Source organism: Geodermatophilus sp. SYSU D01186, from assembly GCF_054050215.1.
Map to the genome: position 1 here is coordinate 171,352 of NZ_JBJGYW010000002.1, position 57,021 is coordinate 228,372.

The 57,021-nt window shown below is 75.0% G+C and carries 54 protein-coding genes and 2 tRNA genes (2 of these 56 cut by a window edge); 38 read left to right on the plus strand and 18 right to left on the minus strand.

Annotated features, from left to right (window positions below; translation table 11 throughout):
* Positions 1–1,054: the 3' portion of an Asp-tRNA(Asn)/Glu-tRNA(Gln) amidotransferase subunit GatB gene (gene gatB / locus ACI784_RS02245; RefSeq protein ID WP_456922193.1), read on the plus strand. 446 nt of this gene lie to the left of the window's left edge; 1,054 of the gene's 1,500 nt are visible here — the last part of the coding sequence; the start codon falls outside the window, past its left edge; it ends in the stop codon at positions 1,052–1,054.
* 227 nt (positions 1,055–1,281) lie between these two features.
* Here the strand turns inward: gatB and ACI784_RS02250 are convergent, their stop codons facing one another.
* Entirely contained in the window at positions 1,282–2,445 is a 1,164-nt protein-coding gene (locus ACI784_RS02250) for a PQQ-dependent sugar dehydrogenase (protein ID WP_457012408.1), read from the minus strand.
* A gap of 50 nt (positions 2,446–2,495) precedes the next feature.
* Here ACI784_RS02250 and ACI784_RS02255 point away from each other — a divergent pair, with 50 nt between their 5' ends.
* Positions 2,496–3,449 (plus strand): 2-hydroxyacid dehydrogenase, encoded by a 954-nt coding sequence (locus tag ACI784_RS02255; RefSeq protein WP_457012409.1) that lies wholly within the window; start codon positions 2,496–2,498, stop codon positions 3,447–3,449.
* Positions 3,450–3,455: 6 nt separating this feature from the next.
* On the opposite strand, the gene ACI784_RS02260 is transcribed toward ACI784_RS02255, so the two are convergent.
* Together ACI784_RS02260 and ACI784_RS02265 are read right to left on the minus strand one after the other, a co-directional pair.
* Positions 3,456–3,833 carry a PH domain-containing protein gene (locus tag ACI784_RS02260; RefSeq protein ID WP_457012410.1) on the minus strand — a complete coding sequence of 126 codons (378 nt, stop codon included), beginning with the start codon at positions 3,831–3,833 and terminating at the stop codon, positions 3,456–3,458.
* 24 nt (positions 3,834–3,857) lie between these two features.
* On the minus strand, positions 3,858–4,679 hold the full coding sequence (locus ACI784_RS02265) for a helix-turn-helix transcriptional regulator (RefSeq protein WP_456922189.1): 822 nt from the start codon (positions 4,677–4,679) through the stop codon (positions 3,858–3,860).
* An 88-nt stretch (positions 4,680–4,767) separates the two neighbouring features.
* On the opposite strand from ACI784_RS02265, the gene ilvD reads away from it, so the two are divergent.
* The 6 genes from ilvD (at position 4,768) to ilvC (ending at position 15,834) form a co-directional block, all read left to right on the plus strand.
* A complete protein-coding gene (gene ilvD, locus ACI784_RS02270; protein WP_456922188.1) occupies positions 4,768–6,474 on the plus strand; it encodes a dihydroxy-acid dehydratase in 1,707 nt (568 codons plus the stop codon).
* A gap of 148 nt (positions 6,475–6,622) precedes the next feature.
* Positions 6,623–9,241 carry a putative bifunctional diguanylate cyclase/phosphodiesterase gene (locus ACI784_RS02275; RefSeq protein WP_456922187.1) on the plus strand — a complete coding sequence of 873 codons (2,619 nt, stop codon included), beginning with the start codon at positions 6,623–6,625 and terminating at the stop codon, positions 9,239–9,241.
* A gap of 53 nt (positions 9,242–9,294) precedes the next feature.
* Positions 9,295–11,931, plus strand: a complete 2,637-nt coding sequence (locus ACI784_RS02280; RefSeq protein ID WP_457012411.1) for a putative bifunctional diguanylate cyclase/phosphodiesterase — start codon at positions 9,295–9,297, stop codon at positions 11,929–11,931.
* A 283-nt stretch (positions 11,932–12,214) separates the two neighbouring features.
* Entirely contained in the window at positions 12,215–14,086 is a 1,872-nt protein-coding gene (locus tag ACI784_RS02285; RefSeq protein WP_457012412.1) for an acetolactate synthase large subunit, read from the plus strand.
* 118 nt (positions 14,087–14,204) lie between these two features.
* Positions 14,205–14,732 (plus strand): acetolactate synthase small subunit, encoded by a 528-nt coding sequence (ilvN, locus tag ACI784_RS02290; protein WP_456850168.1) that lies wholly within the window; start codon positions 14,205–14,207, stop codon positions 14,730–14,732.
* Between the two features lie 19 nt (positions 14,733–14,751).
* Positions 14,752–15,834, plus strand: coding sequence for a ketol-acid reductoisomerase (ilvC, locus tag ACI784_RS02295; protein WP_456922308.1), 1,083 nt, complete (start codon positions 14,752–14,754; stop codon positions 15,832–15,834).
* Between the two features lie 135 nt (positions 15,835–15,969).
* On the opposite strand, the gene ACI784_RS02300 is transcribed toward ilvC, so the two are convergent.
* Together ACI784_RS02300 and ACI784_RS02305 are read right to left on the minus strand one after the other, a co-directional pair.
* Positions 15,970–16,503 carry a hypothetical protein gene (locus ACI784_RS02300; protein WP_456922184.1) on the minus strand — a complete coding sequence of 178 codons (534 nt, stop codon included), beginning with the start codon at positions 16,501–16,503 and terminating at the stop codon, positions 15,970–15,972.
* A gap of 106 nt (positions 16,504–16,609) precedes the next feature.
* Positions 16,610–17,374 carry a hypothetical protein gene (locus ACI784_RS02305; RefSeq protein ID WP_456922183.1) on the minus strand — a complete coding sequence of 255 codons (765 nt, stop codon included), beginning with the start codon at positions 17,372–17,374 and terminating at the stop codon, positions 16,610–16,612.
* Between the two features lie 137 nt (positions 17,375–17,511).
* On the opposite strand from ACI784_RS02305, the gene serA reads away from it, so the two are divergent.
* The 3 genes from serA to cimA all read left to right on the plus strand — a co-directional run bounded on the left by serA (position 17,512) and on the right by cimA (position 21,962).
* Complete coding sequence (serA, locus tag ACI784_RS02310; protein WP_457012413.1) at positions 17,512–19,113, plus strand: phosphoglycerate dehydrogenase; 1,602 nt, start codon at positions 17,512–17,514, stop codon at positions 19,111–19,113.
* 16 nt (positions 19,114–19,129) lie between these two features.
* Positions 19,130–20,152, plus strand: a complete 1,023-nt coding sequence (locus ACI784_RS02315; RefSeq protein WP_457012414.1) for a 3-isopropylmalate dehydrogenase — start codon at positions 19,130–19,132, stop codon at positions 20,150–20,152.
* 193 nt (positions 20,153–20,345) lie between these two features.
* Entirely contained in the window at positions 20,346–21,962 is a 1,617-nt protein-coding gene (cimA, locus tag ACI784_RS02320) for a citramalate synthase (protein ID WP_456922180.1), read from the plus strand.
* Positions 21,963–22,011: 49 nt separating this feature from the next.
* Here cimA and ACI784_RS02325 read toward each other — a convergent pair whose 3' ends face one another.
* The 5 genes from ACI784_RS02325 to ACI784_RS02345 form a co-directional block, all read right to left on the minus strand.
* Positions 22,012–22,422, minus strand: coding sequence for a hypothetical protein (locus tag ACI784_RS02325; protein ID WP_456922179.1), 411 nt, complete (start codon positions 22,420–22,422; stop codon positions 22,012–22,014).
* Between the two features lie 81 nt (positions 22,423–22,503).
* Positions 22,504–23,157 (minus strand): response regulator, encoded by a 654-nt coding sequence (locus ACI784_RS02330; protein ID WP_456922178.1) that lies wholly within the window; start codon positions 23,155–23,157, stop codon positions 22,504–22,506.
* Positions 23,154–24,272, minus strand: a complete 1,119-nt coding sequence (locus tag ACI784_RS02335) for a sensor histidine kinase (RefSeq protein ID WP_456922177.1) — start codon at positions 24,270–24,272, stop codon at positions 23,154–23,156. Before ACI784_RS02335 ends, ACI784_RS02330 begins: the two co-directional genes overlap by 4 nt.
* 24 nt (positions 24,273–24,296) lie before the next feature.
* Entirely contained in the window at positions 24,297–24,623 is a 327-nt protein-coding gene (locus tag ACI784_RS02340; RefSeq protein ID WP_456922176.1) for a putative quinol monooxygenase, read from the minus strand.
* Between the two features lie 22 nt (positions 24,624–24,645).
* Positions 24,646–25,023 carry a VOC family protein gene (locus ACI784_RS02345; RefSeq protein WP_456922175.1) on the minus strand — a complete coding sequence of 126 codons (378 nt, stop codon included), beginning with the start codon at positions 25,021–25,023 and terminating at the stop codon, positions 24,646–24,648.
* Between the two features lie 52 nt (positions 25,024–25,075).
* Between ACI784_RS02345 and ACI784_RS02350 the strand changes: the two genes are divergently transcribed.
* From ACI784_RS02350 to galK, 7 genes are all read left to right on the plus strand, one after another.
* Positions 25,076–25,888: a fumarylacetoacetate hydrolase family protein gene (locus tag ACI784_RS02350; protein ID WP_456922174.1), complete on the plus strand. Its 813-nt coding sequence runs from the start codon at positions 25,076–25,078 to the stop codon at positions 25,886–25,888.
* Positions 25,885–27,375 (plus strand): glutamate--tRNA ligase, encoded by a 1,491-nt coding sequence (gene gltX, locus ACI784_RS02355; protein WP_456922173.1) that lies wholly within the window; start codon positions 25,885–25,887, stop codon positions 27,373–27,375. Before ACI784_RS02350 ends, gltX begins: the two co-directional genes overlap by 4 nt.
* Positions 27,376–27,385: 10 nt before the next feature.
* Complete coding sequence (locus ACI784_RS02360) at positions 27,386–28,639, plus strand: CPBP family intramembrane glutamic endopeptidase (protein ID WP_457012415.1); 1,254 nt, start codon at positions 27,386–27,388, stop codon at positions 28,637–28,639.
* Positions 28,625–28,696 (plus strand) — tRNA-Gln (locus ACI784_RS02365). Before ACI784_RS02360 ends, ACI784_RS02365 begins: the two co-directional genes overlap by 15 nt.
* Positions 28,697–28,737: 41 nt before the next feature.
* Positions 28,738–28,810, plus strand: a tRNA-Glu gene (locus tag ACI784_RS02370).
* Between the two features lie 138 nt (positions 28,811–28,948).
* Entirely contained in the window at positions 28,949–30,037 is a 1,089-nt protein-coding gene (gene galT / locus ACI784_RS02375) for a galactose-1-phosphate uridylyltransferase (RefSeq protein ID WP_457012416.1), read from the plus strand.
* Positions 30,034–31,191, plus strand: a complete 1,158-nt coding sequence (gene galK, locus ACI784_RS02380; RefSeq protein ID WP_457012417.1) for a galactokinase — start codon at positions 30,034–30,036, stop codon at positions 31,189–31,191. Before galT ends, galK begins: the two co-directional genes overlap by 4 nt.
* A gap of 131 nt (positions 31,192–31,322) precedes the next feature.
* Here the strand turns inward: galK and ACI784_RS02385 are convergent, their stop codons facing one another.
* Entirely contained in the window at positions 31,323–32,000 is a 678-nt protein-coding gene (locus ACI784_RS02385) for an IclR family transcriptional regulator (protein ID WP_456922169.1), read from the minus strand.
* A gap of 101 nt (positions 32,001–32,101) precedes the next feature.
* Between ACI784_RS02385 and leuC the strand changes: the two genes are divergently transcribed.
* On the plus strand, positions 32,102–33,523 hold the full coding sequence (gene leuC, locus ACI784_RS02390) for a 3-isopropylmalate dehydratase large subunit (RefSeq protein WP_456922168.1): 1,422 nt from the start codon (positions 32,102–32,104) through the stop codon (positions 33,521–33,523).
* Between the two features lie 38 nt (positions 33,524–33,561).
* Positions 33,562–34,167 (plus strand): 3-isopropylmalate dehydratase small subunit, encoded by a 606-nt coding sequence (leuD, locus tag ACI784_RS02395; protein ID WP_456922167.1) that lies wholly within the window; start codon positions 33,562–33,564, stop codon positions 34,165–34,167.
* Here leuD and ACI784_RS02400 read toward each other — a convergent pair.
* From ACI784_RS02400 to cofC, 3 genes are read right to left on the minus strand one after another with little or no spacing between them, the layout of a single operon-like run.
* The gene (locus ACI784_RS02400) at positions 34,125–35,111 is read right to left on the minus strand and encodes an NUDIX hydrolase (RefSeq protein ID WP_456922166.1); all 987 of its coding nucleotides are present in this window, start codon (positions 35,109–35,111) and stop codon (positions 34,125–34,127) included. The genes leuD and ACI784_RS02400 overlap by 43 nt on opposite strands.
* Entirely contained in the window at positions 35,111–37,186 is a 2,076-nt protein-coding gene (locus tag ACI784_RS02405) for an RNA degradosome polyphosphate kinase (protein WP_456922165.1), read from the minus strand. Before ACI784_RS02405 ends, ACI784_RS02400 begins: the two co-directional genes overlap by 1 nt.
* 40 nt (positions 37,187–37,226) lie before the next feature.
* Positions 37,227–37,868 carry a 2-phospho-L-lactate guanylyltransferase gene (gene cofC / locus ACI784_RS02410; protein ID WP_456922164.1) on the minus strand — a complete coding sequence of 214 codons (642 nt, stop codon included), beginning with the start codon at positions 37,866–37,868 and terminating at the stop codon, positions 37,227–37,229.
* Between the two features lie 156 nt (positions 37,869–38,024).
* Between cofC and ACI784_RS02415 the strand changes: the two genes are divergently transcribed.
* Genes ACI784_RS02415 through ACI784_RS02430 form a run of 4 tightly spaced genes read left to right on the plus strand, consistent with a single transcriptional unit; the run spans position 38,025 to position 42,668 of the window.
* On the plus strand, positions 38,025–38,834 hold the full coding sequence (locus ACI784_RS02415) for a lysophospholipid acyltransferase family protein (protein WP_457012418.1): 810 nt from the start codon (positions 38,025–38,027) through the stop codon (positions 38,832–38,834).
* Entirely contained in the window at positions 38,831–39,853 is a 1,023-nt protein-coding gene (locus ACI784_RS02420) for an NAD(P)H-dependent glycerol-3-phosphate dehydrogenase (RefSeq protein WP_456922162.1), read from the plus strand. Before ACI784_RS02415 ends, ACI784_RS02420 begins: the two co-directional genes overlap by 4 nt.
* A 26-nt stretch (positions 39,854–39,879) precedes the next feature.
* On the plus strand, positions 39,880–41,013 hold the full coding sequence (locus tag ACI784_RS02425) for a cystathionine gamma-lyase (protein WP_457012419.1): 1,134 nt from the start codon (positions 39,880–39,882) through the stop codon (positions 41,011–41,013).
* Positions 41,014–41,033: 20 nt separating this feature from the next.
* Positions 41,034–42,668: a TIGR03767 family metallophosphoesterase gene (locus ACI784_RS02430; protein WP_456922160.1), complete on the plus strand. Its 1,635-nt coding sequence runs from the start codon at positions 41,034–41,036 to the stop codon at positions 42,666–42,668.
* Between the two features lie 88 nt (positions 42,669–42,756).
* On the opposite strand, the gene ACI784_RS02435 is transcribed toward ACI784_RS02430, so the two are convergent.
* Positions 42,757–43,578, minus strand: a complete 822-nt coding sequence (locus ACI784_RS02435) for a CDP-alcohol phosphatidyltransferase family protein (protein ID WP_457012420.1) — start codon at positions 43,576–43,578, stop codon at positions 42,757–42,759.
* Between the two features lie 102 nt (positions 43,579–43,680).
* Between ACI784_RS02435 and ACI784_RS02440 the strand changes: the two genes are divergently transcribed.
* Entirely contained in the window at positions 43,681–44,829 is a 1,149-nt protein-coding gene (locus ACI784_RS02440; protein WP_457012421.1) for a D-alanine--D-alanine ligase family protein, read from the plus strand.
* Positions 44,826–45,485: a hypothetical protein gene (locus ACI784_RS02445; RefSeq protein WP_457012422.1), complete on the plus strand. Its 660-nt coding sequence runs from the start codon at positions 44,826–44,828 to the stop codon at positions 45,483–45,485. Before ACI784_RS02440 ends, ACI784_RS02445 begins: the two co-directional genes overlap by 4 nt.
* Positions 45,486–45,489: 4 nt before the next feature.
* On the opposite strand, the gene ACI784_RS02450 is transcribed toward ACI784_RS02445, so the two are convergent.
* Together ACI784_RS02450 and ACI784_RS02455 are read right to left on the minus strand one after the other, a co-directional pair.
* Positions 45,490–46,002, minus strand: coding sequence for a DUF3515 domain-containing protein (locus ACI784_RS02450; protein ID WP_456922156.1), 513 nt, complete (start codon positions 46,000–46,002; stop codon positions 45,490–45,492).
* 128 nt (positions 46,003–46,130) lie between these two features.
* Positions 46,131–46,364 (minus strand): Lrp/AsnC ligand binding domain-containing protein, encoded by a 234-nt coding sequence (locus ACI784_RS02455; RefSeq protein ID WP_456850141.1) that lies wholly within the window; start codon positions 46,362–46,364, stop codon positions 46,131–46,133.
* 92 nt (positions 46,365–46,456) lie between these two features.
* Between ACI784_RS02455 and ACI784_RS02460 the strand changes: the two genes are divergently transcribed.
* Genes ACI784_RS02460 through ACI784_RS02470 form a run of 3 tightly spaced genes read left to right on the plus strand, consistent with a single transcriptional unit; the run spans position 46,457 to position 48,610 of the window.
* Positions 46,457–47,500 carry a thiamine-phosphate kinase gene (locus ACI784_RS02460; RefSeq protein WP_456922155.1) on the plus strand — a complete coding sequence of 348 codons (1,044 nt, stop codon included), beginning with the start codon at positions 46,457–46,459 and terminating at the stop codon, positions 47,498–47,500.
* Positions 47,484–48,002, plus strand: coding sequence for a GNAT family N-acetyltransferase (locus ACI784_RS02465; RefSeq protein ID WP_457012423.1), 519 nt, complete (start codon positions 47,484–47,486; stop codon positions 48,000–48,002). The genes ACI784_RS02460 and ACI784_RS02465 overlap by 17 nt, the downstream gene beginning before the upstream one ends.
* On the plus strand, positions 47,975–48,610 hold the full coding sequence (locus tag ACI784_RS02470; RefSeq protein ID WP_456922153.1) for a cytidylate kinase-like family protein: 636 nt from the start codon (positions 47,975–47,977) through the stop codon (positions 48,608–48,610). Before ACI784_RS02465 ends, ACI784_RS02470 begins: the two co-directional genes overlap by 28 nt.
* A 177-nt stretch (positions 48,611–48,787) precedes the next feature.
* Here ACI784_RS02470 and rpmB read toward each other — a convergent pair whose 3' ends face one another.
* Positions 48,788–48,979, minus strand: a complete 192-nt coding sequence (gene rpmB, locus ACI784_RS02475) for a 50S ribosomal protein L28 (protein ID WP_097208866.1) — start codon at positions 48,977–48,979, stop codon at positions 48,788–48,790.
* 186 nt (positions 48,980–49,165) lie between these two features.
* Here rpmB and ACI784_RS02480 point away from each other — a divergent pair, with 186 nt between their 5' ends.
* The 9 genes from ACI784_RS02480 to mutM all read left to right on the plus strand — a co-directional run.
* Complete coding sequence (locus tag ACI784_RS02480) at positions 49,166–50,767, plus strand: DAK2 domain-containing protein (RefSeq protein ID WP_456922152.1); 1,602 nt, start codon at positions 49,166–49,168, stop codon at positions 50,765–50,767.
* A complete protein-coding gene (recG, locus tag ACI784_RS02485) occupies positions 50,767–52,950 on the plus strand; it encodes an ATP-dependent DNA helicase RecG (protein ID WP_457012424.1) in 2,184 nt (727 codons plus the stop codon). The genes ACI784_RS02480 and recG overlap by 1 nt, the downstream gene beginning before the upstream one ends.
* Before the next feature lie 11 nt (positions 52,951–52,961).
* Entirely contained in the window at positions 52,962–53,516 is a 555-nt protein-coding gene (rsmD, locus tag ACI784_RS02490; RefSeq protein ID WP_456922150.1) for a 16S rRNA (guanine(966)-N(2))-methyltransferase RsmD, read from the plus strand.
* A complete protein-coding gene (gene coaD, locus ACI784_RS02495; protein WP_456922149.1) occupies positions 53,513–53,995 on the plus strand; it encodes a pantetheine-phosphate adenylyltransferase in 483 nt (160 codons plus the stop codon). Before rsmD ends, coaD begins: the two co-directional genes overlap by 4 nt.
* 73 nt (positions 53,996–54,068) lie before the next feature.
* Entirely contained in the window at positions 54,069–54,761 is a 693-nt protein-coding gene (locus ACI784_RS02500) for a hypothetical protein (protein ID WP_456922148.1), read from the plus strand.
* Positions 54,762–55,009: 248 nt separating this feature from the next.
* Positions 55,010–55,582, plus strand: a complete 573-nt coding sequence (locus ACI784_RS02505; protein WP_457012425.1) for a YceD family protein — start codon at positions 55,010–55,012, stop codon at positions 55,580–55,582.
* 2 nt (positions 55,583–55,584) lie between these two features.
* Positions 55,585–55,764, plus strand: a complete 180-nt coding sequence (rpmF, locus tag ACI784_RS02510; protein ID WP_456922146.1) for a 50S ribosomal protein L32 — start codon at positions 55,585–55,587, stop codon at positions 55,762–55,764.
* 18 nt (positions 55,765–55,782) lie between these two features.
* Complete coding sequence (gene rnc, locus ACI784_RS02515; protein WP_456922145.1) at positions 55,783–56,583, plus strand: ribonuclease III; 801 nt, start codon at positions 55,783–55,785, stop codon at positions 56,581–56,583.
* Between the two features lie 6 nt (positions 56,584–56,589).
* A protein-coding gene (mutM, locus tag ACI784_RS02520; protein WP_457012426.1) for a bifunctional DNA-formamidopyrimidine glycosylase/DNA-(apurinic or apyrimidinic site) lyase crosses the window boundary here: on the plus strand, positions 56,590–57,021 show its start. The gene runs 447 nt beyond the window's last position; the window shows 432 of its 879 coding nt (coding positions 1–432); the start codon lies at positions 56,590–56,592; its stop codon lies off the right edge, out of view.

The window sequence follows — 57,021 nt, forward strand, 5'->3', positions numbered from 1 at the left end:
CGGGCGGATCCACGGCGCCGACTACTCGCTGGTCGACTTCAACCGCGCCGGCATCCCGCTGGTCGAGATCGTCACCCGGCCCATCCCCGGTGCCGGCGCCAAGGCCCCCGAGGTGGCCCGCGCGTACGTCACCGAGCTGCGCGACATCATCCAGACCCTCGGCGCCTCCGACGTCCGGATGGAGCAGGGCAGCCTGCGCTGCGACGTGAACACCTCGCTGGCGCCGATCGGCAGCCTGGAGTGGGGCACGCGCACCGAGACGAAGAACGTGAACTCGCTGCGGTCGGTGGAGCGCTCGGTGCGCTTCGAGATGCGCCGGCAGGCCGCCGTCCTCGACGCCGGCGGGCGGGTGCTGCAGGAGACCCGCCACTTCCACGAGGACACCGGCACCACCTCGGCCGGGCGGAGCAAGGAGGAGGCGACCGACTACCGGTACTTCCCCGAGCCCGACCTGGTCCCCGTCGCACCGGACGCGGAGTGGGTGGAGAAGCTCGCCGCCGAGCTGCCCGAGCTGCCGGCCGCCCGCCGCGCGCGGCTGCAGGAGGAGTGGGGGCTGTCGGCCACCGAGATGGGCTGGCTGACCGGCGCCGGTGCGCTGGGCCTGGTCGACGCCACCGTCGCCGCCGGTGCCACCCCGGCCGATGCCCGCAAGTGGTGGCTCGGCGAGCTGGCCCGCCGGGCCAACGACGCCGGCGTCGAGCTGTCGGAGCTGGCCATCACCCCCCGCCAGGTCGCGGAGCTGACGGGGCTGGTCTCCGCGGGCACCATCAACGACCAGCTGGCCCGGCAGGCGCTGGACGGCGTCCTGGCCGGCGAGGGCGACCCCGCGCAGGTGGTCGAGGCCCGCGGGCTGGCCGTCATGGGCGAGTCCGACGAGCTGGTCGCCGCGGTCGAGGCCGCGATCGCCGGCGCGCCGGACGTCGTCGCCAAGGTGCAGGGCGGCAAGGTGCAGGCCCTCGGCGCGCTGGTCGGCGCGGTCATGAAGGCCACCCGCGGCAAGGCGGACGCCGCCACCGTCAAGCGCATGCTCGAGGAGCGCGTCCTCCCCGGCTGACGCCGGAACGGCTCGGCGGCACGGGAACGGCGCCGGGCCGGGTCGTGGAGTGCCTCGGCAGCTGGGGACGGCACCCCACCGGGGTGGACCGGTCGCGGGGCCCGGAGGGTCCCCGACCGCGCCACGGGCAGCGGCTCCGCGTCCGCCGGGGACGGCAGGTGGCCGCGGTGCGGTCCGGAGGACCGCGGTGTCACGGTGTCGGCCGGTAGGCCGACGGTGTCAGAGCGTCACAGCGGGGAGTCGCCGGAGCCGCCGGGCGGGAGCACGCGGAGCACCCGGTCGTCCTGCTCGACGGGGGTGCCGATGCCGTCGCGGTTCGACGTGGTGATCCACAGCGCGCCGTCGGCGTCGAGGACGACGGTCCGCAGCCGGCCGTAGCGCTCGGCGAGGAAGTCGGTGGGCTGGTCGACGGGTGTGCCGCCGGCGTCCAGCTCGACCGCGTGCACCCGCCGGCCGTCGAGGGCGCCGAGGAAGACGGCGCGGCCGGACACCGCGCAGCCGCCCAGGCCGCCGTCGGGGCCGGCGATCTCCAGCACCGGCTCGCGGCTGCCCGGGCCGGGCTGCGGCCAGCCGGCGTCACCGCCCTGCGCGACCCGGTCGAACGCGTCGGGGCCGTCGACCGCGTCGTCGGTCGCGAACAGGCCCTCGGCGCCGTCGCTGCACAGGGCGGTGACGTTGCCGTGCCCGCTGCTGTACACCGGCCCGGCGCCGACCGGCTGCCCGAAGACGTCGACGTGCAGGACCTTGCCGCCCAGTGACGCCGGGTCCTGGGCCAGGGCGGCGTTGCCGGTGTCGCCGGTGCCCACGTAGAGGGTGCCGTCGGCGCCGAACAGCAGCCCGCCGCCGTTGCGGGTCTCGCCGCGGGGCAGGCCGGTGAGCACCGGGTTCGGCGTCCCGCCGAGGGGGAAGCGGACCACCCGGTTGTCGGTCGCGGTGGAGACGTAGGCGTAGAGCAGGCCGTCCTCGGCGAAGGTCGGCGACAGCGCCAGGCCCAGCAGGCCCCCGTCGCCCGCGGGGTCGATCCCGGTGACGGTCATGAGCTCCTGGGCGGGGGAGCGGTCGGGGAACACCTGGAACAGCCGGCCGCTGTCGCGCTCGCCGACGACCGCCGAGCCGTCGGGCAGCACCACCAGGCCGGTGGGCACGGTCAGGCCGGAGGCGACGACGTTCGGGTCGCCGCCCTGCTCGCCCGAGCCGGGGTCGGCCGGGTCGCCGGGGCCGCGTGGGGGTGTGGTCTCCGTGGGCGGGCCGACCTGCGGCGGCGGGTCCTCGGGCAGCGGGCGGAAGGGGCCCGCCGGCTCGTAACCGTCGCTCCCGCACCCGGCCAGGACGGCGGTCAGCAGCAGGGCACCGGCCAGCCGCCGTCCCCGCCTCCCGCGCCGCCGGCTCACCCCCAGCACAGTACGTGCGCCGGCTGGGCGTGGGCCTAGTGTCGGACCACGTGGCCCCCGAGATCACCGGTTCGTACGTCGTCGGCGAGGACGAGACGCTGCACGTGCTCGTCCCCTCCCGGGCGCTGGCCACCGCGGTCGAGGCGGTGTCCCCCCGCGTGCGCGCCCACCGGCTGGACCCGGGCGACGTGCCCAGCGGCGAGGCCGCCCAGGCTCAGGTGTGGGTGCCGCGCGGGGGCGGCGGAGCGGACCTGGAGCTCGCCGCGGCGCTGCCCCGCCTGCGGCTGGTGCAGCTGCTCAGCGCCGGCGCGGAGAAGTTCGTCGGCCGGCTGCCCGAGGGCGTCGCGCTGTGCAACGCGCGGGGCGCGCACACGCCGTCGACCGCGGAGTGGGTGGTGGCCGCGGTGCTGGCCGCCCAGCGCGGGCTGCCGCACTTCGTCCGCGAGCAGGACGCCGGCCGCTGGTCGCCCGCCGCGTTCGGCACCGTCGTCGGCGCACGGGTGCTCGTCGTCGGGGCGGGCGACATCGGGCGGGCCGTCGGGCGGATGCTCGCCGGCTTCGACGTCGAGCTGACCTACGTCGCCCGGACCGCGCGCGCCGGCGTCCACGGCACCGAGGAGCTGCCCCGGCTCCTGTCGCAGGCCGACGTCGTGGTGGTGATCGTGCCGGTCACGCCGGAGACCACCGGGCTGGTCGACGCGGACTTCCTCGCGGCGATGGCCGACGGCGCGCTGCTGGTGAACGCCGCGCGCGGGGTGGTCGTGGACACCGGCGCCCTGCTGGCCGAGCTGCGGTCCGGTCGGCTGCGGGCGGCGCTGGACGTCACCGACCCCGAGCCGCTGCCGGAGGGGCACCCGCTGTGGTCGGCGCCCGGGTTGCTGCTGACGCCGCACGTCGCCGGGAACGTGCCGGCGACCAACGAGCGTGCCGGCGTCGCCGTCGTCGACCAGATCGCCCGCGTGCTCGCCGGGGAACCGCTGGTCAACGTCGTCGACGCGTACTGAGGCGGGTCAGGCCGCCGGGTCGGGGGAGGGGATGCGCCCGCCGGAGAGGGCGGCCAGCCGCGGGAGGTCGCGGGTGCGCAGCACCGGCAGGCGCACCTCGGTGCCGCCGGTGGTGACCAGCCAGAGGTCGTCGCGGCGGCCCACCCGGATCCCGGCGAGCTCGGACCACGGCACCCGGCGCTGCCCGACCATCGAGCGCACGGTGACGGCGTCGTCGCTGACGTCGACACCGACGCGCAGCACCCAGGCGGCGACGAGGAGGGGCACGAGCAGGACGACGAGCGTCCAGGTCGCGGCGAAGGCCAGCGGGACGGCGCACACGAGGAGCAGGACGACCGGGAGCAACGCCGTCCGGCTCATCCGCATGCGGACGGGAGCAGCCACGTCTGCCGAGTGTCCCAGACCGGGTCAGCCGGTCATGGCGGCCAGCTTGGCGGCCGCGTCACTGCCCTCGGCCGCGGTGTAGACGACCAGCTGCAGCCCGGGGGCGTCGGCCGGGGTCAGCTGGTGGTGCTCCAGCAGCAGCGTCCCCACCTCCGGGTGCTCGAAGCGCCGTTCCCCGGAGCTGAACCGGTCGACGTCGTGGCTGGCCCACCCGGCGCGGAAGTGCGGGCTGGCCGCCTCCAGCCGCGCGACCAGGTCGACGACGTCGGGGTCGGCGAGGCGGGGGCCGACCTCGGCCCGGAACTGGGTGAGGAAGCGCCGGCTGTCGGTGGTCCAGTCGCCCAGCAGCGCGCGCACCGCGGGGTCGGTGAACACCAGCCACAGCAGGTTCCGGTCGGCGGCCGGCACGGCGGCCACCCCGGGGTAGAGCCGCTCGTAGGCGCGGTTCCAGCCGACGATCGACCAGCTCGCGGTGATCACGTAGGCGGGGGAGCTGCCCAGGGCGTCCACCAGCCGCTGCACGTGGGCCGGGATGCCGTGGGCTGCTGCCTCCGGCGCCGCGCCGCCGTGACCGGCCAGCCGCAGCACGTACTCGCGCTCGGCCGGGGACATGCGCAGCGTGCGGGCCAGCGCCTCGACCACCTGCCGGGACGCGCGGATGTCCCGGCCCTGCTCCAGCCACGTGTACCAGGTGTGGCTGACGCCGGACAGCAGCGCGACCTCCTCGCGGCGCAGCCCGGGGGTGCGCCGTGCGCCCCCGGCGGGCAGCCCGACCGCGCGGGGGTCGACCTGCCGACGGCGCGAGCGGAGGAAGTCGGCCAGCTCGCGGCGGGCGGACGGCGGCACGCGGTCTCCTGCGGCTCGGTGGTGGTGTCGGTACCAGTATCAACGGTGTCCTCGTCCACGTCGGTGCCGCGGCCTACGCTCGGCGGACGTGACGAGCGTCGAGGACCGCCCCACCACCACCGCAGACGTCAAGCCCCGCAGCCGCGAGGTGACCGACGGGATCACCAGGGCCCCTGCCCGCGCCATGCTCCGCGCGGTCGGCATGGGGGACGACGACTGGGACAAGCCGCAGATCGGCGTCGCGTCGTCGTGGAACGAGATCACCCCCTGCAACCTCTCCCTGGACCGGCTGGCCAAGCGGGCCAAGGAGGGCGTGCACGCGGCCGGCGGCTACCCGCTGGAGTTCGGCACGATCTCGGTCTCCGACGGCATCTCCATGGGCCACGAGGGCATGCGCGCCTCGCTGGTCTCGCGGGAGGTCATCGCCGACTCGGTGGAGACGGTCATGTTCGCCGAGCGGCTCGACGGCTCGGTGCTGCTGGCCGGCTGTGACAAGTCCCTGCCCGGGATGCTCATGGCCGCCGCGCGCCTCGACCTGGCCAGCGTCTTCCTGTACTCGGGGTCGACGCTGCCCGGGAAGCTCGGCGACCGCGACGACCTCACGATCATCGACGTGTTCGAGGGCGTCGGCGCCTGCGCCCGCGGGCTGATCACCCGCGAGGACCTCGACGCCATCGAGAAGGCCGCCTGCCCGGGCATGGGCTCCTGCGGCGGCATGTACACGGCCAACACCATGGCCAGCGTCGCCGAGGCGCTGGGCATGGCCCTGCCGGGCAGCGCCGCGCCGCCGGCCCCCGACAGCCGCCGCGACGCCTTCGCGGTCGCCTCGGGCGAGGCCGTGGTCAACCTGCTGCGCCAGGGCATCACGGCCCGCCAGATCATGACGAAGAAGGCGTTCGAGAACGCGATCACGGTGGTCATGGCGCTCGGCGGCTCCACCAACGCCGTCCTGCACCTGCTGGCGATCGCGCACGAGGCGCAGGTCGACCTGACCCTCGACGACTTCAACCGGATCGGCGACCGCACCCCGCACCTGGCCGACGTCAAGCCGTTCGGCCGGTTCGTGATGACCGACATCGACCGCGTCGGCGGCGTCCCCGTCGTGCTGCGCGCGCTGCTCGACGCCGGCCTGCTGCACGGCGACGTCCTCACCGTGACCGGGAAGACGATGGCCGAGAACCTCGCGGAGATCGCCCCGCCGGACCTCGACGGAACGATCGTCCACGCGATGGACAACCCGATCCACAAGACCGGCGGACTGACCATCCTGCGCGGCTCGCTGTCGCCGGAGGGCGCGGTCGTGAAGTCCGCGGGCTTCGACGCCGACGTCTTCGAGGGCACCGCACGCGTCTTCGACGGCGAGCAGGGCGCGATGGACGCCGTCACCGAGGGCACCCTCAAGGCCGGCGACGTCGTGGTCATCCGCTACGAGGGCCCCAAGGGCGGCCCCGGCATGCGGGAGATGCTCGCCGTGACCGGCGCCATCAAGGGCGCGGGCCTGGGCAAGGACGTCCTGCTGCTGACCGACGGCCGGTTCTCCGGCGGGACGACGGGGCTGTGCGTCGGCCACGTCGCGCCCGAGGCCACCGACGGCGGCCCGATCGCCCTCGTGCAGGACGGCGACCCGATCCGCCTGGACCTCGCCGCCCGGACCCTGGACCTGCTGGTGGACGCCGAGGAGCTGGACCGCCGCCGGCAGAGCTGGCAGCCGCTGCCGCCCCGCTACACCACCGGCGTCCTGGGCAAGTACGCCAAGCTCGTCGGCTCCGCCGCGCAGGGCGCCATCTGCGGGTGATCCCCGGCCGGTCTCCCCGGCCCTGACTGCGGGTCGGGGTCGGGGAGCGGCCCTCACCCCGAGGGGTGAGCACGTTCCCGCTCCGCTGCGGTGCGCGGCGTGAGGTGCCGACACCCCCGGTGTGGACAGGCTGAGGTGGGTGCTCCTCGTGAGCGCCGTGTTGGCCGCGGCCGCCTGTGCGGTGGCCGCCGGCACGACCGGTCCCGGGTTCGCCGCGGACGTCGCGGTCACCGTCATGGGGGGCGTCACGTCCGTTGTGACGTGGTGTGCCGGACGGCGCCACCAGTCGGGTGCGCGAGGCTGGCGTCTGGTCGCCGTCACGCCGCTGTTGCCCGTCCTCGGTTTCCTCACCGTGCTGGCGATGGAGCCCGACGACCCGATGGAGCGGGTGCTGCTCCGGTGGCTGCCGACGGTGCCCGGCTACGTGATCTTCGTCCTCGGCACCCTGACCCTCGTCGACCGCGGCCGGCTGCGCCGCGGTGCCCGGTCCGGCGTCGAGCTGGCCCTCTTCGGCACCGCGTGCCTGCTGGTCGTGCAGCTGTTCGTGCTCGGCCCGCACCGCAGCTGGCTGGAACTGGGCCTGGGCGAGGCGGCCGTGCTGGCGGCCGCCGCCGTGGTCACCGCCGGGACGATGACGGCGGCGCTGGTGCTGCTCGGGGCCATCGAGAGCCACCGCCAGCGCATGGCGCTGCTGCTGCTCGCCGGCGCTGTCGCGGCGACCACCGGCCGCGCGCTGAGCACCTCCGCCACGCTCGCCGGCGCCGTCGCCGTGACCGACGCCAGCCGCTTCCTCGTCGTCGCCGGGCTGTTCCTGGTCGCCGCGGCCGCGCTGGCCGACCCCGGAGGGCGGGCCGCCGACGCACGGCCCGGACGGGCCCGCAGCGGCCGCTCCACCCACCTGGGCCAGTTGCTGCCGCACCTGGCGATGCTCGCCGCCCTGCTGGGGCTGGTCACCGCCGGAGTCGTGGGCGGTCGCCCCAGCCCGCTCATGATCGGCGGTGTCGTCCTGTGTGCGGTCCTGTCCGTCGTCCACCGGTGGGTGACCGCCCGCGACGAGCAGCGCATGGGCGCCCGCCTGCGGCGCAGCGAGTCCTACTTCCGCTCCCTCGTCGCCTCCAGCGGCGACGCGGTGCTCATCCTCGACGACGACCTGCGGGTCACGTGGGCCTCGCCGGTGTTCGGCAGCGTGCTCGGCGACCCCGGCCGGACCGTGGTCGGCCGGGACCTGCTCGAGCTGGTCCACCCGGAGGACGCCCTCCCGGTGGCCCGCGCACTGCACCGGGACGGCGACGGGTCGGCCTGCTCTGCCACGCTGCGGGTGCAGCACGCCGACGGCACCTGGCGGCACCTGGAGGCCAGCGTCTCCGACCTGCGCTCCGACGCGCACGTCGGAGCGGTCGTGCTGCACTGCCGGGACACCACCGAGCGGGTCGAGCGCGAACGCGTCCTCGAGCAGGTCGCCTTCACCGATCCCCTCACCGGCCTGCCCAACCGTGCCGGCTGCCGGCGGACCGTCGAGGAGCTGCTGGCCCGTGCCGGCGGCCCCGGCGTCCCCTGCACCACGTTCCTGCTGGTGGAGCTCCAGGGCCTGGAGGAGGTGCGCGAGCACGCCGGCACCCACGTCGCCAGCGTCGTGCTGGTCGAGGTCGCGCGCCGGCTGCGGGCCACCGTCCGGGGTCCGGAGGTCGTGGCCCGGCTCGGCGGCGGCACCTTCGCCGTCCTCGTGGAGGGGCCGGCGCACGCCGTCGACCTGCTCGCCGACCGCTGCCTGTCGGTCATCGAGCAGCCGGTGGACACCCCGGCGGGGATCTTCGACCTCGCCGCGAGCATCGGCGTCGTCGAGCTGACCACCGGCGCGACGGTCGCGGAGCTGACCGGCCGCGCCGAGCTCGCCGTGCGGGCCGCGGCGGCCTCCGGGCCGGGGACGGCGCTGCGCTACCGGCCGGCGCTGGGCAACGCCGCCGCCCGGCGGGACCGGCTGCGCGACGACCTGCCCGGTGCCTGGACCCGCGGTGAGTTCACGGTGCTGTTCCAGCCGGTGGTCTCCCTGGAGGAGCAGCGGATCAGCGGCATCGAGGCGCTGCTGCGCTGGCGCCACCCGGAGCTGGGGGACGTGCCGCCGGCCGAGTTCGTGCCCGTCGCCGAGCGCGCCGGGGTCATGGACGAGCTGCAGCGGTGGGCCATGGAGCAGGCGGCGACCGCGGCGGTCGCTCTGCCGCACACCGGCGCGCCCCTCCAGCTCGGCGTCAACATCTCCGCCTCGCACGTCGCCGCGCGCACCCTCGTCGGGGACGTCGCCGCCGTGCTGCACGCCACCGGCCTGCCGCCCGAGCGACTGGTCCTGGAGATCACCGAGGCGACCGTGCTCGCCGACGGCGACCACGTGGGCGTGGACATCGAGGCGCTGCGGCTCATGGGCGTGCACGTCGCGCTCGACGACTTCGGCGCCGGCCGGTTCTCGCTGGCCGACCTGACCCGGCTGCCGATCGACGTCCTCAAGCTGGACCGGTCCTTCGTCGCGCGGGTCGACCGCGACCCGAAGAGCCGCGCGCTGTGCGAGTCGGTCGTGACCATCGGCCGGGCCCTCGGCCTGGACGTCGTCGCGGAGGGCGTGGAGACCCCGGCCCAGCTCGGTGCGCTGCGCGGCCTGGGCTGCGGGTTCGCCCAGGGCTTCCTGCTGGCGCGCCCGATGCGGCTGGCCGAGCTCACCGAACTGCTCTGCGACGGCGCGGGTGTGCTGTGGCCGGGCCTGGTCGGTTCCCGCTGATGGCGGGGACCCCGGCCGGCCGAGCCTCCGTCCGCGGACGGAGCTCGGGAGCCGTGCTCGTCCTGCTCGCCGTGCTCGCCGGCGCGCTCGTGGTCGTCGAGACCACGGCGGGGGACGCCGCCCTGTGCCTGGGTCCGGTCCTGCTCGCGGCCGCCTCGTGGGTCACCGCGGTGGTCATCGCCCGCCACGGGGCACGGCTGCCCGGTCCCTCGGCCGGTCCGTGGCGCGCGCTCGCGCTGACCATGCTGCTGCTGGGGCTGGGGCAGGCGGGCAGCGCGCTGGCCGGTGTCGGGATCAACACCAGCGAGGCCGGCTGGCACGACCTGCCGCTGCTGGCCGCCGTGCCCGCCGCCATCGCGACCTGCGCCCGGCTGCTGTCGTCCGCCGGCACCCGCGCCATCGGCTCCCGCGCGCTGCTCGACGGCGTCATCGTGCTCGTGGCGGTCGGTCTGTCCGGGGAGGCGCTCCTGGCCGACGCCGGCGCCCGTTCCGGCAGTGTGTCCGACCCGCTGGTCTCCGTCGGCTACCCGGCGGTGGGCGCGCTGCTGTGCGGCGTGGGCCTGGTCACCGTGGCCGCGATCCACGACGGCCGGCGCCGGGCGGCCGGCTGGCTGCTGGCCGCCTCCGTCGCGCTCGCGGTCGTGGTGCTCAGCGGCGCCCTCGCCGTCACCACCCACGAGCCCGCGCTGGACGTCGTCACCGGCCTGGCGTGGCTGGCCATGCTGGCGGCGGCGCTGCGGGCGGTCGACATCGACCCCGGCCGCACCGGCGAGGACGCGGAGCCCGCGGCCGGGCTGCCGCTGGCGGGGGTCCTGTTCAGCAACTGCGCGGCCTTCGGCGTCGCGCTCTTCCTCGCCATCGGGGTCACCGCGGGGCGCACCGTCTCGCCGCTGGAGGGCGCCGGCATCACCGTGCTGATGCTGCTGGCCCTCGTGCGCTGCCTCGTGTGGGCCGCCGACGGCGAGCGGCTGACCCGGCGTGTCCGCAGCACGGAGGGCTGGCTGCGCGCGCTGCTGCACAGCGGCGAGGCGGTCACCGTCCTGCTCGACCGGACCGGCCGGGTGGCCTGGACGTCAGGGCGGTCGTGGGACCACCTCGGCTGGAGCCACCGCGAGCTCTCCGGTCGCGTCCTGCTCGGCCTCGTCCACTCCGGGGACCGGGAACGCCTCCAGCGGGTGGCGGTCGCCGTGCGGGCCGGCGAGCAGCCGGCCGAGCTGCCCGCGACGGTGCGCCTGTCCACGCAGGAGGGGAGCTGGCGGGAGGTGGAGGTCTCCGGCGCCGCCCGCACCGGGGACGACGACGGGCTGGTGCTGCACCTGCGCGACGTCACCGACCGCACCAGCGCCCAGCGCGAGCTGGAGCGGCTGGCCTACACCGACTTCCTCACCGGCCTGCCCAACCGGGCGCGGTTCATGGCCGCGCTGCGCACGGCGCTGGCCACCCCGGCCCCCGGGTGCCTGCTGCTGGTGGACCTGGACGGCTTCAAGGCGGTCAACGACGTCGCCGGGCACGACGCCGGTGACCGGTTGCTGGGCGAGGTGGCCGACCGGCTGCGCGCGGCCGCCCGGGACGGGGACGTCGTGGCGCGGCTGGGCGGCGACGAGTTCGCCGTCCTCGTCCGTGCCGGACGCGAGGAGTCCACCGCGCTGGCCGAGCGGCTCGTGGGGCTGCTCGACCGCGACCACCGCCCGGTCGCCCCGCACGGGAGCGCCGACGGCGGCCTGGTCTTCCGCGTCTCCGGCAGCGTGGGTGTCGCCCCGCTGCGCTCCGGCGACGAGCCCCTCGAGTCCCTGCGCCGCGCCGACCTCGCCCTGCGGGCGGCCAAGGCGGCGGGGAAGAACTGCGTCCGCTCCTCGGGTGCGGCGCTCGACCGCGTGGTGGACCGCCGTGCGCGGCTGGCCCGCGACCTGCCCGCGGCCATCACCGGCGGCGAGCTGTCGCTGGCCTACCAGCCGGTGGTGGGCGTCCCGGACCGGCGCGTGCTGGGCGTGGAGGCACTCGTCCGCTGGGACCACCCGGAGCTCGGCGCCGTCCCGCCCGAGGAGTTCGTCGGCCTGGCCGAGGACGACGGCCTCATCGTGCCGCTGCAGCGGTGGGTGCTCGCCGAGGCCACGGCCGCGCTGGCCCCCATGCTCGCCGCCGGACACGACCTGCAGCTCGGCGTGAACGTCTCGATGCGGCACCTGCAGGCCGGGTGCCTGGCGACCGACGTCGCGGCGGTCCTCGCCGGCTCCGGCGTGCCGGCGCACCGGCTGATGCTGGAGCTCACCGAGTCGGTGCTCATGGGCGCCGGGGACCGGACCGACGGCGACCTCGACGCGCTGCGGAGCATGGGCTGCGTGCTGTCGCTGGACGACTTCGGCAAGGGACACTCCAGCCTCGCGCGGCTGGCCCGGCTGCCGGTGCAGGTGCTCAAGATGGACCGCGCGTTCGTCGCGCACATCGAGTCCGACCCGCGCACCGCCGCGCTGGTCGGCAGCGTCGTGGAGCTCGGGCGCACCCTCGGCATGGACGTCGTGGCCGAGGGCGTCGAGACGGCCGGCCAGCTCGCGGCGCTGCGCGGCCTGGGCTGCCGGTACCTGCAGGGCTACCTGCTGGGCCACCCGGTGCCCGCGGCCGACCTGCCGGACCTGCTGGCCCGGTTCGACCCGGCGGTGCTCGACGGTCTCGCGGTGCCGTCCCACGTCTGAGCACCTCGGTGTCCACTGTGTGGGACGGGGTGGTTGACGTGCGGCCGCGTCGAGGCGCACAGTGAGCGGGTGCGCCCCGCCTGCCTGCTCCTCGTAGTCGCCTAGCGCGTCGGTCGCCCGACCGATGCGCTGACCCCTCTGTGCCCGCAGGCACGAGGGGTCTTTCGTTTGCGGGCCCCCTGGACTCCCGGACGACGGCCGGCCCGCGCCCGCAGGCACCCGCGGTGCACACCGCACGGCCCCCGAACCGACGCCCCCACCGGGGGCACTGCCAGGAGACGCCATGAACAGCACCACCCCCGGCGAGTCCGCGACACGCGAAGCCGCCGCAGCGCTCGCCGGCGTCGAGACCGCCGCCCGGTCGGTGGCCGAGGCCGCCGCCGAGCCGCTCCTCGGCTGCACCGGGGCGCAGAGCCTCGTCCGCTCGCTCGAGGCGGTCGGCGTCGAGGTGGTGTTCGGGATCCCCGGCGGGGCGATCCTGCCCGCCTACGACCCGCTGTTCGACTCCCACGTGCGCCACGTCCTGGTCCGGCACGAGCAGGGCGCCGGCCACGCGGCCACCGGTTACGCGCAGGCCACCGGGCGGGTCGGCGTCTGCATGGCCACCTCCGGTCCGGGCGCGACCAACCTGGTGACGCCGCTGGCCGACGCCTACATGGACTCGGTCCCGATCGTCGCGATCACCGGCCAGGTGCCCAGCGGCGCGATCGGCACCGACGCCTTCCAGGAGGCCGACATCCGCGGCATCACGATGCCGGTCACCAAGCACAACTTCCTGGTCACCGACGCCCGCGAGATCCCGCAGCGGATCGCCGAGGCGTTCCACCTGGCCGCCACCGGCCGCCCGGGCCCGGTCCTGGTCGACATCCCCAAGGACGTCCTGCAGGCGACCACCGACTTCCACTGGCCGCCGCGGCTCGACCTGCCCGGCTACAAGCCGACCACCCGGCCGCACGGCAAGCAGGTCCGCGAGGCCGCCGCGCTCATCGCCGGCGCCCGCCGGCCGGTGCTCTACGTCGGCGGCGGCGTGCTCAAGGCGCAGGCCACCGCCGAGCTGGCCGAGCTGGCGCAGCTCACCGGCGCTCCCGTCGTGACCACCCTCATGGCCCGCGGCGCGTTCCCCGACAGCGACCCGCAGCACCTGGGCATGCCCGGCATGCACGGCACCGTCGCCGCGGTCACCGCGTTGCAGAAGGCCGACGTGCTCATCGCCCTCGGCGCCCGCTTCGACGACCGGGTCACCGGCCAGCTGTCCTCGTTCGCCCCCGAGGCCCAGGTCGTCCACGCCGACATCGACCCCGCGGAGATCGGCAAGAACCGCCGCGCCGACGTCCCGATCGTCGGGGACGCCCGCGAGACGATCGCCGAGCTCGTCGTCGCCCTGCGCGCCGAGCACGAGGCCGGGCGCACCCCCGACCTCGCCGCCTGGTGGGCGCAGCTGGACTCGTGGCGGCAGAAGTACCCGCTGGGCTACGACTGGCCCGAGGACGGCGCGCTGTCCCCGCAGTACGTGATCGAACGGCTCGGCGCCATCGCCGGCCCCGACGCGATCTACGCCGCGGGCGTCGGCCAGCACCAGATGTGGGCCGCCCAGTTCATCAAGTACGAGAAGCCCGGCACCTGGCTCAACAGCGGCGGGCTCGGGACGATGGGCTACGCCGTCCCGGCCGCGATGGGCGCCAAGTACGGCCGCCCCGAGACGACCGTGTGGGCCATCGACGGCGACGGCTGCTTCCAGATGACCAACCAGGAACTGGCCACCTGCGCCATCGAGGGCATCCCGGTCAAGGTCGCCGTCATCAACAACGGCAACCTCGGCATGGTCCGGCAGTGGCAGACCCTGTTCTACGAGGGCCGCTACTCCAACACCAAGCTGCACCCGGTCGACGAGAACGGCACGCCCAAGCCGGTGCGCATCCCCGACTTCGTCGCCCTGGCCGAGGCGCTGGGCTGTGTCGGCCTGCGCTGCGAGAGCAAGGACGACGTCGACGCGGTGATCGAGAAGGCCATGGCGATCGACGACGCCCCGGTCGTCATCGACTTCGTGGTCGGCTCCGACGCCCAGGTGTGGCCGATGGTCGCCGCCGGTGCCAGCAACGACGACATCATGGCCGCGCGCGGGATCCGCCCGGTCTTCGGCGACGGACAGGTGTAGGACCCCCCTTCCCTCCATCGCTCGTAGAAGGACCCCCTCCTCCCCGCTCCTCGCAGGCTCGGGCGGGACCCTGGAGGGGGCCGTCCCGGGACCGGATGGTCCTGAAAGGAAGTGAGCAGTGACCCGCCACACCCTGTCGGTCCTGGTCGAGAACAAGTCCGGCGTCCTCGCCCGGGTCTCGGCGCTGTTCAGCCGGCGCGCGTTCAACATCGAGTCGCTGGCCGTCGGGCCGACCGAGAACCCGGACCTGTCCCGGATGACGATCGTGGTCGACGCCGAGACCCAGCCGCTGGAGCAGATCACCAAGCAGCTGAACAAGCTCATCGAGGTCATCAAGATCGTCGAGCTCGAGGCGGCCGGTGCCGTCCAGCGGGAACTGCTGCTGGTCAAGGTGCGCGCTCCCATGGCCGACCGCACCCAGGTGCTGCAGACCGCCGAGCTGTTCCGCGCCCACGTCATCGACGTCAACACCGACACCGTGACCCTCGAGGCCACCGGCACGCCGGACAAGCTCCAGGCGCTGCTCGCCGTCCTCGCCCCCCTGGGCATCAAGGAGATGGCGCAGTCCGGCACCGTGGCCCTGGGGCGGGGTCCGCGGTCGATGTCGGGCGCCGGTACGTTGCGCCCGGTCGAGCGGACCGCCTGAACCCGACCCCTAGAGCCGCATCACCCACTGCGCTTCATCAGCGAAGAGCACAACGAAGGGAACCGCACAGCAGATGGCCGCCGAGATCTTCTACGACGACGACGCCGACCTGTCGATCATCCAGGGGCGCACGGTCGCCGTCCTGGGCTACGGCAGCCAGGGGCACGCGCACGCTCTGTCGCTGCGTGACTCGGGTGTCGACGTCCGCGTCGGTCTGCCCGAGGGCAGCAAGAGCCGGGCCAAGGCCGAGGCCGAGGGCCTGCGGGTCGTCACGCCGGCCGAGGCCGCCGCCGAGGCCGACCTGATCATGATCCTCGCGCCCGACCACGTGCAGCGGAACCTGTACAAGGAGTCGGTCGAGCCCAACCTGCAGGACGGCGACGCGCTGTTCTTCGGCCACGGCTTCAACATCCGCTTCGGCTACATCAAGCCCCCGGCCGGTGTGGACGTCGCCATGGTCGCCCCCAAGGGCCCCGGCCACCTGGTGCGCCGCGAGTTCGAGAACGGCAAGGGCGTGCCCTGCCTGGTCGCCGTCGAGCAGGACGCCAGCGGGCAGGCGCTGCAGATCGCGCTGTCCTACGCCAAGGCCATCGGTGGCGCGCGCGCCGGCGTCATCAAGACGACCTTCGCCGAGGAGACCGAGACCGACCTGTTCGGCGAGCAGGCCGTGCTCTGCGGCGGCATGTCGGCGCTGGTGGCCGCGGGCTTCGAGACCCTCATCGAGGCCGGCTACCAGCCGGAGATCGCCTACTTCGAGTGCCTGCACGAGCTGAAGCTGATCGTCGACCTCATGTACGAGGGCGGCATCGCCAAGCAGCGCTGGTCGGTGTCGGACACCGCCGAGTACGGCGACTACACGACCGGTCCGAAGATCGTCGACGAGCACGTCAAGGCGACGATGAAGGACGTCCTCGCCGCGATCAAGGACGGCTCCTGGGCCGCGGCCTTCATCGCCGACCAGGACGCCGGCGCGCCGGACTTCAAGCGCCGCCGGGCCGAGGCCGAGGCGCACCCGATCGAGGAGACCGGGCGCAAGCTGCGCGGCCTCATGAGCTGGGTGTCGGCGTCCGACGACTACACCGGGACCGCCGCCCGCAACTGAGCAAGGACCACCCTTCCCCCCACGCCTCGCACGCTCGGCGCGGGGCCCTGAAGGGTGGCCGCTCCAGTACGTCACCAGGCCCCGTCACCAGGCCCCCGCTGCCGAGCCGGCAGCGGGGGCCTCGGGCGTTCTGGACTATCTCGTGCCGCGGGCGGCGAACCAGGCCTTGGACGCCGGCTGCACCAGCAGGAAGACGATCGCGGCGCCGATGAGGATCGACACCAGCGTCGAGAAGTCGAAGCTGCCCTGGACCAGGTAGGTGACCAGGGAGAGCACGCCGAGGCCGGCGGTGATGCCCCCGGCGATCTTCAGCAGCTTGCTGCTCCGGCCCTGGACGGCCTGGACGCCGCCGACGACGTTCAGGGCGGTCAGCGCGAGGTAGAGGATGCCGAAGATCGCGCTCAGCGCCCCGAACAGCGACGACGCCGCGAACAGGACCAGCGCCCCGATCAGCAGGAAGAAGGCGACGACGAAGCCGAGGAACGCGGCGGCGAGCACCTGCGGCGGCCGCTTCCCGGGAGTCGCGCCCGGACCGGCGGACGACGCCGGCCGACCCGGGGTCGGCGTGCCGGGACCCTGGCCCGGCGGCGGAGGCGCGCCCCAGCCGGGCTGGTCCTCGGGACCGCGTGCGGCGGCGTGGTCGGGCTCGGGTCCGCTGGGGGTCGACATGGGGTGAGCATCCTCCTGGGCGGCGGGGCCGCGTCGGAACGGTGGGCGGCGGAGTGTGGGGCCGCCCGTCCGGCTCCGGGGAGCTGCCGCCCCCCGGAGCCGCAGGTCAGCGCCCGCGCCGGGCGCGGTGGGCGGCGAAGAAGGCCGGGGCCGGCTTCCTCGCGAGCAGCACGACGATCGCCAGCGCCGCCAGGAAGAACAGCAGGCTGGTGATGATGCCGCCGACGCCGCTGTTGCCGGCGTCGGCCAGGCTGGTGACGAGCCCGAGCGCGGTGAAGGCCAGGGCGATGGAGCCGCCCACGAGCAGCAGCACGCGGCTGCGGCCGGTCAGGGCCCACACCGAGCCCCAGATCATCAGCACGGTCCAGACCAGCGCCAGGACTCCGAAGAAGACCAGGATGCCGGTGACCGCGCCGGAGTCGACCTCGCCGACCGTCGGGTCGGCCTCGGCCAGGTCGTCGATGATCGACCCGAACACCGCGCCGCCGGCCAGCAGGCCGAGAGTCGCGAGGGCGCCGATCGCGCTGAAGACGAAGCCGAGGACGGCGGCGGTGACGACGCCGCCGGGCTTGGCCGGTACCGCCGACTGGCCGTACTGCCCGTACTCGCCGTACTGCTGGGGATAGCCGCCCTGGCCGTACTGCTGCGGGTAGCCCTGGCCCTGGCCGTACGGCGAGGGCTGGTACTGCTGGCCGGGGCCCTGCCCGTAGGGCTGCTGCCCGTACTGTCCGTACTGGCCGTACTGCCCGGGCTGCTGGGCCTCCCCGTACTGCGGGCCCCGGCCGTACTGGGGGTCCTGGCCGTACTGCGGGCTCTGGCCGTACTGGGGCGAGCCGGAGCTGCTGCCGGATTCGTTGTCGTGGGTGCTCATGGTCTCCTCCGTCGGCGCCGGCTGTGCCGACTCTGCGCGGTCAGGATGTCGGCGCACCTCAGCGTGGGCAAGCACACCCACCCCCCTCGCGGGAGGTGTCGCCCGAGCGGGGAGCGGCGTCCTTAGGCTGTGGTCCCGTGACTGCGCCCGCGCCCGTCGTCCTGATCGCCGAAGAACTCGCGCCCAGCGTGCTGGAGGTGCTCGGGCGGGACGTCGAGATCCGTTCCGTCGACGGCGCCGACCGCGCCGCGCTGCTGCCGGCACTGGCCGACGCGTCCGCGGTGATGATCCGCAGCGCCACGCAGATCGACGCCGAGGCGCTCGCGGCTGCCCCGAAGCTCAAGGTCGTGGCCCGGGCCGGCATCGGCCTGGACAACGTCGACGTCGCCGCGGCCACCGAGCGCGGCGTCATGGTCGTCAACGCCCCGACGTCGAACATCGTCAGCGCCGCCGAGCACGCCGTGGCCCTGCTGCTGGCCGCCGCCCGGCACATCCCCGCCGCCGACGCGTCGCTGCGCCAGGGCACCTGGAAGCGGTCGAAGTTCACCGGCGTCGAGGTCATCGACAAGGTGGTCGGCGTCGTGGGCCTCGGCCGGATCGGTCAGCTGGTGGCCCAGCGCCTGGCCGCGTTCGGGGTCACGCTCATCGCCTACGACCCCTACATCCAGCCGGGTCGCGCGGCGCAGCTCGGCGTCCGGATGGTGTCGCTGGAGGAGCTGCTCCGCGAGGCCGACTTCATCACCGTCCACCTCCCGAAGACGCCGGAGACGCTCGGGCTCATCGGCGCCGCGGAGCTGGTCACCACCAAGCGTGGCGTGATCATCGTCAACGCCGCGCGCGGCGGCCTGGTCGACGAGGCCGCCCTGGCCGACGCGCTGCGGTCGGGCCAGGTGGGCGCCGCCGGCCTCGACGTGTACGCCACCGAGCCCTGCACCGACAGCCCGCTGTTCGGCCTGCCCAACACGGTCGTGACCCCGCACCTGGGCGCCTCGACCACCGAGGCCCAGGACAAGGCCGGCACTGCCGTCGCCCACTCGGTGCGGCTGGCGCTGCAGGGCGAGTTCGTGCCCGACGCGGTCAACGTCCAGGCCGGCGGCGTCGTCGCCGAGGACGTCCGCCCGGGTCTGCCGCTGGCCGAGAAGCTGGGCCGGCTGTTCACCGCGGTCGCCGGCGGGCTGGCCCAGTCGGTCACCGTCGAGGTGCGCGGCAAGATCGCCGAGTTCGACGACTCCGTGCTGCAGCTCGCGGCGCTCAAGGGCGTCTTCTCCGACGTCGTGGAGGAGCAGGTCACCTACGTCAACGCCCCCCTGTTCGCCGAGCAGCGCGGCCTGGACGTCGCCCTGACCAGCGACGTGGAGAGCCCGGACTACCGCAACCTGGTCAGCCTGCACGGCGCGATGGCCGACGGCACGGAGGTCACCGTCTCGGGGACCCTCTTCGGCAAGAACCAGGTGCCCAAGCTGGTCGCGATCAACGGCTTCGACATGGACCTGGACCCCTCCGGCTACCTGCTGTTCTTCGTCTACACCGACCGGCCCGGCGTCGTCGGCACCGTGGGCGCCGCGCTGGGGGAGGCCGGCATCAACATCGCCGGCGCGCAGGTCAGCCGGACCCAGCGCGGTGGCGAGGCGCTAATGGCGGTGACCGTGGACAGCCCGGTGCCCGCGGAGCTGCTCGGCGACATCGCCGGCCGGATCGGCGCGCGTGAGGCCCGCTCGGCGGACCTCACCCCGCGCTGACCTAGGGTCTGTGGCCATGCGCCTGGCAGTGATCCCTGGAGACGGCATCGGTCCGGAGGTGGTCGCCGAGGGCCTCAAGGTCCTCCGTGAGGTGGCTCCCGACGTGGAGAGCACCCCCTACGACCTCGGGGCCTCCCGGTGGCAGCGGACCGGGGAGCTGCTCCCCGACACGGTGCTCGACGAGCTCCGCCAGCACGACGCGATCCTGCTCGGGGCCGTCGGCGACCCCGGGGTGCCGCCGGGCATCCTCGAGCGCGGCCTGCTGCTGCGGCTGCGCTTCGAGCTCGACCACCACGTGAACCTGCGGCCGGCCCGGCTCTTCGACGGCGTCACCAGCCCGCTGGTCGCCCCCGGCCCGATCGACATGCTGTGCGTCCGCGAGGGCACCGAGGGCCCCTACGTGGGCAACGGCGGGGTCCTGCGCAAGGACACCCCGCAGGAGGTGGCCACCGAGGTCAGCCTCAACACCGCGTTCGGCGTCGAGCGGGTGGTCCGGTACGCCTTCGAGCGCGCCGTCGCCCGGCCGCGCAAGCACCTCACGCTGATCCACAAGACCAACGTGCTCACCCACGCCGGGTCGCTGTGGTCGCGCACGGTGGAGGAGGTCTCCGCGGAGTTCCCGGAGGTCGCCGTCGCCTACCAGCACGTCGACGCCGCCTCGATGTTCTTCATCACCGACCCGGGCCGCTACGACGTCATCGTCACCGACAACCTCTTCGGCGACATCGTCACCGACATCGCCGCGGCCGTGACCGGCGGCATCGGGCTGGCCGCCAGCGGCAACCTCGACGCCTCGGGCACCAACCCGAGCATGTTCGAGCCGGTGCACGGCTCGGCGCCCGACATCGCCGGGCAGGGCAAGGCCGACCCGACCGCCACGGTGCTGTCGGTGGGCCTGCTGCTCGAGCACCTCGGCCGCACCGAGCAGGCCCGGAAGGTCAACGCCGCGGTCGCCTTCGACCTGTCCACCCGCGACCCGCAGGCGCAGATCCGCACCGCGGAGGTCGGCGACCGGCTCGCGGCGCTCGCCAGCGGCTGAACCGTCGTCGCCGCCGTCCCCGGTACGGGAGTGCCGGGGACGGCGGGGCGCGTGCTTTACTCGACGTGATGCACCCCACCGGCCTGATCATCATCGCCTAGCGCGCAGTCCCCCTCCCGACTGCGCGCAGACCTCCCGTTCCCGGGGGGTCTTCTTCGTGTTCGGGGCCGGTTTCGTCCCCCTGGAGAACTCGATGTCCCTCGACACAGCCCTCGACTTCCACGTCTTCGACACCACCCTGCGCGACGGCGCCCAGCGTGAGGGCGTCAGCTACTCCGTCGCCGACAAGCTGGCCGTGGCCCGGCTGCTCGACGAGATCGGGGTGGGCTTCATCGAGGGCGGGTGGCCCGGGGCGCTCCCCAAGGACACCGAGTTCTTCGCGCGGGCCCGCACCGAGCTCAAGCTGCGCAACGCCCAGCTGGTGGCCTTCGGCTCCACCCGCAAGGCCGGCGTGCGCGTCGAGGACGACCCCCAGGTGCGCGCCCTGCTGGACGCCGAGACGCCGGTCGTCTGCCTGGTCGCCAAGTCCGACGTCCGGCACGTGCACCAGGCGCTGCGGACGACACTGGAGGAGAACCTGGCGATGGTCCGCGACACCGTCGCGTTCTTCGTCGGCCACGGCCGCCGGGTGTTCCTCGACTGCGAGCACTTCTTCGACGGGTACGCCGAGGACCGCGACTACGGCGTGCGGGTGCTGCAGGCGGCGTTCGACGCCGGCGCCGAGGTCGGGGTCATGTGCGACACCAACGGCGGGATGCTGCCGATGGGGATCGGCCGGGTCGTCGCCGACGTCCGGTCGCGGGTCGACGGCAGGCTCGGCATCCACTGCCAGGACGACACCGGCTGCGCCGTCGCCAACTCGCTGGCCGCGGTCGAGGCCGGTGTCACCCACGTGCAGGGGACGGCGAACGGCTACGGCGAGCGGGCGGGCAACGCCGACACGTTCGCCCTCATCGCCAACCTGGTCACCAAGATGGGTCTCCCGGTCGTGCCGCCGGCGTGCCTGGCCGAGCTGCAGCGGGTCAGCCACGCCATCGCCGAGCTGGCCAACATCGCCCCCGATGACCACCAGCCCTTCGTGGGCGCCTCGGCGTTCGCGCACAAGGCGGGGCTGCACGCCAGCGCGATCAAGGTGAGCCCGGAGCTGTACAACCACCTCGACCCGGCCGTCGTCGGCAACGACATGCGCATCCTGGTCACCGAGATGGCCGGTCGCGCCTCGGTCGAGCTCAAGGGCCGCGAGCTCGGGGTGGACCTCGACGGGCACGCCGACGTGATCAGCCGGGTGGTCGACCAGGTCAAGGTGCTCGAGGCCGACGGCTGGTCCTTCGAGGCCGCCGACGCCTCCTTCGAGCTCCTGCTGCGCGCCCAGCTGCCCGACGCCCCGGCGCCGCTGTTCGAGCTGGAGAGCTACAAGACCTCGGTCGAGCACTGGGGCAACGGCGTCGTGGTCAGCGAGGCCACGGTCAAGGTGCACCTGCCCAACGACGACGGGACGACCGACCGGGTCATCAGCACCGCGGAGGGCAACGGCCCGGTCAACGCCCTGGACAACGCGCTGCGGCAGGCGCTGGTGAGCCGGTACCCCCACCTCGCCGATGTGTCGCTGGCCGACTACAAGGTGCGCATCCTCGGCTGGAAGGGCGGCACCGGCGCCACCACGCGGGTGCTCGTCGACACCACCGACGGCGTGGGGGAGTGGACCACCGTCGGCGTCCACGCCAACATCGTCGAGGCCTCGTGGCACGCGCTGGTCGACGCCCTCACCTACGCCGTCCGCCACCGCGCCCCGGTGAGCGGGCGGTCCTGATCACGACGGCGCACCCCGTGCCCCGGGGTGCGCCGTCCTCCGTGCGAGCTCAGTGGGTGTACTCCGAGGGGCGCAGGAGCATGGCCAGCGCCATGGCGGGGAGCATGAGCAGGTGCCCGGCGGTGAACAGGAGGTCCCCGGACACCGCGCCGGCCCAGTAGGGGAACAGCAGGACGGCGAACGGCACGTACATCGCCGCCGACATCTCGGTGATCGCCCGCCACGAGTGGCCGCGGAAGCGCATCCACGCGCCCATCCCGATCGCCATCGTCGTCGCCATGACCATCGCGTGGACGTCGACGCGGTCGTCCCAGCCCGGCCACAGCATCCCCACGACCGGGCCCAGGGCCACCATCCCGACGATCATCGCCACGACCATCTCCAGGTAGTGGCGGATCACGTGCCAGGTGCGCCGGCCGCGGCTGTGCGTGGTCCGGGGCGGGGTCTGTGTCGTCGTCATGCCCGGGAGCGTCGGGCGCCGGGCCGCCCGTGCCACGTGCCGGAGGTCATGGTCCCGGGTCACGGCCGGCCATGACCCCCGTCAGAGCAGGTCGAGGGCGCGGGCCCGCAGTGCCGCCTGGGTCCGGTCCCGGGCGCCCAGCTTGCCCAGCACGTTGGTCACGTGGTTCTTGACGGTGCCCTCGGCGAGGAACAGGGCCCCGGCGATCTCCCGGTTGCTGCGCCCCTCGGCCAGGAGCCGGAGGACGTCGAGCTCGCGGTCGGACAGCGGCACGACCAGCGGCTGCGGGCGGGGCCGCGGGACGTCGTCGAGCTGCGCGAAGCGGGCGACCACCTTGGCCGCCACCGAGGGCTGGAGCACCGACTCGCCCCGGGCCGCGGACAGCACCGCCTCGACCAGGCGGTCGGCGGAGACGTCCTTGAGCAGGTAGCCCAGGGCGCCGGCGCGCAGGGCGGCGAACACGTCCTCGTCGTCGTCGAACGTGGTCAGGGCGAGCACCCGGACACCCGGCTGCTCCACCCGCAGCCGCCGGGTCGCGGCGATCCCGTCGAGCACCGGCATGTGCAGGTCCATGAGGACGACGTCGGGCTGGAGTACGGCCGCCCGCTCCAGCGCCTGGGCGCCGTCGCCCGCCTCCCCGGCCACCTCCACCTCGGGGCGGGCGTCGAGCAGGGTCACCAGCGCCTCGCGGAACAGCGCCTGGTCGTCGACGACCAGCACCCGGACCGCGCTCACCCGGGCACCTCCACCAGCAACGACGTGCCCGAGCCCGGGGTTGACTCCACGGTCACCCGCCCGCCGACCCGGGCCGCGCGCTCGCGCAGGCCCAGCAGTCCGAAGGTGGCCTGCCCGGTGCCGTCGCGGGGAGCCGGCAGGCCGCGGCCGTCGTCGCGGACCACCAGCTGCACGGTGCCGTCGTCCCCGTAGGTCAGCGCCACGCGGGCGCAGGTCGCCCCGGCGTGCTTGCGGACGTTGGTCAGCCCCTCCTGGGCGGAGCGGAACAACGACTCCTCCGACTCCGCCGGCAGCCGGCGCTCCGGCCCGGCCACCTCCAGCGTGACCGGCAGGCCCGTGGCCGACACCTCGGCGGTCAGCGCCTCCAGGGCCGCCCGCAGCGGCGGGGCGGACGCCGGTCCGCGCAGCGCGGCGACCGACCGGCGCACCTCGGCCAGCGCCTCGCCGGCCTGGTGCTGCGCCTTGGCCAGCAGGGTGTCGGCCCGGCCGGGGTCGGTGGGCAGCACAGCCCGCGCCGCCTGCACCTGCATCTGGACGACGGTCAGGTGGTGGCCGAGGCCGTCGTGGATGTCGCGGGCCAGCCGGTTGCGCTCCCGCGTGGTCGCGAGCTCCTCGGCCTGGGCGGCGTACCCGCGCAGCAGGGCATTGGCCTCCGCCAGTTCGGCGCGGGCCCGCTGGGCCCGCTGCAGCAGCTCGGTCACCACGGCGGTGAAGGCCGCCGCGCCCAGCAGCCCGAGGCTGTTGCGCAGGAAGTCGGCCCAGCCCATGCCCAGGTGGACCAGGGAGACCGCGACCGTGACGAGCACCGCGGCGGGCAGCGGGAGCAGCAGGACGCTCTGGCTGACGAGGACCAGCAGGAGGAGGGTGGCGCCCACGCCCGCCCCCGCCGCGCCGAACACCAGGGTGCCGAGGGTCAGCTGCACCAGCACGTAGCCGACCGCGAGCGGCCGCCGCCGGGCCGGCGGGACCCGGTCCGTCCCCAGGGAGGCGGCCACCGCCAGGACGGCGTAGACGGTCCCCAGCCCGACGGCGAGCCAGGGGTCCACCGTGCCGGTCGCCTCCACCGCCACGGTGAGCAGCGCGACGCAGGTGAGGACCGCGAGGGCGCGGTTCACCGCGTCACTGTCCCACGGGCGGCCTCACCTCGGCCGGACCTCGCCCATCGGGCCGAAGCCACTGACCTCCGGGGTGTCGATGTAGATGATCTGCGGCTGCTCCGCGACGAGGTCCGACATCCAGTCGAAGGCGGCCTTGGCGTGCGGGGTGGCCACGTGGGAGGCGCCGGCCTCGGAGTCCCGGAAGCCCTCGATGCAGACGAAGGTGTTCGGGTCCAGGACGCTGCGGGACCACTCGAAGAACAGGCTGCCCTCCTCGGCGTTCACCGCCGCGGCGTACTCGTCGGCCTTGGCCCGGAACTCGTCGATCCGGTCGGGCCGGACGGGGAACTTGATGACGATCAGGATCACGGGGTCCTCCTCGGTCTCGGGGCTACAGCGGGTCGAGCCTCCGGCGCAGCAGGCAGAACGGGTTGCCCTCCGGATCGGCCAGGACGTGCCACTCCTCCTCGCCAGTCTGGCCGACGTCGGCGGGGGTCGCCCCCAGAGCCAGCAGCCGCTGGAGCTCGGCGTCCTGGTCCCGGTCGGTCGGGGACAGGTCGATGTGCAGCCGCGGCTTCCCAGGGGCCGGGTCGGTCACCCGGCCGAAGACCAGGGTCGGCGCGGGACCGCCGAACCCGGCCTCGGGGCCGATCTCCACCTCGCCGTCCTCGCGGGACAGCACCCGGTAGCCCAGGACCTCCGCCCACCAGGCGGCCAGCGCCTCGGGGTCCCGGCAGTCGACGACCAGTTCGCTGAGTCGGCAGGCCATGGGGCGACCGTAGGGGGGAACCGCGCCGGCCGCGGGTCAGTAGCCTCGACCCGTGCGCATCGTCCGTTTCGCCTCGCCCTCGGGCATGTCCTTCGGTGTCCTCGACGGGGACGGCCAGGTCGCCCAGATCGAGGGCCACCCCTTCGGCACCATCTCCTTCACCGGCCAGCGCTTCGCCCAGGCCGACGTCCGGCTGCTCTCGCCGATCCTGCCCAGCAAGGTCGTGTGCGTGGGCAAGAACTACGCCGCGCACGTCGAGGAGATGAAGACCGGGGACGCCCCGAAGGAGCCGCTGCTCTTCCTCAAGCCCTCGACGTCGGTCATCGGCCCGGGCGACGCCATCCGCATCCCGCCGGGCAGCACCAACGTCCACCACGAGGCCGAGCTCGGCGTCGTCATCGGCGCCCGCGGCGCGCGGCACGTGAGCCCGGGGCAGGCGGCGGCCAGCATCTTCGGCTACACGATCGGCAACGACGTCACCGAGCGTGACATGCAGCGCAGCGACGGCCAGTGGACCCGCGCGAAGGGCTTCGACTCCTTCTGCCCGCTGGGGCCGTGGATCGAGACCGACCTGCCCGGCCTGGGCAAGGACCCCGCCGACCTCGAGGTCACCTGCACCGTGGACGGCGAGCTGCGCCAGCAGGGGCGCACCAGCCAGCTGCTGTTCGACGTCCCGACCCTGGTCTCCTACATCTCCCAGGTGATGACCCTGCTCCCCGGCGACGTCGTGCTCACCGGCACGCCGTCGGGCGTCGGGCCGATCCAGCCGGGCCAGCGCGTGGAGGTCACCGTCGAGGGGCTGGGGACGCTGGCCAACACGGTGTCCGGGGCCGACACGGTCTCCACCGCCGGTGGCGGGCGATGACGGTCCCCGCCACGGGCGGCGTCCGCACCCGGTTCTGCCCGTCGCCGACGGGCATGGTGCACGTCGGCCTGCTCCGGACGGCGCTGTTCAACTGGGCCCACGCCCGGCACACCGGCGGCACCTTCGTCTTCCGGATCGAGGACACCGACGCCGCCCGTGACTCCGAGGAGTCCTACCGGCACCTGCTCGACAGCCTGCGGTGGCTGGGCCTGGACTGGGACGAGGGGCCGGAGGTGGGGGGCCCGCACGGCCCGTACCGCCAGTCTGAGCGGCACGAGATCTACCGGGACGTGGCCGCGCGGCTGCTGGAGGCCGGGTTCGCCTACGAGTCGTTCTCCAGCAACGAGGAGGTCGACGCGCGCCGGCGGGCCGCCGGTCAGGACCCCAAACTCGGCTACGACAACGCCGACCGGTTCCTCACCGACGCCCAGAAGGCCGCGTTCCGGGCCGAGGGCCGCGAGCCGGTGCTGCGCCTGAAGATGCCCGACGAGGACCTCGTCTGGACCGACCTGGTGCGCGGTGAGGTCCGCTTCGGCGCCGGCTCGGTCCCCGACTTCGTCATCGTGCGCGGCAACGGGGTGCCCCTCTACCCGTTCGTGAACCCCGTGGACGACGCGCTGATGGGCGTCACCGACGTCCTGCGCGGGGAGGACCTCCTGCCCTCCACCCCGCGCCAGCTGGCCCTGTACGCGGCGCTGACCGAGATCGGGGTCGCCTCGGGCACCCCACGCTTCGGCCACCTGCCCTACGTGACCGGGGAGGGCAGCAAGAAGCTGTCCAAGCGCGACCCGCAGTCCAACGTGGACGTCTACCGCGAGCGCGGCTTCATCCCCGAGGGGTTCGTCAACTACCTGGCGCTGCTGGGGTGGTCCATCGCCGAGGACCGCGACATCTTCTCCATGGCCGAGATGGTCGAGGCCTTCGACGTCACCCGGGTCAGCGCCAACCCGGCCCGGTTCGACGTGAAGAAGGCCGAGGCGATCAACGCCACGCACCTGCGCGCGCTGCCCGTCGAGGAGTTCGTCGCCCGCGTCGTCCCGTTCCTCGCCGGCGCGGGGCTGGTGAGCGACCCGCCGACGGCCGAGCAGGACCGCGTGCTGCGGGCGATCGCGCCGATGGCGCAGGAGCGCATGGTCGTGCTGTCGGAGGCGGTGGGCCTGCTGCGGTTCCTGTTCGTCGACGAGGTGGAGATCGAGCCGGCCGCCGCGGACAAGCAGCTGGCCGGCCCGGACGCCGCCGAGGTGCTCGACGCCGCGACCACCGCGCTGCGCGAGCTGCCCGGGTGGACGACGGCCGACATCGAGACCGCGCTCAAGGACGCCCTCGTGGAGGGGCTGGGCCGCAAGCCGCGGCAGGCCTTCGGGCCGGTGCGGGTGGCGGTCAGCGGCCGCACGGTCTCCCCGCCGCTCTACGAGTCGATCGAGCTGCTCGGCCGCGACCGGACCCTGGCCCGCCTCGCCGCGGCCCGGGCCGCCGTCCCCGGGTGACCGGCCCCCCGTGACGGTGTGGGTGCCGCCCGGAGAACCGGGCCCGGCCGACGACGAGCCCTACACGGGGCCGCCGCCGACCGGGCCCTACGGGGCGCCGCCCTACGTGCCGGGTGCGCTGCACGGCGTGCACTCCCTGCCGGCCACCGGAGCGTGGGCGGGGCCGGTGGCCTGGCCGCTGGGCCCGGTGCCCCTGCAGCCGGGCCCGCACTCCGTGCCGCCACCGGGCCTGCCGCCGGGCCTGCGGTTCGAGCCGCCGCCGGGTACCCCGCCGCACGACGTCCCCGTGCCCTACCTGCGCGCCATGCGCTCGAGGGACTGGCGCTGGTGGCGTCCGCTGCTGGGCCTGCTGCTCATCACCGTCGTCTACACGGTCGCGGCCACCGTCGTGGTGCTCGCCGCGTACGTCACCGGGGCGTTCCCCGACCTGCAGCTGCTCGACCTGGTCGACCCCGGCGTCCTGCTGATCACCAACCTGTCGCTGATCGTGGCCATCCCGATCGTGTGGCTGGCCTGGGTGGCGGCGCACGGCATGAGGCCGGGCTGGTCGTCGTCGGTGCTGGCCCGGCTGCGCTGGCGGCTGCTCCTGCCCTGGACGCTGCTGACCCTCCCCACCCTGGGCGCCGGCATCCTGGTCACCCTGCTGCTGGGGTTCCTGCTGGAGGGCGGCGAGGTCACCGGCCCGTCGTCGTCCTACGTCTGGCTCGTGCTCGTCGTGGTCCTCACCACGCCGCTGCAGTCGGCGGCCGAGGAGTACGTGTTCCGCGGCTACCTCAGCCAGGCGATCGCCGGCTGGATCAGGTCCCCGCGGGCCGGTGCGGTCGTCGCGGGGGTGGTCACCGCGGCGCTGTTCTCCGCCGCGCACGCGCCGCCGGACGTGTGGAGCTTCCTCGACCGGTTCGCGTTCGGGCTGGCCGCCTCCGCCGTGGTGTGGCTGACCGGCGGGCTGGAGGCGGCGATCGTGCTCCACGCGGTCAACAACGTGCTGGTCTTCCTGCTGGCCGGCGGGCTGGGGGAGGGGGTCACCACCGACGCGGTCCCGGCGGGCACCGGTGTCCTGGTGGTCGCGGTGGACGTGCTGGCCATGGCGGCCTACGTGGCGCTCGTGGCCCGTGCCCGGCGGCGGCTGCAGCCGGAGACGGTCACCGACGCCCGGGACCTGCGACGACCGTCACCCTGGGGGGTGCCGGAACCGGCTCAGGGCATCGGGTATGGTGTTGTCCAGCGCCGCGAGGCGCAGCACGGCCCTTGGGGTATGGGGTAATTGGCAGCCCGACGGTTTCTGGTTCCGTTAGTCTAGGTTCGAGTCCTGGTACCCCAGCGAGGAAGTCCTGTTCCTCCAGCACCACCGCAGTACCGCACGGCCCCGTCGTCTAGCGGCCCAGGACGCCGCCCTCTCACGGCGGTAGCGAGGGTTCGAATCCCTTCGGGGCTACAGCAGGGGAGAGCCCCCGGCCTTCCGGCCGGGGGCTCTCCTCGTTCCCGGCACCGGGTGGCCGCCCGATCCGGGCCAGGACTAGCGTCTGCTCGCCGTTCACGGACAGTGACGGGCGGCAGGAGGGCGGGAGCGCACGTGATCCGGACGAGTCGGCGGCTGGCCGACGGCCGCGAGATCCTCTACTTCGACGCCGACGGCGCGGCCCCCGCGCGGACGGCCGAGGACCCGCGCGACCTCCCGGCGGTGAGCACCCGCTCGCAGCTGCGGTGGGACCCGCTGCTCGGCGAGTGGGTCGTCCTGGCCTCGCACCGGCAGACCCGCACCTTCCTGCCGCCGGCCGACCAGTGCCCCCTGTGCCCGGCCCGCCCCGGCCGTCCCCCGACGGAGGTGCCGGAGGCCGACTACCAGGTGGTGGTCTTCGAGAACCGGTTCCCGTCGCTGGCCACCGGCGTCGAGCGCGACGTCCCGCCGGCGGCGCCCGGTGCCCCGCTGACCGAGCTGCGCCCGGGTTTCGGCCGCTGCGAGGTCGTCGTCTTCACCAGCGAGCACGACCGCTCCTTCGCGACCCTGGACGCCGCTCGGGCCCGGCTCGTGGTCGACGTCTGGGCCGAGCGCACCGCGGAGCTGTCCGGCATCGAGGGCGTGGCGCAGGTCTACGTCTTCGAGAACTCCGGCGAGGAGATCGGGGTGACGCTGTCCCACCCGCACGGGCAGATCTACGCCTACCCGTTCGTGACCCCGCGCGTGGAGAAGCTGCTGGCCTCCGTCGGACGACACCGCGCGCAGACCGGCGGGGACCTGTTCGCCGACGTCCTGGCCGCCGAGCGCTCCGGGCCCCGCGTGGTGGCCGCCAACGAGCACTGGACGGCGTTCGTCCCGGCCGCGGCCCGCTGGCCCTACGAGCTCCAGCTCTTCCCGCACCGCCGGGTGCCGGACCTCCCGGCCCTCACCGGCGAGGAGCGCGACGCGCTGGCCGCGGTCTACCTCGACGTCCTCGGCCGGTTCGCCCGCCGCTTCGACACCCCGATGCCCTACATCGCCTCCTGGAACCAGGCGCCGGTGGGCCGGGGGCGGGAGGACTGGTGGCTGCACCTGCAGCTGTTCTCGCTGCGCCGCGCCCCGGGCAAGCTGAAGTACCTCGCGGGCTCGGAGTCGGGGATGGGCGCGTTCATCAGCGACACGACACCGGAGGACGTGGCCGAGCAGCTGCGGAACGTGCCGTGAGCGCCGCCGAGCGGGCCCGCCGGGCCTTCGCCGAGGCGTTCGGGGGCGAGCCGGAGGGGGTGTGGGCCGCCCCCGGCCGCGTCAACGTGATCGGGGAGCACACCGACTACAACGAGGGCTTCGTGCTGCCGGTCGCGCTGCCGCACACCACCCGCGCCGCCGTGGCCCGGCGGGACGACGGCGTGGTCGCCCTGGTCTCGCTGCAGCACCCGGGGGACCGGGTCGAGGTGGCCGTCGCCGAGCTGGCCCCGGGCCGGCCCGGCGGCTGGGCGGGGTACCCGGCCGGTGTCGTGCACGCGCTGCGCGACCGCGTTCCCGGCGGCGTGAGCGTGCTGGTCGACGGCGACGTCCCGTCCGGCATGGGCCTGTCCTCGTCAGCGGCGCTCTCCTGCTCGGTGGCCCTGGCGCTGCGCGACCTCGCGGCACCCGACCTGGCCGTCGCCGACCTGGTGGACGTCGCGCGGCGGGCCGAGAACGACTTCGTCGGGGCGCCCACGGGCATCCTCGACCAGTCCGCGTCCTTGCTGTGCACGGCGGGCAACGCGCTGTTCCTCGACACCCGCGACCGCCGCAGCGAGCAGGTGCCGCTGGACCTCGCGGCCGCCGGCCTGGAGCTGCTGGTCGTTGACACGGGCACCACCCACGACCACGCCACCGGCGGCTACGGCGACCGGCGCCGCGAGTGCGAGCAGGCCGCCGAGCGGCTCGGGGTGGCGGCGCTGCGCGACGTCCCGGACGTCGCCGCGCTGGCCCCCCTGGACGACGGCACCCACGAGGGCGACGTGCTGCTGCGCCGGGCCCGGCACATCGTCACCGAGAACGCGCGGGTGCTGGAGGTCGTGGACGTCCTGCGCGGGGCCGGGCGGCCGGAGGCGATCGGCCCGGTGCTGACCGCCGGCCACGCCTCGCTGCGCGACGACTTCCAGATCTCCACCGCCGAGCTGGACACCGCCGTGGCCACCGCGCTGGAGGCCGGGGCCGCGGGCGCCCGGATGGTCGGCGGCGGGTTCGGCGGGAGCGCGATCGTGCTGGTCGACGCCGCGCGGACCGCCGGGACCGTGGCGGCGATCACTGGTCGTTTCGCCGCGGAGGGGTACAGGGCGCCGCGGACCTTCGCCGTCACTCCTGCTGCGGGAGCCCGCCGGCTCGCCTGACACCCTCCTGCATCCACCGCGCGCCGTCCCGCCGCGATCACGGGCTCGGTGCACGCGACTCGCGACGACGCACCGTCGGAGCCGGCGACAGTCCCATGATCAACGCCGGAGGGGCGGCGCGTACGGGCGGCTCAGCGGGCGGCGCGGGAGATCGCGCCGGCCGCCTCGAGCACGGCGCCGACGATCTCCGGCGAGGGACGCCGGCCCAGCCGCTCGACCGGCCCGGAGATGGACACCGCCCCGAGCACCCCGCCGGCGGCGTCCCGCACCGGCGCCGACAGCGACGCCACCCCCGGCTCGCGCTCGGCGACGCTGTGCGCCCAGCCTCGCCGGCGGACGTCGAGCAGCGTGCGGGCGGTGAAGCTGGCCGCCGGCAGGAGCGGGGTGACCTCGTCGGCCGGGGCGAAGGCGAGCAGGGCGTGCGCGGCGGAGCCCGCGGTCATCGGCAGCCGCGACCCGACCGGCACCGTGTCGCGCAGGCCGTGGGCCCGCTCGGCGGCGGCCAGGCACACCCGCGAGGCGCCGTCGCGCACGTAGAACTGCGCGCTCTCCCCGCTGGCGTCGCGCAGGGTCACCAGGTGCCGGCCGGCGATCTCGGCGAGGTCGGCGGTGCCGCGGCCCAGCTCGGCGAGCCCGGGACCGGGCGCCCACGCCCCGACCGAGGTGCGGCGGACCAGGCGGTGCCCCTCGAGGGCGACGGCCAGCCGGTGCGCGGTCGCCCGGGGCAGGCCGGTGCGCTCGACCAGTTCGGCGAGGGTCGCGGGCTCGGCCGCGACGGCGCGGAGGATGGCCACTGCTTTGTCCAGCACGGCAACGGGGTTAGGCTGTCCCACACAGCAATACTCGCATCCCACACCATGGGATGGCCAGCAGGCCGCCGTGCGAGATCCGTACCCAGGAGGGACCAGCCGTGCCGAAGACCCTGGCGGAGAAGGTCTACGACGCCCACGTCGTGCGCAGCGCCGCCGGCGAGCCGGACCTGCTCTTCATCGACCTGCACCTCGTCCACGAGGTCACCAGCCCCCAGGCCTTCGACGGGCTGCGGGCGGCCGGTCGCGCGGTCCGCCGTCCGGACCTCACGATGGCCACCGAGGACCACAACGTCCCGACGCTGGACATCCTCAAGCCGATCGCCGACCCGGTCAGCCGCGCGCAGGTCGAGGCGCTGCGCCGCAACGCCGCCGAGTTCGGCATCCGGCTGGCCCCGATGGGCGACCGCGACCAGGGCATCGTGCACGTCATCGGCCCGCAGCTGGGACTCACCCAGCCGGGCATGACCATCGTCTGCGGCGACAGCCACACCTCCACGCACGGCGCGTTCGGCGCGCTGGCCTTCGGCATCGGCACCAGCGAGGTCGAGCACGTGCTGGCCACGCAGACGCTGCCGCAGTACCGGCCCAAGCAGATGGCGGTCACCGTCGACGGCGAGCTGCCCCCGGGCGTCAGCGCCAAGGACGTCATCCTCGCCGTCATCGCCCAGATCGGCACCGGCGGCGGGCAGGGCCACGTCATCGAGTACCGCGGCAGCGCCATCGAGAAGCTGTCGATGGAGGCCCGGATGACGATCTGCAACATGTCGATCGAGGCCGGCGCCAAGGCGGGCCTGATCGCCCCCGACCAGACCACCTTCGACTTCCTGAAGGGCCGCCCGCACGCCCCGCAGGGCGCCGACTGGGACGCCGCGGTCGAGTACTGGACGACGCTGCGCACCGACGAGGACGCCGTCTTCGACCGCGAGGTGCACATCGACGCGGCGTCCCTGACGCCGTTCGTCACGTGGGGCACCAACCCGGGGCAGGGCCTGCCGATCTCGGCCAGCGTGCCCGACCCGGCGCAGATCGCCGACGAGAACGACCGCCGCGACGCCGAGGGCGCGCTGGCCTACATGGGCCTGACGCCGGGCACGCCGCTGCGCGAGATCGAGGTCGACACCGTCTTCCTCGGCTCCTGCACCAACGGCCGGATCGAGGACCTCCGGGTCGCCGCCGAGCTGCTCCGCGGCCGGCACATCGACGCCAGCACCCGGATGCTCGTCGTCCCCGGGTCCGTGGCGGTCAAGGCGCAGGCCGAGGCCGAGGGCCTGGACCAGGTCTTCACCGAGGCCGGCGCCGAGTGGCGCGGCGCGGGGTGCTCGATGTGCCTGGGCATGAACCCCGACCAGCTCAAGCCGGGGGAGCGCTCGGCGTCCACCAGCAACCGCAACTTCCAGGGCCGGCAGGGCAAGGGCGGGCGCACCCACCTGGTCAGCCCGGCCGTCGCCGCGGCCACCGCGCTGACCGGCAAGCTCACCGCTCCGGCCGACCTGGACGACGCCGACCTCGAGACGGTCTGACCACCCGCCCCGCCGCCCCGACAGGAAGTCTGACCACGATGGACGCCTTCACCACGCACACCGGCACCGCCGCCCCGCTGCGGCGGACCAACGTCGACACCGACCAGATCATCCCGGCCGAGTACCTCAAGCGGATCACCCGCACCGGCTTCGAGGACGGCCTGTTCGTCTCCTGGCGCACCAACGAGCCGGACTTCGTGCTCAACAAGCCGGAGTACGCCGACGCCTCGGTCCTCGTCGCCGGCCCGGACTTCGGCACCGGCTCCTCCCGCGAGCACGCCGTCTGGGCGCTCATGGACGGCGGCTTCCGCGTGGTCATCAGCTCGCGGTTCGCCGACATCTTCCGCAACAACTCGACCAAGGCCGGGCTGCTCACCGTGCTGCTGCCGCAGGCCGACGTCGAGGCGCTGTGGACGGCGGTCGAGGCCGACCCCACCCTCGAGGTGACCGTCGACCTGCAGGCCAAGGAGGTCCGCTACGCGGGCGTCACCGTGCCGTTCGAGATCGACGACTACACCCGCTGGCGGCTGCTGGAGGGCCTGGACGACGTCGGGCTCACCGAGCGGCACCTGGCCGACATCGAGGCCTACGAGGCCGGGCGTCAGCCCTGGCTGCCCACGGCGCTCCCGGCCCTGCCCGCCTGAACCGGCCGCGACCCCGGCGCACCCTCGGGTGTGCCGGGGTCGTCGGACTTCTCGGGGTCGAGGTCGCGGTAGTAGTCCGCCGCCAGCGCGCCCGGCCGGCCGCCGAGGGCCCACACGCTGCCCTTGGCCGCCGGGGGCCACAGCGCTCCCGCCACCCCGGCCCAGCGCACCCCCAGGCTCATCAGCACCGACGGGATCGCCCCGCCCTGGCTGCACACGACCGTCACGCCGGGCGTCTCGCGCGGTTCCAGCAGCCGCTCGACGACGGCCAGCCCGGCCTGCGGGTCGGCGTCGTACTCCTCCTCGCCGAGCTCCGGCAGGTCCTCGACCGCCAGCCCCAGCCGCTCGGCCAGCGGCTCCACGGTCTGCCGGCAGCGGGTGCGCCGCGCCGTGAGCACCGCCGTCGGCGCGAACAGCGGCAGCACCTCGGCCAGCCGGCGCGCCTGCCGGCGTCCCTTGCCCTCCAGCGGGCGCTCCTCGTCGGGGCCGTCCCAGTCCGCCCGGCTCCCGGCCTTGGCGTGCCGGACCAGCAGCAGGGTCGGCTCCCGCGGGACGCCGGTGCGGCCGAGGTCGGCGAGGACCGCCCGGTCGGCCTCGTGGCTGACCAGCGCGGCGGCCTCGTCCAGCGGCAGCCAGCGCAGCCGGTCCACCTCGCGGTTGGGCGTGAACTCCCCACCGACCACCCGCATCAGCCACCAGTCGACCCGCTTGGGACCCTCGGCGACCTCGTACTCGGTGCGCACGCTGCGGCGGCCGGCGACGACGGACAGGCCGGTCTCCTCGACCACCTCCCGGACGGCGGCGCTGAGCGCGTGCTCCCCGGCGTCCAGCTTCCCCTTGGGCAGCGACCAGTCGTCGTACTTCGGCCGGTGCACCACGGCCGTCTCGATCCCGCCGTCGGCGGCCGGCCGCCACAGCGCGCCGCCCGCGGCCCGGATGACCATCAGGCCTCCCCGGTCGCGTGCGCGACGACCTGCTCCATGAGCCCGACCTGGTAGTCCCGCCCCTCCCGGCGGGTCCAGGCGGCATCGGCGCCGAGCTCCCAGCAGCGCACGTCGTCGGCCATCGCCTGGTCGAAGACGTTCCCCAGCAGCCGCTGCGCGTGCTCGTCGCAGACCTGGAGCAGCACCTCCACGCGGCGGTCGAGGTTGCGGTGCATGAGGTCGGCGCTGCCGATCCACCACTCGCCCTCGCCGCCGTTGCGGAAGTTCATCACCCGCGAGTGCTCGAGGAAGCGGCCGACGATGGAGCGCACCCGGACGTTCTCGGACAGCCCGGGCACACCGGGGCGCAGCGAGCAGATGCCGCGGACGAACAGCTCCACCGGCACACCCGCGATGGAGGCCTCGTACAACGCGTCGATGATCCGCTCGTCGACCAGCGAGTTCATCTTGAACCGGATGCCGGCCGGTCTGCCCTCGGCGGCGTGGCGGGCCTCCCGGCGGATCCGCTCGATCAGGCCGGCACGCACCCCGTGCGGCGCGACCATGAGCCGGCGGTAGGTCGTCTGCCGCGAGTAGCCGGTGAGGGTGTTGAACAGGTCGGTGAGGTCGGCGCCCACCCGCGGGTCGGCGGTGAGGATGCCGAGGTCCTCGTAGAGGCGCGCGGTCTTCGGGTTGTAGTTGCCCGTGCCGATGTGGCAGTACCGGCGGATGACGCTGCCCTCGCGGCGCACCACCAGCGCCGTCTTGCAGTGGGTCTTCAGCCCGACCAGCCCGTAGACCACGTGGCAGCCGGCCCGCTCCAGCGACCGGGCCCAGCTGATGTTGGCCTCCTCGTCGAAGCGCGCCTTGATCTCCACGAGGACGACGACCTGCTTGCCGGCCTCGGCCGCGTCGATGAGGGCGTTGACGATCGGGGAGTCGCCGGAGGTGCGGTACAGCGTCTGCTTGATCGCCAGCACGTTCGGGTCCGCGGCGGCCTGCTCGATGAAGCGCTGCACGCTGGTGGCGAACGAGTGGTACGGGTGGTGCACCAGGACGTCGCCCTCGCGCAGCGTGGCGAAGACGCTCTTCGGTGTCTCGCCCTCCGACAGCCGCGGGTGGGTGGCCGGCACGAACGGGTCGTCCTTGAGCTCGGGCCGGTCCAGGTCGTACAGGGCGAACAACGCGGCCAGGTCGAGCAGGCCGGGCACCCGGACGACGTCCTCCTTGTCGACCTCCAGCTCGTTGATGAGGACCTGCAGGATCCGCGGGTCCATGGACTCGGCGACCTCCAGGCGCACCGCCGGGCCGAACCGGCGGCGGGCGAGCTCGCGCTCCAGGGCCTGCAGGAGGTCCTCGTCGCGGTCCTCCTCCACCTCCAGGTCGGCGTTGCGGGTGACCCGGAACAGGTGGTGGTCGAGCACGTCGAGGCCGGGGAACAGCTGCGGGAGGTGCGCGGCGATGAGGTCCTCCAGCGGGAGGAAGACCGCCTCGGACGCCGTCCCGGACGGGTCGACCGGCACGAACCGGGGCACGTTGTTGGGCACCTTGAGCCGCGCGAAGCGGGGGCCGCCGGTCTCGGGGTCGCGCACGGAGACGGCGAGGTTGAGCGAGAGCCCGCTGATGTAGGGGAACGGGTGCGCGGGGTCGACCGCCAGCGGGGTGAGCACCGGGAAGACCTGGTCGCGGAAGTAGTCGCGCAGCCGCGCGGTCTCGGCGTCGCCCAGCTCGTCCCAGTGCACGATCCGGATCCCCGCCTCCTCCAGCCGCGAGGTGATGTCCTTGGTGAAGACCTCGCCGTGCCGGTGCACCAGCTCCCGGGTCCGCTCGGTCACGCGGGCCAGTTGCTCGCGGATGGTCAGCCCGTCGGGGGAGCGCACGGTCAGCCCCGTGCTCTGCCGGCGCTTCAGACCGGCGATGCGCACCATGTAGAACTCGTCGAGGTTGCTGGCGAAGATCGCCAGGAACTTCACCCGCTCCAGCAGGGGCAGGGCGTCGTCCTCGGCCAGTTCGAGCACCCGGGCGTTGAAGTCCAGCCACGACAGCTCGCGGTTGAGGAACCGGTCGGCCGGCAGAGCGGGTCGGGGAGTCGCCACGTGGCCATCGTGCCGTAGCCAGGTGAACAGCGGGTGCCGCTCACCCGACCGCCAGACCGCCCCCTGCCACCAGCGCCGCCGTGTGCCGGCCGACACCGAGGGCCACGGCGGCACGCAGATCGCCGGCGGTGTCCACGTCGCGGGAGAGCCCTGGCCAGGGACCGGCCAGCTGCACCGCCCCGCCCTCCCGGTGCCGGGCCGCGGACCCGGCCCCGAACGCCGGGGCGAGGTCGACGCCGGCCGCGGTCAGCAGGGTCGTCCCGGTGCCCTGGGCGTCGGCGACGAAGCAGCGCGGGGCGGTCCCCGCCGCGGTGAGGGCGGCGGTGAGCTCCTCGGGGCGCAGCGCGGGCAGGTCGGAGGAGAGCGCGGCGACGGCGCCCGCGCCGGTGGCGCGAGCACCGTGGGCCAGGGCCGGGTTCAGCCCGCGGTCGGGCTCGTCGGGGACGGTCCGGGCGCCGAGCGCGGTGACGACGGCGGTGGCGTCGGGGTCGTCGGTGACCACGAGGACGTCGGCGACCGCGGCGGCGGCCAGCGCGGCGCTGACGGTGTCGGCCAGCAGCGCCAGCACCAGCCGGGTGTGGGCGGCGCCCGGGAGCCCGGCGGGACCACCGGTGAGCGGGGTCAGCCGGGTCTTGGCGACGGTCAGCCGCTTCGCCGGGACGACGACCGACCAGGGGGGCACGGCCACAATGTGAGCACACCGGGCAGCGGCCGGTGGTGGGCCCGTGCGGGGCGTGCCGGGACCCCGGTGGAGCGCGGGGACGGGCGCAGGCCCGATCATGGACGCAGATCACATCCCGTGCGGCGAGTGCGCGGGAGCAGCAGGAGGGAGGCACCGGTGAGCCACGACCGGTTCCCGGAGGCCGGGACCGCGCGCCGAGCGCCGTCCCGGTGGCGCACCCGGAAGCCCCTCCCGCCGGCGCTGTGGCTGTGCGTCGTCGCCGTGTACCCGGTGACCGCGCTGGTGTTCCGGCTGCGGTACCGCCACGCGGAGCGCTTCCCCCGCACCGGGCCGGTGCTGGTGGTGGCCAACCACGTGTCGGTCGTCGACCCCCTCGCCTGCGCCCGGCTGGTCTGGGACTGCGGCCGGGTGCCGCACTTCCTGGCGAAGTCGTCGGTGTTCAAGGGGCCGGGCGGGCGGATCCTGCGCGCGGCCGGGCAGATCCCGGTGGCCCGCGGCTCGGCCGACGCCCGCACGTCGCTGTCGGCGGCCGAGGCCGACCTCGCCGCGGGCAACGTCGTCGTGATCTACCCGGAGGGCTCGGTCACCCGGGACCCCGACTGGTGGCCGATGGAGGCCCGCACCGGGGTGGCGCGGCTGGCGCTGACCACCGACGCCGTGGTGCTCCCGGTGGCGCAGTGGGGCCCGCAGCGCCTGCACGACTACCACGCCAAGAAGCTGCACCTGCGGCTGCGCGTGCCGGCGGAGTACCTGGTCGGCGAGCCGGTCGACCTCGCCGACCTCCGCGCCGAGGTGCGCGCCGGCCGGCCCGTGACCGGGGAGCTCCTGCGCGAGGTCACCGACCGGATGATGGGCGCCGTCCGCGACCAGCTGGCCGAGGTGCGCGGGGAGCCCGCGCCCACGGCGTTCTTCGCGCCCCGCCCTCGGCGCACCCTCCCCGGTGACGCGCCGGAGAGCGCCGCGTGAGCGGGTCCGTGCCGGGCCGGGGCGGCGCCCGTGCGGCGGTCCTGGGCGCCGGCTCGTGGGGGACCACCTTCGCCAAGGTGCTGGCCGACGCCGGCTGCGCGGTCACGCTGCACGCCCGGCGTCCGGAGCTGGCCCGGGCGATCAGCGAGACGCGGGAGAACCCCGACTACCTGCCCGGCATCCCGCTGCCGGAGCGGCTGCGCGCCACCACCGATCCGGCCGAGGCCCTGGACGGCGCGGAGATCGTCGTCCTCGCCGTCCCCTCCCAGTCGTTGCGGGACAACCTCACCGAGTGGGCGCCCCTGCTGCCGGCCGACGCGGTGCTGCTGTCGCTGATGAAGGGGATCGAGCTGGGCAGCACCAAGCGGATGAGCCAGGTGATCTGCGAGATCACCGGCGCCGGCGCCGAACGGGTGGCGGCGCTGTCGGGCCCCAACCTGGCGCGGGAGATCGCCGAGGAGCAGCCGGCGGCGACCGTCATCGCCTGTCCCGACCAGGAGCGGGCCGCACAGGTGCAGGCCGCCTGCCACACCCCCTACTTCCGGCCCTACACCAACCGCGACCTCGTCGGCTGCGAGCTTGGCGGGGCGGTGAAGAACGTCATCGCCCTGGCCTGCGGCATCACCGAGGGCATGGGCTTCGGCGACAACACCCGGGCCTCGCTGATCACCCGCGGCCTGGCCGAGACCGCCCGGCTGGGTGCGGCCCTCGGCGCGGAGCTGACGACCTTCGCCGGGCTCGCCGGGCTGGGCGACCTGGTGGCCACCTGCAGCTCGCCGCTGTCGCGCAACCGCACCTTCGGGGAGAAGCTCGGTCGCGGGATGACGCTGGAGGAGGTCCAGCAGACCACCCGGCAGGTCGCCGAGGGCGTCAAGAGCTGCCGGCCGGTGCTCGACCTGGCCCGGGCGCACGGGGTGGAGATGCCGCTCACCGAGGCCGTCGTCCGGGTCTGCCACGAGGGCGTCCCCGCGGCGCAGATGGTGAAGGAGATCATGTCCAGGGAAGCGAAGCACGAGTGAGCGACGGGACGCCCGGCCGAGCACGAGTGAGCGAGCGCTCCTGGGGCGACGGCACCCGGTCGGTGCGGGCGGGGGAGGCGGCGCCGGTGCCGGGCGCCCCGCTGCGGCCCTCCCCGGTGTTCGCCGCGCCGTACCACCTGGGCGACCAGCCGCCCCGTGCCGGCGGCGCCGACGCCTACGCCCGCACCGAGCACCCGACGCTGCGGGTGTTCGAGGAGGCGGTCGGCGAGCTGGACGGCGGCCGGTGCCTGTCCTTCGCCACCGGCATGGCCGCGATCAGCGCCGCGGTGCTGGCCACCGCCCGGGCGGGGGACCGCGTCGTGCTGCCCTCGGACGGCTACTACACGACCCGCCTGCTCGCCCGCGAGGAGCTGGAGCGCTTCGGCGTCCGGGTGGAGTACGTGCCCACGCCGGAGATCGAGGCCGTCGCCGCGCGCGGGGACCTCGACGGCGCCCGGCTGGTGCTGCTGGAGACCCCCAGCAACCCGCAGTTGGACGTCTGCGACATCGCCGCGGTCGCCCGGGCCACCCGGGCGGCCGGGGCCGTGCTCGCCGTCGACAACACCACCGCCACCCCGCTGGGGCAGCGGCCGCTGGAGCTCGGCGCCGACCTCACCGTCGGCAGCGACACCAAGGCGCTGACCGGCCACAGCGACCTCCTGCTCGGCCACGTCAGCACCACCGACGACGAGCTGTACGCGCGGGTCAAGGCCTTCCGCGACCACACCGGCGGCACGCCCGGCCCGTTCGAGGCGTGGCTCGGGCACCGCTCGATGAGCACCCTCGACCTGCGGCTGGCCCGCCAGGCACAGACCGCCGCGGCGGTCGCCGACCTGCTGGCCGGCCACCCCGCGGTGACCGGCGTCCGGTGGCCGTGGCGGGCGGGAGACCCCTCCGCCGCGCTCGCCGCCCGGCAGATGCTGCGGCCCAACGGGGTGGTCTCCGCCGAGCTGGCCGACGAGGCCGCGGTCGGCCGGCTGCTGGCCGCCACCCGGCTGTGGGCGGCGGCGACCAGCTTCGGCGGGGTGCACAGCACGATCGACCGGCGGGCGCAGTGGGGTGGCGACGCCGTGCCCGGCGGCTTCGTCCGCTTCTCCTGCGGCATCGAGGACACCGCCGACGTGGTCGCCGACCTGACCGCGGCGCTCGACACCCTGTGAGCCGGACGACGCTCGAGCGCGTGCTCGGCGCAGGGGAGGTCCTCCGCCGCGGCCGGGACACCGACTACCTCGGGCTGGCCTGGCACCCGGGGGAGCCGCACCGGGTCCGCCGCGAGCTCGTCGGCTCCACCTGGGAGCCGCCGCGCACCGGCGTCCGGCCGGTGGCGTGCCTGGCCCACGTCACCGACGTGCAGCTGGCCGACGTCTGCTCGCCGGCCCGCTTCGAGTTCTTCAACGGCCACTTCACCGACCCGCGGATGCGCGCGCTGGTGCCCATGCACCGGCCGCAGGAGGCGATCACCGCGCACGCGATCGACGCGCTCGTCCGCACCCTCAACGGGCTGTCCGGCGGCCCGCGGACCGGGCACCCGGTGCAGGTCGTGGTCACCACCGGCGACGCCATCGACAACGCCCAGTGGAACGAGCTCGCGCTCTTCCTGGACATCCTGAACGGCGGGGCGGTGTCCCCGGGGGCGGGGCTGACCGCCTACGACGGGGTCCAGGCGTCGGGCTGGCCGCACGACCTGTTCTGGCGGCCGGAGTGCGACGGCGGGGGAGAGCCGGACCTCTACCGGTCGCGGCACGGCTTCCCCGACCGTCCCGGCCTGCTCGCCGCGGCGTTCGCGTCGTTCCGGGCCGAGGGGCTGCGGCTGCCGTGGCTGGGCTGCCACGGCAACCACGAGGCCCTCATCCAGGGCGTCGGGGTGCCCACGCCGGCGCTGCAGGACCTCCTGCTCGCCGACCGCAAGCCCGTCGAGTTCGCCTCCGACGTGCCCCTGGACGACGCGTTGCGGCTGTTCACGCACTCCTCGGAGGTCTTCACCACCGCCGGCGCCCGCACCGTCACCCCGCTGGCCGCGCGCCGGTTCATCGACCGCGGGGACTTCGTCGCCGCCCACCTCGCCGACGGCGGGGAGCCGGCCGGGCACGGGTTCACCGAGGCCAACGTCCGGGACGGGACGGCGTACTACGCCTGGGACGGCCTGCCCGGCATCCGGGTGGTCTGCCTGGACACCACGCGGGTCACCGGCGGCGGCGACGGCTCGATCGACGCCGTCCAGGGCCGCTGGCTGGCCGAGCGGCTGCGCGAGGTCTCCTCGGTGGTCGTCGAGCCCGACGGCACGCGGGTGGCCACGGGCAACGCCGACCGGCTGGTGGTGGTCATCTCCCACCACGGCTTCTCGACGCTGACGCGGGAGGACCCGCTGCACCCCCGGCCCGGTACGGAGGCCGACCTCCTCGGGGGGCCGGAGCTGGTCGGCCTGCTGCACCGGTACCCGAACGTCGTCCTGTGGCTCAACGGGCACACCCACGTCAGCGAGGTGCGGCCGTGGGCGCACCCGGAGGAGGCCGGCCGCGGGTTCTGGGAGGTCACCACCTGCGCGGTCGTCGACTGGCCCGGTCAGGCGCGCCTGGTCGAGTTCGTCGACAACGGCGACGGCACGCTGTCGCTGGTCTGCACGATGGTCGACCACGACAGCCCGGCGCGGCCGCCGGACCCGCTGGACCCGGCGGCGCGGGAGCCGGCCGCGCTGGCGTCCCTGCACCGCGAGCTGTCGGCCAACGTGCCGTGGGCCGGGCTCTCCGCGGGCCTGGCCGGCCGCCCGGAGGACCGCAACGTGGAACTGGTGCTGCGCTCGCCGCTGCTGCGCTGAGCGACGTCAGGCGCTGTGTCCTCGCTCGGCTCCCGCGCCCTGGTCCGCTCCGCGCTCGCCGGCGCTCGCTGCCGTGCTCCCAGGGTCGTCAGCCGACGGGGGTGAGGCCCGCGGCCCGGTCCTCGCGCCGCCGGCGGTGGGCGGCCCGCGCGGTCAGCCAGCCGCTGACGGCCACGTAGTAGACGAGGTAGGCCAGCGAGAGGACGACGACCACCGGGTGCGGGTCGGGCACCTGCACCAGGAGGACGGCGTAGGTGACCAGCCAGACCGCGGTCAGCGCCAGGCTCAGCGCCTGCAGGGCCTGGGTGCGCGAGGGGTAGAGGTAGCGCACCGGGACGAAGACCAGCACCGAGCACACGACCAGGACCGTGGCGATCGTGCCCGGCCCGAGCTCCAGCACGATCGCGTAGAAGGCCACCACGTTCCAGTAGCTGGGGAAGCCCAGGAAGGTGTGGTCGTCGGTCTTCGCGTCGACCCGGCAGAACTGGTAGCTCGAGGCCAGCAGCGGCAGCGCGGCCACGATCCAGCCGAGGGCGCCGTCCGGCAGCGAGCCGGTGGTCCACAGCAGCACGACCGGGGCGAACGCGTAGGTCAGGTAGTCGACGATGTCGTCCAGCCGCGCCCCGTCGAACCAGGGGATCGTCTCCTTGACCCGCATCCGGCGGGCCAGCATCCCGTCTGTGCCGTCGACGACGAGGGCGGCCAGGCCCAGCCACAGCGCCGTGACCGCGTCGCCGTCGAAGGCGGCCAGCACGATGAGCAGCGCCAGCACGGTGCCGCTGGCGGTGTAGAGGTGCACCGCGGCACCGGCCAGGCGCAGCGCCCGCGGGTGGGACCGGGACGGCCCGTGCTCGCCGGCCGTCGTCCCGGTCGAGTCCCCGCCCGAGGCGGCGGCCAGGTTCTCGTGCATGGTGTGTCGAGGCTCCCACACCGCCCGCCGGGCGGCGCCGTGGAGGGCGGTGTCCGCCGGTCGCCGGGGCGCGTGCGGGGCGCTCCACTAGTGTCGGCCGCGATGAGCGGACAGGCCGGCAAGCTGCGCGTCGGGGTCGTCTTCGGCGGCCGCAGCGCGGAACACTCCATCTCCTGCGTCTCGGCCGGGAGCGTCCTCGCGGCGCTGGACCCGGACCGGTACGACGTGGTCCCCGTCGGCATCACGCGGGACGGCGGGTGGGTGCTGACCGACCCCGCGCTGCGGCTGGCGATCGTGGACGGCGTGCTGCCGGAGGTCACCGGCGGGACGGCGGTGACCCTCGTCGGCGACCCCGCGGGCCGGGGCCTGGTACGGCTGGACGGCGACGGGCCCCGCATCGAGCTGGACGTCGTCTTCCCGGTGCTGCACGGCGCCTACGGCGAGGACGGCACCATCCAGGGCCTGCTGGAGATGAGCGGGATCCCCTACGTCGGCTCGGGCGTCTTCGCCAGCGCGGCGTCGATGGACAAGGAGTTCACCAAGAAGCTGCTGGCCGCCGCCGGGCTGCCGCAGGGGGACCACGTGGTGCTCCGCGACGCCGCCGGCGCGCTGTCGGCGGACCCGGCGCTGCTCGACGAGGCCACCCGCGAGCGGCTCGGCCTGCCGGTCTTCGTGAAGCCCTCCCGGGCCGGCTCCAGCATCGGGATCAGCCGGGTCACCGACTGGACGCAGTTCCCCGAGGCGGTGGCCACCGCGGCCGCGGTCGACGCGAAGGTGGTCGTGGAGGCCGCCGTCCCGGGCCGCGAGATCGAGTGCGGCGTCCTGGCCGGGCCCGACGGCGGGCCACCCGAGGCGAGCCTGCCGGCCGAGATCCGGCTGCGGCCGGGCACCGACTGGTACGACTTCACGGCCAAGTACCTGGCCGACGCCGCCGAGTTCGACGTCCCGGCCGGCCTCACGCCCGAGCAGACCCGCGCCGTGCGCGAGGCCGCCTGCCGGGCCTACCTGGCGATGGACTGCCAGGGCCTGGCCCGGGTCGACTTCTTCCTCGGCGCCGGCCCCGACGGCGCCGAGCGGCTGGTCGTCAACGAGGTGAACACGATGCCGGGCTTCACGCCCATCTCGATGTTCCCGCGGATGTGGGCGGCGACCGGCGTCGACTTCGCCCAGCTGGTGGACCGCCTCGTCGGGGCCGCGCTGGCCGCGGCCCGGACGGCGGCCCCGGCGCTGGACGGCGGCGCGCGGGCGTGACCCTCCCGGTGCCGGCCCGTCTGGGCGGGACGGCGCTGCTGCTGGGACTGCTGCCCGCGGCCCTCACCGGCTGCACCAGCACCGTCGACGGGGAACCCACCGCCGCGCCCGCGGATCCCACCCCGGCCTCGCCGGAGGAGCTGGAGGCGCTGGTCGTCACGACGGTGCCCTCGGGGCTGCCGCGGGTGCCCGACGAGGACCTCTCACCGCCCGCCGGGGAGAAGTCGGCCCGCGACGTCGCCGCCTACTCACTCGACCCGGGCCGGGAGGCCGAGGTGCTCCGGGACTACGGCTACCGCTACGGCTGGGAGCGGTTCTGGAGCAACGGGCAGGGGCCGGTGACCAGCGTGTTCGTCGACCAGTTCGACACCCGCGCCGGCGCCGGCGACTACGCCCGCGACCTCGCGGAGAACGAGGCGGAGCTCTACGACAGCGTGCTGCGTGAGGACCCGCCGCACCTGCCCGGGGGCTGCCGGCTCCTGACGGTGGAGGAGGCCGACCCGGCCCGGGGCCTGTCCGGGCCCGCCGCCTTCGCCTGGTGCGGGCACGGGGTGTTCAGCGTCGGGGCCAGCGCGGTCGCCGAGTCGGTGACGGCGGCCTCGGCGGAGGTGCACGCCGTGCTGGCCGAGCAGCTGGACCGGCTGCCGCCGCCCTGAGCGGTCAGGGCCGGCGGATCGGGAGGGTGTCCCCGATGACCGGGCCGAGGGCGGTGACCGGCGCGCTGTCGGTGTCGGCGCTGACGGTCACCTGCACGTAGACCGGGCGGTCGACGGCGGTCCAGACGACGGAGTCGGGGTCGCTGGTGTCGACGAGCCAGTTGACGCCGTTGATCTGGATCAGCGGGGACGTCGGTTCCAGCCCCGCGGGGCGGTCGACGCCGCAGACCAGCACGATCGGCGGCTCGCCCCAGGCGTAGGCGTACGGGGTGTCCGACTGCACGGCCCGGGACGGCTCGCCGGCGAGCTCCAGCGGCAGCGCGGCCATGAGCGCGGGGCACGAGGCGTCGGCCTCCGGGGTCACCGGGGGTACCTCCACCGGCAGCGGCGGGAGGGTCGCCCGGCCCGGGCCGGGGGTGCCCTCGACCTCGGCGACGCCCTGGCCGCCGTCGTCCGCCGTGCCGTCGCCGAGGACACGGGTGAGCACGGCGACCGCGACGACCAGTGGCACGACCACGGCGGTGACCAGCAGCGCGATCCGCCGCAGCGGGTCGTCGGGGCGGGTGCGTGCCGGAGCCGGGGTCTCCTCGGAGGCCGCCCCGTCAGGGGCGGTCTCGCGAGGCGGGGGGTTCTCGGTCAGGGCGCTCAGATGTTGACGACGGGGCAGGTCAGGGTGCGGGTGATCCCGTCGACCGACTGCACGCGGGCCACCACGAGGCGGCCGAGCTCGTCGACGGTCTCGGCCTCGGCGCGCACGATCACGTCGTAGGGACCCGTGACGTCCTCGGCCTTGGTCACGCCGGAGATCTGGCTGATCGTCGTGGCGACCTGGGCGGCCTTGCCGACTTCGGTCTGGATGAGGATGTAGGCGTGGACCACGGGAGACCTTTCCTCGGGCAGCGCTGCCGGTGCGGCGTCCGCGCCGGTGGGCGGACAGTTCGGCAACCTACCTCAGCGGTGGAGGGTGACCGGTGACTCGCCCTCGTCCACTGGTGCCCCGGGAGGACCCGGCGGACAGCGTGCGGGTGGTCGGCGAGTTCGGCGTCATCGCCCGGGTGCTCGCCCGCGCCGGGGCCGCACGGGTCGCCGAGGTCGGGCCGGGGGACGACGCGGCGGTGCTGCGGGCCCCCGACGGGCGGGTCGTGGCCACCACCGACGTGCTCGTGGAGGGCCGCCACTTCCGGCGGGACTGGTCCTCGGCCGAGGACGTCGGCCACAAGGCGGCGGCGGCCAACCTGGCCGACGTCGCGGCGATGGGGGGCGTGGCCACCGCGCTGCTGGTCGGGCTGGCCTGCCCCCCGGACACCTCGACCGCGTGGCTGGAGGGGGTCGCCGCCGGGCTGGCCGAGGAGTGCGCCCCGCTGGGAGCGGCCGTCGTCGGTGGTGACACCGTCTCGGCCGCACCGGACAGCGGCGCCGTCGTCCTGTCGGTGACCGCCCTGGGCGACCTCGGCGGGCGGGCGCCGGTGCTGCGCTCGGGGGCGCGGCCGGGCGACGTCCTGGCGCTGGCCGGGCGGCTGGGGTGGTCGGCCTGCGGGCTGGCCGTCCTGCGGCGCGGTTTCACCAGCCCGGTGGCGGCGGTGGCCGCGCACCGGCGCCCGGCGCCGCCGTACGCGGCCGGGCCCGCCGCCGCCGAGGCCGGGGCGACGGCGATGTGCGACGTCAGCGACGGTCTGCTCGCCGATGCCGGGCACCTGGCGCACGACAGCGGCGTCGTCGTCGACCTGGACCGCGCCGCGCTGGTCCGGGCCACCCTGGAACCGGCCGGGCCGCTGCAGCAGGTGGCCGCGGCGCTCGGCGGCGACCCGCTGGCGTGGGTGCTCACCGGCGGGGAGGACCACGCCCTGATCGCCACCTTCCCCGCCGGCACCGCGCTGCCCGGCGGCTGGACGGCGATCGGCACGGTGCGGGCGGCGACCGGCGGCGGCCCCGGCGTCCGGGTGGACGGCGAGGCCGCGGCGGCGGTGGCCGAGGCCCTCGGCGCGGAGGGGGTCGGTCATGTCCACTTCCGCTGAGCTGCGACTGCGGGCCGTGGGCTACGACGACCCGGTGGCCCGCGCGCTGGTGGAGCGCGTCCAGCAGGAGTACGTGGCCCGCTACGGCGGACCCGACGAGGCCCGTGTCGACCCGGCCGAGTTCGCGCCGCCGGCCGGGCTGTTCCTCGTCGCGGAGGTCGACGGCGTCCCGGCCGGCTGCGGCGCGTGGCGGGTGCACGCCGACGGCGTCGTGGAGGTCAAGCGGGTCTACGTGGAGCCGGCGTTCCGGCGGCGCGGGCTCGCCCAGACGCTGATGGCCGAGCTGGAACGGAGCGCGGCGGCCGCCGGGCACCGTGCGGTGGTGCTCAACACGGGCAACCGGCAGCCCGAGGCGCTGGCCCTGTACGCCGCCCTGGGGTACACCCCCGTGGCCGGGTACGGCATCTACGCCGACGCGCCCGGGGCGGTGTTCCTCGGCAAGGGACTCACACGAGCGGACGAGGAGGAGCCGGCATGGGGATCGGGATCGCGGGGGTCGTGACGATCTCGGCCTCGTACGGGGCCGGGGGAGCGGAGGTCGGGCCGGCGGTGGCCGAGCGCCTGGGGCTGGTGTTCCACGACCGGGCCATCCCGGCGCAGGTCGCCGGGCGGCTGGGCGTGCCGCTGTGCGACGCGGAGGCCAACGACGAGAAGGTCGCCCGCGGGCTGTGGCGGATCGTGGCGTCGCTGGGCACGATGCCCGACCCGGTCGGCGGGATCGTCCCGATGACCCCGCAGCCGGACGAGCGGGCCTTCCGGCAGCAGACCGAGCGGGTCGTGTGCGAGATCGCCGACGGCCCCGGGGGCGTGGTGCTGGGCCGGGCGGCCGCGCTGGTGCTCCGGGACCGCCCGCACGCGCTGCACGTGCGCCTGGACGGCCCGCCCGAGCGCCGGCTGGCGGCCGCGGTCGCGCGCAGTGGGCGACCGGTCGAGGAGGTGCGGCGGGAGCTGGAGGCCAACGACGCGGCCCGGGAGGGGTACGTGCGGCACTTCTACCGCTGCGACCCCGCCGCGGCCCGGCACTACCACCTGGTCGTCGACTCCACGGCCCTGTCGCTGGACACGGTGGTCGACTTGGTCGTCACGGCCGCCCACGCCCGCGGACTGTGACCTGCGAGCGCTCCTGCGGTGTCCTGCCTGCCCTTGCGGGTCTGCACGACCGCAGGAGCAGGAGGGACACCGCAGGAGCGTGGCCAACGCCCCTCGCCCACGCGAAGAACCCCGGAGGTCAGGGACCTCCGGGGTTCGGCCCGGCCGGAGCCGGGAGGTGGGACCAGCCCGCGGGGATCAGCCGCGGACGACCTTGCCGGCACGGATGCACGAGGTGCAGGCGTTGATCCGGCGACGGTTGCCGGGGGCGACGAGCGCCCGCACGGACTGGATGTTCGGGTTCCAACGGCGCGGCGTGCGGCGGTGCGAGTGCGACACCGACATACCGAAACCGGGCCCCTTGCCACAGACATCGCACACGGCAGCCACGGCGGATCACTCCCAGAAAGAATCGTTCACAGACGGCGGTGCGCAGGTGCGACCGCATACAGACCGTCCGACAGTCTAGCCGCTCCTCGGCGATCCTGTCCGAGGGCCCGGGAGTGACGTCGTCGACGCCGCCCGCGACCGGTCGCCGTCGCCTGTCCTGTCGCGGTCCGTGGGTACCCTCCGCCCGTGCTGCCGGCGCTCGACGACGCCGCGGTCGGACAGTGGTGCCGGGCCGCGGTCACGGCCCTGTCCGACTCCCGTGGTCGGCTCGACGACCTCAACGTCTTCCCCGTCCCCGACGGTGACACCGGCACCAACCTCCTGTTCACCGCGCAGGCGGCGCTGGCCGCGCTGGAGGAGGCGGGCACCGGGGAGTCCGCGTGGACGGCCCTGGCCCGCGGCGCGGTGCTCGGTGCCCGGGGCAACTCCGGGACGATCCTCGCCCAGCTGGTCCGCGGTCTCGCCGACCAGCTGGCCGGGGTGGCCCCGGCCGACGGCCCCTCGTTCGCCGCCGCGCTGCAGAAGGCGGCCGACGCCGCCTACGCCGCGGTCGCCGACCCCGAGGAGGGCACGTTCCTCACGGTGGCCCGCGCCGGTGCCGAGGCCGCGGTGGCCACGGTGGCGGCCGGACGCACCGACCTGGCCGCCGTCGTCCGGGCGGCGGCCGACGGCGCGCGGGAGGCGCTGGAGGCCACGCCGGGCCAGCTGGCCGCGCTGCGGGACGCCGGGGTGGTCGACGCCGGGGGCGCCGGCCTGTGCCTGGTCCTCGACGCGCTCGTCACCACCGTGACCGGGGTGGAGCCGGCCCGTCCGCCGCTGGTCCGCCGGAGCGCGCGGCCCCATGAGCGCCCCGCCGACCGGCCGCACCAGCCGCCGGCCGGCCCCGGCAGCGAGGTGCAGTACCTGCTGGCCGGCAGCGACGACGCGGCCGTGGCCCGGCTCCGCGACCGGCTGGCCGCGCTCGGCGACAGCCTGGTCGTGGTGGGCGTCGACACGCCCGGCGGCCGGGAGTGGAACGTGCACGTGCACACCTCCGAGGTCGGTGCCGCCATCGAGGCCGGCATCGAGGCCGGGCGCCCGTACCGGATCGCGGTGACGCCGCTGGCCCCGGTGCGGCCACCGGCGCCGGCCGCGGGCACGCGCGCGGTCGTCGCGATCGTCCCCGGGGAGGGGCTGGCCGGGCTGTTCGCCGGCGAGGGCGCGCGGGTGCTCACCGGCGGTCCGGACGGCGTGACCGAGGACGACGTCCTCGCCGAGGTCATCGCGTCGGGCGCGGCGTCCGTCGTCGTCCTGCCCAACGACCCCGACCTCACCGCGCTGGCCGCCCGCGCCGCCGACCGGGCCCGCGAGGAGGACCGCGACGTGGCCGTGGTGCCCACCCGCTCACCGGTGCAGGGGCTGGCCGCGCTGGCCGTCGCCGACCCCGGCCGGCGCTTCCACGACGACGTCATCACCATGGCCGAGGCCGCCGCGGCGACCCGATGGGCGGAGGTGACCCGCGCCGGGCAGGCGGCGCTGACCAGCGCCGGGCCGTGCCGTCCGGGCGACGTCCTCGGGTCGGCGGAAGGGGACGTCGTCCTGGTCGGCGGCGACCTCGCCGGGGTCTCCTGCGAGCTGCTGGACCGGATGCTCTCGGCCGGGGGCGAGCTGGTCACGCTCGTCGTCGGCCCCGACGCCGCCCTCGGTGACGCCGTCTGCGGGCACCTCGCCGCGGCGCACCCGATGGTGGAGGTGACCCGCTACGACGAGGGCCCCGAGGGTGTCCCGCTCCAGGTGGGGGTGGAGTGATGGCGGTCGACATGTCGACCCGGCTCGACCGCGTCCTCGGCGCCAAGACGGCCAAGGCCATGGCCGAGCAGCTCTCGCTGCACACCGTCCGCGACCTGCTGCGGCACTACCCCCGCAGGTACGCCCGCCGCGGGGAGATGACCAAGCTCGAGGACCTCCAGGTCGGCGACCGCGTCACCGTGCTGGCCCAGGTGCGCAAGGTCTCCACCCGCAGGATGCGCAACCGGCCCGGCACGCTCACCGAGGTGACCGTCGGCGACGGCGCCAACTCGATGCAGCTGGTCTTCTTCAACCGCAAGCACGCCAACCTGCAGGAGGGCGCCTGGGGCCTGTTCGCCGGCACCGTCGGCGAGTGGCGCAACAGCAAGCAGTTCGCCCACCCCGACTGCCACCTCATGACCGGGGACGACGACGAGGATTGGGCCCGCGCCCTGATCCCGCTCTACCCGGCGACCAAGGACGTCTCGAGCTGGGTCATCCAGCGCTCGGTGAAGCTCCTGCTCAACCACTCCGGCAACCTCGCCGACCTGGTGGAGGACCCCCTCCCGGAGGAGATCCGCGCCCGGCACGGCCTGCCGAGCCTGCCCGCCGCGCTGCTCGACATCCACCGCCCGACGTCGAACGACGACGTCGAGCGCGCCGCCCACCGGCTCAAGTGGGACGAGGCGCTCACCCTCCAGCTCACCCTCGCCGCGCGCCGGAAGGCCGCCGCCCTCGAACCCGGCATCGCGCGGCCCGCGCGGCCGGGCGGCCTGCTCGACGCCGTCGACGCCGCGCTGCCGTTCGCGCTCACCGAGGGCCAGCGCGAGGTGGGGGAGGAGCTGGCGGCCGAGCTGGCCCGCGAGCAGCCGATGCACCGGCTCCTGCAGGGCGAGGTGGGCTCGGGCAAGACCGTCGTCGCGCTGCGGGCCATGGCCCAGGTGGTCGACGCCGGTGGCCAGGCCGCGCTGCTGGCACCCACCGAGGTGCTCGCCGCCCAGCACGCCCGAAGCATCCGCGCGCTGCTCGGTCCGCTGGGCCGCGCCGGGGAGCTGGACGGCGCCCTCGAGGGCACCCGGGTGGTGCTGCTCACCGGCTCGCAGAAGGCCGCCGCCCGACGGGAGGCGCGCGCCGCGGTCGCCGACGGCAGCGCCGGCATCGTCGTCGGCACCCACGCCCTGCTGCAGGAGGGCGTCGACTTCGCCGACCTGGGGCTGGTCGTCGTCGACGAGCAGCACCGCTTCGGCGTCGAGCAGCGCGACGCGCTGCGGGCCAAGGGGAACCGCCCGCCGCACGTGCTGGTCATGACCGCCACGCCCATCCCGCGCACCGTCGCCATGACCGTCTACGGCGACCTGGAGACCTCCACGCTGCGGCAGCTGCCCAGCGGCCGCGGCGGGGTGGCCAGCTCCGTGGTGCCGGCGCGGGAGAAGCCGAGCTGGGTCGACCGCGCCTGGGAGCGGCTGCGCGAGGAGGTGGCGGCCGGGCGGCAGGCCTACGTCGTCTGCCCGCGGATCGGCGAGGACGCCGGCGCCGAGGAGGAGCCCGAGGACGCCGACGGCGCACCCGCGGACGACGGCTCCGACCGCCGTCCGCCGCTGGCCGTGCTGGACGTCGCCGAGGCCCTGCGCGCCGGGCCGCTGGCCGGGCTGCGCCTGGAGGTGCTGCACGGCCGCATGACGCCGGAGGACAAGGAGGCCCGGATGCGGGCCTTCGCCGCGGGCGACGTCGACGTCCTGGTCGCGACCACCGTCGTCGAGGTGGGCGTCGACGTGCCCAACGCCACGGTGATGGTCGTCATGGACGCCGACCGGTTCGGGGTCAGCCAGCTGCACCAGCTGCGCGGCCGGGTCGCCCGCGGCAAGCACCAGGGGCTGTGCCTGCTGGTGAGCGAGGCGTCCACGTCATCGACCACCGGACAGCGGCTGGCCGCGGTCGCGTCCACCTCCGACGGCTTCGAGCTGGCCCGGCTGGACCTTGAGACCCGCCGCGAGGGCGACGTGCTCGGCGCCGCGCAGTCCGGCCGGCGGTCGACGATCAAGCTGCTCTCCCTGCTCGAGGACGAGGAGCTGATCGCCGAGGCCCGGGCCGAGGCCACCGCCCTGCTCGCCACCGAGGGCGGCCTGGCCGACCACCCGGGTCTGGCCATGGAGGTCGCCGCCCTCGCGACCGACGAGCGCGCCGAGTACCTCGAGAAGGCCTGAGAGGCGGGCGGGTGACGAGGATCGTCTCCGGGCTCGCCGGTGGACGGCGGCTCAAGGTGCCGCCCTCCGGCGTCCGACCGACCGGCGACCGGGCGCGCGAGGGGCTGTTCAACAGCCTCTCGACGCTGCTGGACCTCGAGGGCGCCGCCGTCCTCGACCTCTACGCGGGCTCCGGCGCCCTGGGCCTGGAGGCGCTCAGCCGCGGGGCGGCCACCGTCGTCCTCGTCGAGTCCGGCCCGCGGGTGCTGCCGGTGCTGCGCGCCAACCTCGCCACCGTCGGCCTGCCCGGTGGGCGGGTGGTCGCGGGCTCGGTGCCCACGGTCGTGGCCGGGCCGCCGCCGGCGCGGTTCGACCTCGTCCTGGCCGACCCGCCGTACGCCACGCCGGTGGCCGAGGTCCTCGGCGTGCTGGAGTCGCTGGTCTCCGGCGGCTGGCTGGCCGAGGACGCGCTGGTCGTCGTCGAGCGGTCCAGCCGCGAGGAGCCCTGGGAGTGGCCGACACCGCTGACCGGAGTACGCGACCGCCGCTACGGCGAGGCGGTGCTCCGGTACGGTCGCTGTCCGTGAGGCGAGCGGTCTGCCCCGGTTCGTTCGACCCGGTCACCAACGGCCACGTCGACGTCATCACCCGTGCGGCGGCGCTCTACGACGAGCTCGTCGTCGCCGTCCTGGTCAACCCCGGCAAGGCCGGGCTGTTCCCCGTCGAGGAGCGCATGCAGCTGCTCCGCGACGCGGTCTCCGAGCTGTCCAACGTCACCGTCGACAGCTTCCAGGGGCTGCTGGTCGACTACTGCCGCAGCAACGACATCCCGGTCATCGTGAAGGGCCTGCGTGCGGTCAGCGACTTCGAGTACGAGTTGCAGATGGCGCAGATGAACCGCGAGCTGGCCGGCATCGAGACGCTCTTCGTGCCGACCGCCCCGCAGGTGGGCCACCTCTCCTCGAGCCTGGTCAAGCAGATCGCCACCTTCGGCGGCGACGTCTCCAGCCTCGTGCCCAAGGCGGTCCACGAGCGGCTGGTCGCGCACCGGGAGCAGAACACGTGACCGAGCTCGCGAGGTCACGCAGGAACGCGGCACCGCCGGTCGCAGGTCCGCCGAGCGCCAGCGAGGAGGACCTGTGACCGAGGTGGTGTACCGGCTCTACGAGACCGTCGACGAGCTGGCCCGCGTCATCGAGAACGCGCGCAACGTCCCGATGTCCGGCGGGTCCTGCATGGTGCCCCGCGACCTCCTGCTCGACCTGCTCGACGACCTGCGGGAGAACCTGCCGGACGACGTCCACAAGGCCGGGGCGATCGTCGAGCAGCGCACCGAGATCCTGCAGCAGGCCCAGGCCGAGGCCGAGCGGCTGACCGGGCGCACCCGCAGCGAGAGCGAGCAGGTCGTCGGCGCCGCGCGGCGCCAGCGGGAGGAGATCCTGGGCACCGCCCGCCGGCAGCGTGACGAGCTGCTCGCCCGGACGCAGGCCGAGGCCGAGGACCTGCTGGCGCGGGCCGAGGAGGAGGCCGAGCGCATCGTCGAGGAGGCCCGCGGCCACCACGAGGCGGTGCTGGCCGACGCGCAGGCGCAGCACGCCGAGATCGTCGCCGCCGCGCACGCCGAGCACGAGCGGCTGGTCAGCGAGACCGAGGTCTACCGGGGTGCGGTCACCCGCGCCGACGAGCTCGGTGCGCAGACCGTCGCCGACGTCAACCGCATGCGGGCCGAGGTCGACGAGTACGTCGACACGCGGCTGGCCGACTTCGGCACCACGCTGGAGCGGATGCTCCGCTCGGTCGAGAAGGCGCGCTCCACGCTCCGCGAACCCTGAGACATGGCCCCCTTCCCCCCGCCGTTCGCACGCTCACGGCGGGCCCCTGGAGGGGGCCTGATCGGGCCGGACGGGCCCGGTCGCGCATCGGGTAGTCTGGTGCACCGGTCCGACCGCCGGAGGTCCCGCACCCCGGCCGGCCGCCATCCCCGCTGCCTACCGCGAGTACTCACATGCCTGCCGCTCACCCGCCCCGCTCAGGCGCCGCGTCCCCCGACGCCCGGCGTCCCGCCGCCAACCCCTGGCGCGTGGAGCTGCGGGAGCTCGGCCGTCGCCCGGGCTCCCTGCAGGAGCTCGAGCGCACGGTGCCCGCGCCCGCCGACTGGCGGGTCGAGCTGATCGGCGTCCCCGAGGGCGCCCCGGTCCAGCTCCGGCTGCGGCTGGAGTCGGTGATGGAGGGCGTGCTGGTCTCGGGGGAGGTCGACGTCCCCGTCGTCGGCTCCTGCGCGCGGTGCCTGGAGCCGATCGAGGACACCCTCGAGCTCGACGTCCAGGAGCTGTTCGCCTACGAGGGCAGCACCACCGAGGCGACCAGCGAGGAGGACGAGGTGCGGCGCGTCGAGGGCGAGCAGCTCGACCTCGAGCCGATGGTCCGCGACCTCGTCGTCCTCAGCCTGCCGCTGGCGCCGACCTGCACCGAGGACTGCGCGGGCCTGTGCGTCGACTGCGGCCAGCGTCTGGACGACCTGCCGGCCGACCACACCCACGAGGTGCTCGACCCGCGCTGGGCCGGGCTGGCCCAGCGCTTCGGCACCTCGCAGTCCGACCGTTCCGCTTCCGAACCGGGCACCCCCGGTACGGACAACCCAGAGGAGAACTGACCGTGGCCGTCCCGAAGCGGAAGATGTCCCGCGCCAACACCCGCATGCGTCGCTCGCAGTGGAAGGCGTCCGCTCCCACGCTGTCGCCGTGCCCGAACCGGGCCTGTGGCGAGCTCAAGCCGCCGCACCAGGCCTGCCCGAACTGCGGCCAGTACGAGGGCCGTCAGGTCCTCTCGGTCTGATCCTCGGGTAGACCAGCCGTGGCGACCCCGGCCACCGGCACCCAGCCCGCGGTGGGCGGGACCGCCGGCCGTTCTCCGGCCGGCGTCGCCCACGCCGAGCGCTCGGCCGCCTGGCTCCTCGACGCCCTGGGCGTCGAGCTGCCCGGCGGCCTGCTGGCGTTGGCGCTGACCCACCGCTCGTACGCCTACGAGCACGGCGGGCTGCCGACCAACGAGCGCCTGGAGTTCCTCGGCGACTCGGTCCTCGGGCTGGTCGTCACCGACGAGCTGTACCGCCGTCACCCCGACCTGCCCGAGGGCCGGCTGGCGAAGCTGCGTGCCTCGGTGGTCAACATGACCTCGCTGGCCGGGGTGGCGCGGCTCCTGGGCGCCGGCGGGCTGGGCCCGCACCTGCTGCTGGGCCGTGGTGAGGAGACCACCGGCGGCCGCGAGAAGGACTCGATCCTCGCCGATGCGCTGGAGGCGCTGATCGGTGCGGTGCACGTGGGGTTGGGCCTGGACGCCGCGTCGGCGATCGTGCACCGGCTGTTCGACCCGCTGCTGGACCAGGCCGCCACCCGCGGCGCCGGCCTGGACTGGAAGACCAGCCTGCAGGAGCTGGGTGCCGCGCTGGGCCTGGGCGCCCCGATCTACCTGGTCGAGGACGAGGGGCCCGACCACGCCAAGACCTTCACCGCGGCCGTCGTCCTGGCCGACACCGAGTACGGCCGCGGCGCCGGCCGCACCAAGAAGGCCGCCGAGCAGGAGGCGGCCGAGACCGCCTGGCGGACCCTCTCGGAGTCGGAGACCGCGGCGTCCACGGGCGCCGACGGGGGCTGACCGGCCGTGCCCGAGCTGCCCGAGGTCGAGGTGGTCCGGCGCGGCCTGGAGCAGTGGGTCGCCGGCCGCACGGTGGCCACCGTCGAGGTGCACCACCCCCGTGCCGTCCGCCGGCACCTGGAGGGGACCGATCACTTCGTCACGGCGCTGACCGGACGCACGTTCTCCGCCGCCCGCCGCCGCGGCAAGTACCTGTGGCTGCCGCTCGCCGAGCCCGACGGGGCGCCGTCGGACCGCGCGCTCGTCGCGCACCTGGGCATGAGCGGCCAGCTGCTGGTCGAGAAGCCCTCCGCCCCGGACGAGACGCACCTGCGGGCACGGTTCACGTTCACCGACGGCGGCCGGGAGCTGCGCTTCGTCGACCAGCGCACGTTCGGCGGGCTGGCCGTCGAGGAGGGTGGGGAGGACGGCGGGCTGCCGCCGCGCCTGGCGCACATC

What these genes read in the sequence shown, in the direction of transcription:
- ACI784_RS02440 (WP_457012421.1), top strand. Translation starts at nt 43,681, where the DNA reads ATGAGCGGACAGGCCGGCAAGCTGCGCGTCGGGGTCGTCTTCGGCGGC.
- ACI784_RS02315 (WP_457012414.1), top strand. Translation starts at nt 19,130, where the DNA reads ATGCGCCTGGCAGTGATCCCTGGAGACGGCATCGGTCCGGAGGTGGTC.
- ACI784_RS02285 (WP_457012412.1), top strand. Translation starts at nt 12,215, where the DNA reads ATGAACAGCACCACCCCCGGCGAGTCCGCGACACGCGAAGCCGCCGCA.
- ACI784_RS02435 (WP_457012420.1), bottom strand. Translation starts at nt 43,578, where the DNA reads ATGCACGAGAACCTGGCCGCCGCCTCGGGCGGGGACTCGACCGGGACG.
- ACI784_RS02345 (WP_456922175.1), bottom strand. Translation starts at nt 25,023, where the DNA reads ATGGCCTGCCGACTCAGCGAACTGGTCGTCGACTGCCGGGACCCCGAG.
- ACI784_RS02305 (WP_456922183.1), bottom strand. Translation starts at nt 17,374, where the DNA reads ATGAGCACCCACGACAACGAATCCGGCAGCAGCTCCGGCTCGCCCCAG.
- gltX (WP_456922173.1), top strand. Translation starts at nt 25,885, where the DNA reads ATGACGGTCCCCGCCACGGGCGGCGTCCGCACCCGGTTCTGCCCGTCG.
- ACI784_RS02325 (WP_456922179.1), bottom strand. Translation starts at nt 22,422, where the DNA reads ATGACGACGACACAGACCCCGCCCCGGACCACGCACAGCCGCGGCCGG.
- recG (WP_457012424.1), top strand. Translation starts at nt 50,767, where the DNA reads ATGGCGGTCGACATGTCGACCCGGCTCGACCGCGTCCTCGGCGCCAAG.
- ACI784_RS02400 (WP_456922166.1), bottom strand. Translation starts at nt 35,111, where the DNA reads ATGGTCATCCGGGCCGCGGGCGGCGCGCTGTGGCGGCCGGCCGCCGAC.
- cimA (WP_456922180.1), top strand. Translation starts at nt 20,346, where the DNA reads ATGTCCCTCGACACAGCCCTCGACTTCCACGTCTTCGACACCACCCTG.
- leuD (WP_456922167.1), top strand. Translation starts at nt 33,562, where the DNA reads ATGGACGCCTTCACCACGCACACCGGCACCGCCGCCCCGCTGCGGCGG.
- ACI784_RS02465 (WP_457012423.1), top strand. Translation starts at nt 47,484, where the DNA reads ATGTCCACTTCCGCTGAGCTGCGACTGCGGGCCGTGGGCTACGACGAC.
- ACI784_RS02470 (WP_456922153.1), top strand. Translation starts at nt 47,975, where the DNA reads ATGGGGATCGGGATCGCGGGGGTCGTGACGATCTCGGCCTCGTACGGG.
- ACI784_RS02300 (WP_456922184.1), bottom strand. Translation starts at nt 16,503, where the DNA reads ATGTCGACCCCCAGCGGACCCGAGCCCGACCACGCCGCCGCACGCGGT.